Annotated in this window: 49 protein-coding genes (2 of these 49 cut by a window edge); 22 read left to right on the top strand and 27 right to left on the bottom strand. The window is 69.4% G+C overall.

The features are described 5' to 3' along the window. Positions 1–1,278, bottom strand: partial view of a UvrD-helicase domain-containing protein gene (locus KEG38_RS18335; RefSeq protein ID WP_272420994.1) — the 5' end (the start) only. It extends 2,532 nt beyond the left edge of the window; only the first 1,278 of its 3,810 coding nucleotides appear in the window; its start codon is at positions 1,276–1,278; its stop codon lies beyond the left edge, outside the window. After that, the gene (locus KEG38_RS18330) at positions 1,275–4,205 is read right to left on the bottom strand and encodes a PD-(D/E)XK nuclease family protein (protein WP_272420993.1); all 2,931 of its coding nucleotides are present in this window, start codon (positions 4,203–4,205) and stop codon (positions 1,275–1,277) included. Before KEG38_RS18330 ends, KEG38_RS18335 begins: the two co-directional genes overlap by 4 nt. A gap of 423 nt (positions 4,206–4,628) precedes the next feature. Between KEG38_RS18330 and KEG38_RS18325 the strand changes: the two genes are divergently transcribed. Next, the gene (locus KEG38_RS18325; RefSeq protein ID WP_272420992.1) at positions 4,629–5,591 is read left to right on the top strand and encodes a discoidin domain-containing protein; all 963 of its coding nucleotides are present in this window, start codon (positions 4,629–4,631) and stop codon (positions 5,589–5,591) included. A gap of 75 nt (positions 5,592–5,666) precedes the next feature. Further along, entirely contained in the window at positions 5,667–7,070 is a 1,404-nt protein-coding gene (locus tag KEG38_RS18320; protein WP_272420991.1) for a tetratricopeptide repeat protein, read from the top strand. A gap of 277 nt (positions 7,071–7,347) precedes the next feature. Here the strand turns inward: KEG38_RS18320 and KEG38_RS18315 are convergent, their stop codons facing one another. Together KEG38_RS18315 and KEG38_RS18310 are read right to left on the bottom strand one after the other, a co-directional pair. Next, the gene (locus KEG38_RS18315) at positions 7,348–8,415 is read right to left on the bottom strand and encodes a DUF5694 domain-containing protein (RefSeq protein ID WP_272420990.1); all 1,068 of its coding nucleotides are present in this window, start codon (positions 8,413–8,415) and stop codon (positions 7,348–7,350) included. A 109-nt stretch (positions 8,416–8,524) separates the two neighbouring features. Next, a complete protein-coding gene (locus KEG38_RS18310) occupies positions 8,525–9,316 on the bottom strand; it encodes a transposase (protein ID WP_272420989.1) in 792 nt (263 codons plus the stop codon). Positions 9,317–9,475: 159 nt separating this feature from the next. Here KEG38_RS18310 and KEG38_RS18305 point away from each other — a divergent pair, with 159 nt between their 5' ends. Together KEG38_RS18305 and KEG38_RS18300 are read left to right on the top strand one after the other, a co-directional pair. After that, positions 9,476–10,057, top strand: coding sequence for an alpha/beta hydrolase (locus tag KEG38_RS18305; protein ID WP_272420988.1), 582 nt, complete (start codon positions 9,476–9,478; stop codon positions 10,055–10,057). Between the two features lie 86 nt (positions 10,058–10,143). Next, positions 10,144–11,076 (top strand): alpha/beta hydrolase, encoded by a 933-nt coding sequence (locus KEG38_RS18300; RefSeq protein WP_272420987.1) that lies wholly within the window; start codon positions 10,144–10,146, stop codon positions 11,074–11,076. A 589-nt stretch (positions 11,077–11,665) separates the two neighbouring features. Here KEG38_RS18300 and KEG38_RS18295 read toward each other — a convergent pair. Next, positions 11,666–12,658 carry a LysR family transcriptional regulator gene (locus tag KEG38_RS18295; protein ID WP_272420986.1) on the bottom strand — a complete coding sequence of 331 codons (993 nt, stop codon included), beginning with the start codon at positions 12,656–12,658 and terminating at the stop codon, positions 11,666–11,668. On the opposite strand from KEG38_RS18295, the gene KEG38_RS18290 reads away from it, so the two are divergent. From KEG38_RS18290 to KEG38_RS18280, 3 genes are all read left to right on the top strand, one after another. Continuing rightward, positions 12,657–13,385, top strand: coding sequence for a DUF4386 domain-containing protein (locus KEG38_RS18290; RefSeq protein WP_272420985.1), 729 nt, complete (start codon positions 12,657–12,659; stop codon positions 13,383–13,385). The genes KEG38_RS18295 and KEG38_RS18290 overlap by 2 nt on opposite strands. Positions 13,386–13,511: 126 nt before the next feature. Then, entirely contained in the window at positions 13,512–14,426 is a 915-nt protein-coding gene (locus tag KEG38_RS18285; RefSeq protein ID WP_272420984.1) for a hypothetical protein, read from the top strand. A gap of 691 nt (positions 14,427–15,117) precedes the next feature. Then, positions 15,118–15,510: a hypothetical protein gene (locus KEG38_RS18280; RefSeq protein WP_272420983.1), complete on the top strand. Its 393-nt coding sequence runs from the start codon at positions 15,118–15,120 to the stop codon at positions 15,508–15,510. A gap of 105 nt (positions 15,511–15,615) precedes the next feature. Here KEG38_RS18280 and KEG38_RS18275 read toward each other — a convergent pair whose 3' ends face one another. Next, the gene (locus tag KEG38_RS18275; RefSeq protein ID WP_272420982.1) at positions 15,616–16,158 is read right to left on the bottom strand and encodes a transposase; all 543 of its coding nucleotides are present in this window, start codon (positions 16,156–16,158) and stop codon (positions 15,616–15,618) included. A 43-nt stretch (positions 16,159–16,201) separates the two neighbouring features. Here KEG38_RS18275 and KEG38_RS18270 point away from each other — a divergent pair, with 43 nt between their 5' ends. Continuing rightward, complete coding sequence (locus KEG38_RS18270) at positions 16,202–16,618, top strand: VOC family protein (RefSeq protein WP_272420981.1); 417 nt, start codon at positions 16,202–16,204, stop codon at positions 16,616–16,618. On the opposite strand, the gene KEG38_RS18265 is transcribed toward KEG38_RS18270, so the two are convergent. From KEG38_RS18265 to KEG38_RS18255, 3 genes are all read right to left on the bottom strand, one after another. Next, positions 16,615–16,890, bottom strand: a complete 276-nt coding sequence (locus tag KEG38_RS18265; RefSeq protein ID WP_272420980.1) for a hypothetical protein — start codon at positions 16,888–16,890, stop codon at positions 16,615–16,617. The two genes, KEG38_RS18270 and KEG38_RS18265, sit on opposite strands and share 4 nt — an antisense overlap. A gap of 316 nt (positions 16,891–17,206) precedes the next feature. Next, complete coding sequence (locus KEG38_RS18260) at positions 17,207–17,644, bottom strand: transposase (protein ID WP_276073218.1); 438 nt, start codon at positions 17,642–17,644, stop codon at positions 17,207–17,209. 26 nt (positions 17,645–17,670) lie between these two features. Next, positions 17,671–18,456 carry an SDR family NAD(P)-dependent oxidoreductase gene (locus KEG38_RS18255; RefSeq protein WP_272420979.1) on the bottom strand — a complete coding sequence of 262 codons (786 nt, stop codon included), beginning with the start codon at positions 18,454–18,456 and terminating at the stop codon, positions 17,671–17,673. Between the two features lie 326 nt (positions 18,457–18,782). Between KEG38_RS18255 and KEG38_RS18250 the strand changes: the two genes are divergently transcribed. Further along, positions 18,783–18,959, top strand: coding sequence for a hypothetical protein (locus tag KEG38_RS18250; protein ID WP_272420978.1), 177 nt, complete (start codon positions 18,783–18,785; stop codon positions 18,957–18,959). Between the two features lie 38 nt (positions 18,960–18,997). Here the strand turns inward: KEG38_RS18250 and KEG38_RS18245 are convergent, their stop codons facing one another. The 8 genes from KEG38_RS18245 to KEG38_RS18210 form a co-directional block, all read right to left on the bottom strand. Then, a complete protein-coding gene (locus tag KEG38_RS18245) occupies positions 18,998–19,621 on the bottom strand; it encodes a hypothetical protein (RefSeq protein WP_272420977.1) in 624 nt (207 codons plus the stop codon). A gap of 883 nt (positions 19,622–20,504) precedes the next feature. Further along, positions 20,505–20,858 (bottom strand): hypothetical protein, encoded by a 354-nt coding sequence (locus KEG38_RS18240; protein ID WP_272420976.1) that lies wholly within the window; start codon positions 20,856–20,858, stop codon positions 20,505–20,507. 1,080 nt (positions 20,859–21,938) lie between these two features. Then, complete coding sequence (locus KEG38_RS18235) at positions 21,939–22,391, bottom strand: hypothetical protein (RefSeq protein ID WP_272420975.1); 453 nt, start codon at positions 22,389–22,391, stop codon at positions 21,939–21,941. Further along, complete coding sequence (locus KEG38_RS18230) at positions 22,388–23,872, bottom strand: cyclic nucleotide-binding domain-containing protein (protein WP_272420974.1); 1,485 nt, start codon at positions 23,870–23,872, stop codon at positions 22,388–22,390. The genes KEG38_RS18235 and KEG38_RS18230 overlap by 4 nt, the downstream gene beginning before the upstream one ends. Further along, positions 23,862–25,103, bottom strand: coding sequence for an oxygenase MpaB family protein (locus KEG38_RS18225; protein WP_272420973.1), 1,242 nt, complete (start codon positions 25,101–25,103; stop codon positions 23,862–23,864). The genes KEG38_RS18230 and KEG38_RS18225 overlap by 11 nt, the downstream gene beginning before the upstream one ends. Before the next feature lie 98 nt (positions 25,104–25,201). After that, a complete protein-coding gene (locus KEG38_RS18220) occupies positions 25,202–25,789 on the bottom strand; it encodes a hypothetical protein (protein ID WP_272420972.1) in 588 nt (195 codons plus the stop codon). Positions 25,790–26,216: 427 nt separating this feature from the next. Continuing rightward, a complete protein-coding gene (locus KEG38_RS18215) occupies positions 26,217–27,164 on the bottom strand; it encodes a response regulator (protein ID WP_272420971.1) in 948 nt (315 codons plus the stop codon). Positions 27,165–27,386: 222 nt separating this feature from the next. After that, on the bottom strand, positions 27,387–28,079 hold the full coding sequence (locus KEG38_RS18210) for an SOS response-associated peptidase (protein WP_272420970.1): 693 nt from the start codon (positions 28,077–28,079) through the stop codon (positions 27,387–27,389). Positions 28,080–28,223: 144 nt separating this feature from the next. Here KEG38_RS18210 and KEG38_RS18205 point away from each other — a divergent pair, with 144 nt between their 5' ends. The 4 genes from KEG38_RS18205 to KEG38_RS18190 are packed head-to-tail and all read left to right on the top strand — an operon-like array spanning position 28,224 to position 37,971. After that, positions 28,224–28,727, top strand: coding sequence for a YybH family protein (locus KEG38_RS18205; protein ID WP_272420969.1), 504 nt, complete (start codon positions 28,224–28,226; stop codon positions 28,725–28,727). Between the two features lie 54 nt (positions 28,728–28,781). Further along, positions 28,782–31,964, top strand: coding sequence for a hypothetical protein (locus tag KEG38_RS18200; protein ID WP_272420968.1), 3,183 nt, complete (start codon positions 28,782–28,784; stop codon positions 31,962–31,964). Then, positions 31,961–34,915, top strand: a complete 2,955-nt coding sequence (locus tag KEG38_RS18195; RefSeq protein WP_272420967.1) for a hypothetical protein — start codon at positions 31,961–31,963, stop codon at positions 34,913–34,915. Before KEG38_RS18200 ends, KEG38_RS18195 begins: the two co-directional genes overlap by 4 nt. Further along, entirely contained in the window at positions 34,912–37,971 is a 3,060-nt protein-coding gene (locus KEG38_RS18190) for a hypothetical protein (RefSeq protein ID WP_272420966.1), read from the top strand. The genes KEG38_RS18195 and KEG38_RS18190 overlap by 4 nt, the downstream gene beginning before the upstream one ends. A gap of 18 nt (positions 37,972–37,989) precedes the next feature. On the opposite strand, the gene KEG38_RS18185 is transcribed toward KEG38_RS18190, so the two are convergent. From KEG38_RS18185 to KEG38_RS18170, 4 genes are all read right to left on the bottom strand, one after another. Next, complete coding sequence (locus KEG38_RS18185) at positions 37,990–38,553, bottom strand: type 1 glutamine amidotransferase domain-containing protein (RefSeq protein WP_272420965.1); 564 nt, start codon at positions 38,551–38,553, stop codon at positions 37,990–37,992. 77 nt (positions 38,554–38,630) lie between these two features. Then, a complete protein-coding gene (gene rnk / locus KEG38_RS18180) occupies positions 38,631–39,050 on the bottom strand; it encodes a nucleoside diphosphate kinase regulator (protein WP_272420964.1) in 420 nt (139 codons plus the stop codon). Positions 39,051–39,092: 42 nt separating this feature from the next. Then, entirely contained in the window at positions 39,093–39,233 is a 141-nt protein-coding gene (locus KEG38_RS18175) for a hypothetical protein (protein WP_272420963.1), read from the bottom strand. Positions 39,234–39,376: 143 nt separating this feature from the next. Beyond that, entirely contained in the window at positions 39,377–39,592 is a 216-nt protein-coding gene (locus KEG38_RS18170) for a hypothetical protein (protein ID WP_272420962.1), read from the bottom strand. A 230-nt stretch (positions 39,593–39,822) separates the two neighbouring features. On the opposite strand from KEG38_RS18170, the gene KEG38_RS18165 reads away from it, so the two are divergent. The 9 genes from KEG38_RS18165 (at position 39,823) to KEG38_RS18125 (ending at position 50,643) form a co-directional block, all read left to right on the top strand. After that, positions 39,823–42,105: a VIT domain-containing protein gene (locus KEG38_RS18165; RefSeq protein WP_272420961.1), complete on the top strand. Its 2,283-nt coding sequence runs from the start codon at positions 39,823–39,825 to the stop codon at positions 42,103–42,105. Further along, positions 42,102–42,671: an RNA polymerase sigma factor gene (locus KEG38_RS18160; protein WP_272420960.1), complete on the top strand. Its 570-nt coding sequence runs from the start codon at positions 42,102–42,104 to the stop codon at positions 42,669–42,671. Before KEG38_RS18165 ends, KEG38_RS18160 begins: the two co-directional genes overlap by 4 nt. After that, positions 42,668–42,907: a hypothetical protein gene (locus tag KEG38_RS18155; RefSeq protein ID WP_272420959.1), complete on the top strand. Its 240-nt coding sequence runs from the start codon at positions 42,668–42,670 to the stop codon at positions 42,905–42,907. Before KEG38_RS18160 ends, KEG38_RS18155 begins: the two co-directional genes overlap by 4 nt. A 59-nt stretch (positions 42,908–42,966) precedes the next feature. After that, entirely contained in the window at positions 42,967–43,596 is a 630-nt protein-coding gene (locus KEG38_RS18150) for a hypothetical protein (protein WP_272420958.1), read from the top strand. Positions 43,597–43,625: 29 nt separating this feature from the next. Next, positions 43,626–44,441, top strand: a complete 816-nt coding sequence (locus KEG38_RS18145; RefSeq protein ID WP_272420957.1) for an MYXO-CTERM sorting domain-containing protein — start codon at positions 43,626–43,628, stop codon at positions 44,439–44,441. A 449-nt stretch (positions 44,442–44,890) separates the two neighbouring features. Beyond that, on the top strand, positions 44,891–46,924 hold the full coding sequence (locus KEG38_RS18140) for a TolB family protein (protein ID WP_272420956.1): 2,034 nt from the start codon (positions 44,891–44,893) through the stop codon (positions 46,922–46,924). 514 nt (positions 46,925–47,438) lie between these two features. Further along, a complete protein-coding gene (locus KEG38_RS18135; RefSeq protein ID WP_272420955.1) occupies positions 47,439–47,945 on the top strand; it encodes a VOC family protein in 507 nt (168 codons plus the stop codon). Positions 47,946–48,021: 76 nt separating this feature from the next. Then, on the top strand, positions 48,022–48,711 hold the full coding sequence (locus tag KEG38_RS18130; RefSeq protein ID WP_272420954.1) for an HAD family hydrolase: 690 nt from the start codon (positions 48,022–48,024) through the stop codon (positions 48,709–48,711). Between the two features lie 39 nt (positions 48,712–48,750). After that, the gene (locus KEG38_RS18125) at positions 48,751–50,643 is read left to right on the top strand and encodes a M2 family metallopeptidase (RefSeq protein WP_272420953.1); all 1,893 of its coding nucleotides are present in this window, start codon (positions 48,751–48,753) and stop codon (positions 50,641–50,643) included. A 332-nt stretch (positions 50,644–50,975) separates the two neighbouring features. Here the strand turns inward: KEG38_RS18125 and KEG38_RS18120 are convergent, their stop codons facing one another. From KEG38_RS18120 to KEG38_RS18095, 6 genes are all read right to left on the bottom strand, one after another. Next, positions 50,976–52,049, bottom strand: coding sequence for a monooxygenase (locus KEG38_RS18120; RefSeq protein WP_272420952.1), 1,074 nt, complete (start codon positions 52,047–52,049; stop codon positions 50,976–50,978). A gap of 180 nt (positions 52,050–52,229) precedes the next feature. After that, positions 52,230–54,161: a DUF4215 domain-containing protein gene (locus KEG38_RS18115; RefSeq protein ID WP_272420951.1), complete on the bottom strand. Its 1,932-nt coding sequence runs from the start codon at positions 54,159–54,161 to the stop codon at positions 52,230–52,232. A gap of 199 nt (positions 54,162–54,360) precedes the next feature. After that, a complete protein-coding gene (locus KEG38_RS18110) occupies positions 54,361–55,398 on the bottom strand; it encodes a phosphotransferase enzyme family protein (protein ID WP_272420950.1) in 1,038 nt (345 codons plus the stop codon). A gap of 44 nt (positions 55,399–55,442) precedes the next feature. After that, positions 55,443–56,597: a trans-sulfuration enzyme family protein gene (locus KEG38_RS18105; RefSeq protein WP_272420949.1), complete on the bottom strand. Its 1,155-nt coding sequence runs from the start codon at positions 56,595–56,597 to the stop codon at positions 55,443–55,445. 145 nt (positions 56,598–56,742) lie between these two features. Continuing rightward, complete coding sequence (locus KEG38_RS18100) at positions 56,743–57,360, bottom strand: hypothetical protein (RefSeq protein WP_272420948.1); 618 nt, start codon at positions 57,358–57,360, stop codon at positions 56,743–56,745. 142 nt (positions 57,361–57,502) lie between these two features. After that, positions 57,503–57,671, bottom strand: the 3' end of a protein-coding gene (locus KEG38_RS18095) for an STAS domain-containing protein (RefSeq protein ID WP_272420947.1). The gene runs 629 nt beyond the window's last position; 169 of the gene's 798 nt are visible here — the last part of the coding sequence; the start codon falls outside the window, past its right edge — the gene reads right to left on this strand; its stop codon occupies positions 57,503–57,505.

Genomic DNA, 57,671 nt, shown 5'->3' with positions numbered 1-57,671 from the left:
TTCCGCGATGGGCGCGCGGCCGGGTGGGCGAGCGCTGTCCTCGCGCTCGCGGAGGAGATAAACGATGTCGCGTTGCGCGCGGCTCGTGTCCTGGAACTCGTCGACGAGGAGCGCGTCGATGGAAGCGCGGACCTGCGCGGCGATCTCGGGGCGATCACGGAGGCCGTCGCGAGCCATGCGGAGCATGTCGCCGAAGCTCAGGAGGCCTTCCTGCCGGCGGAGGGCGCCGAGGCGGGTGCGCGCGTCTTCGAGGAGGGCGACGATGCCACGCTCGCGAACCGAGAGATGCGGCGCTTCGCGGAGGATGGCGATGAGGCCCGCGGCGCGCTCGGCGTTGCTGTCGCCGGGGAGCTCTTCGCGGAAGGCGGCGAACTCCTTGTCGGCGTCGCTCGTCTTGCCGCGCATGGCGATGGTGAAGAGCTCGCGGAGCGGCTCTTCGGCCACGGCCGGGAAGAGCTCGCCGGGGCCGCCCTGCGCGAGGGCACGCGCGAGGACGGCGGCCGCGTCTTTGGTGCGTTGTCCGCCCGCGACGCAGGTGGCGACGATGGAGTCGAGCGAGGCGCGGAGGGAGCGCGCGCCGCCTTCGTGTTCGGCGAGCAGGAGCTCCGAGGGCAAGAGGCCCTCTTCGTCGAGGCGGTCGCAGAGGCTCGCGACCTGCTTGCGCGCGCCCCACACGCCGTTCGCGGCGGCGACGAGCGCGCGCGCCGCTTCGGCTCGATCGCCGCCCGCCGAGAGTGCGGCCGAGAGCGCTTCATCCACCGCGAGATCCGCGAGCGCCTGCGCCTCGTCTTCCTCGACCACGCGCGCCTGCGGATCGACGCCGAGCGCGAGCGCATGCGTGCGGACGATCTGCTGCGCGAGGCCGTGCAGCGTGTCGATGCGCGCGCCCGCGGAACGGCCGAGCGCGTCGGCCGCGCGGCGCTTGAGCTCGTGGATCGACGGCGGATCCGCGATGGCTGCGCGTCGCGCCTCGATGATCGCCGCGAGCTTCGGCTGCGCTCCTTCCTCGTCCCACGCCGCGATCTCGGACAACGCCGCCTGCACGCGGGCTGCGATTTCTTGCGCCGCGGCGCGCGAAAAGGTCGTCGCGACGATCCGCTCGGGCGGGATCGGCTCGGCGGGTTCGTCACCGTCGGCCTTCCCCATCGAGGTGAGCCCGAGCGTGAGCAGGACGTAAAGGGCCGTGAGCCGGTACGTCTTGCCGGTGCCCGCGCTCGCGGCGACGACGATGTTGCGCCGGAAGGCGTAGAGGAGCGCGTCTTCGGGGGGCAACGTCATCCGCCGCCCTCCTCGTCCGCCTCGCCCGGCACCACGGCCGGCCTGCGGCAGACGTCCCGCGCGTCACACCGATCGCAGAGGTCCCCCTTCACGGGACGCGGCTCGATGTGTCCGTCCCAGAGCGAGAGCACCACCTTGCGGGCCGTGCGCTCCGCGTCGATCCGTTTGTCCGCGATCGCGCGCCGGTCCATGTCCTTCGCCGGTGAGGCCTTGATCTCGCCACGCTTGTCCGCGCCGAGGTAGAGCGCCTGCACCTCCTCGGCGCCCGTCGCCCGCGCCACGGCGGCTGCGTAGAGCGGCAGTTGGAGGTGCAAGGTTCCCTGCTCGCTCTTGCTCGGGATCTGCCCCGTCTTGTAGTCGACGACGCGCGCCGCGCTCTTGCCGCCGTCGCCTCGATCGACGCGGTCGATCTTGCCCTCGACGAAGACCGAGGGCCCCGGCGCTCGGTCCCCCTCCCCTTCCCCCTGCATCGGCGCGATCGGGAGCGCGTCCCACGGTGCCTCGACCGACGGGCCGAACGGTTGTTCCGCGAGCGCGAACGAAAAACCCTGCTCCTCGAGCCCGTGCGCGACGAAGCCAAGCGCGACGTCGACGGCCGCGATCAGAAGTTCCCGCCGGAGCGGCGCCGCCTCCTTGTCCGCGCCGACCGCGCGCATCGCCGCCTCGCGCGCCGCTTCGAGCGCCTTGCGCCGGTTCGCCCGCCCGCCCGCCTCCCACGCCGCCTGGAACGCCGCCGCCGTGGCCGCGTGCACCTGCGTGCCTCGCTCGCGTGGATCCGCCGCTTCGAGCGCGTCCTCCTGGCGACGCGTCTTCCACACGCGCCGCGCGAACCCCGCGAACGCGCAGCCCGCGGCCTTCTCGATATGCGTGACCGCGATCGGCCGCGAGGGCATGTCGCCGCCCACGCACGCGCGGAGGTGCGCGGCGAGCTCGGGATCGGCCGGGTCGATCCGGCCCGTGAAGGGCCCCGCGTCCGCGCGTGGATCGAGGAAAAACGCAAGGCGCGCGCGCTCGATGGAGACACGATCCGCGATGAGCGGCGCCGGGAGCGAGCCCGCCGAGAGCGCGACGAGCTCAGCCCCGCGTGGATCGATCCGCGAGGCCGCCCGCGACACACGCGAGGAGGGCTCGACACGCTCGGTGATCTGCGATTTGAGCGCGCGCGTGACGGTCGGGTGCGGGGCCGCCTCGTCGTCGGTGGTGCTGTACGCGAGCACGACACGACGCGCTCCGCCCATGGCCCACGCGAGCTCGGCGCGGCGGATGCGGTCCCGCTCGCGTGACGTCGGCGGACGCGCCGAGGCCGGCAGCGTGGACCAGAGCCGTTCGTCGATGAGCCCACCGTCCGCCTCCGGCCCGTACCCACCCGGGCCGAGGCCCGTGACGATCAGTACCTCGTACCGGATCCCACAAAGCTCGGAAGGTCGGGCGATCCGGACGGCGCTGGCCCGGCTGCCGCCGCCGTCGGACCGGCCCTGCGTCGCGCCCGCACGACGCACCTCGGCATAAAGCTCCTCGACGCGGGACGGCGCAGCCTCGAGGCCGAGCATGGCGGCCGCTTCGACGACGGCGCGCGTGGCGTCGCGAATGGCCCGCACTGCCGCTTGTCCTTCGCCAATGGCCTTGAGCGCGAGGGATCGACCCCGGAGCGCCTCGACGCGGAGCGCCGCGCCAAGCTCGCCCATCGAAGGCCTTCCGAGATCGAGTTTGTCGCAAAGGGCGCCAAACCTCGCGGCAATCTCGGCCCGGGTGGTTCCCCCGGCGAGGAGCGCGATGCTTTCCAGCATTCGCGTGAGCGCATCCGGCATCCAGGCCTCGTCCCCATCGCCCGCGGCTTTGATGACGGCGCGGAGATTCTCGACGAGCAATGTGCCAGTGCGATCGACCTCGACGGGGACGTCGCGCAGCCTGTGCGCGAGCAATGCGGCCTTCGCCTCGGCGTCGCGCTCGGCGCGCTCGGAGACCCAGATACCGGAATGAAGGCCGGGGGCACGGAGGATATCGATCACGCGTTCGCGGGTGACGGGCCCGGACGCGAGCGCAAAAAGGCCGAGCGCGGCGCGGCCTTCGGGCGAGGCGTCGGGCGAGGGGCCACGCGGCTCGTGAAAAGGAATGCGGGCGTCGGAGAGGGCGGCGCGGAGCGGATCGAGGGTGCCGTCGTCGAGAGCGGGGACGAGGATCGCAATGGATTCGGGCGGGACGCCACTGCCGAGCGCGCTCAAAACCTCGGCGGCGACGGCGCGGGCTTCGCCTTCGGGGCCGGCGGCGCGCAATACGAGGGAGGCGGCGCCGTCGTTGAGGGGGCTCCAATCGATCGAGGGCCCGAACGTGAGCTCGGCCCAGCGTTTTTCGAGGACGGTGGCGACACCCCCGACGGCCTCCTCGTCGAGGTCGGTCGGGTCGAACAGGGATTCCCCCGAGAAGAGCGGCATCTCGACGACGAGCCCACGGCCGCCGGCCTCGCGTGCGCGGGCATGCAAGGCCTCCAGCCAGGAGAGGTCGTCGGCCTCGAAGGCGAGGAGGCCGGAGAGGGTGACGTCGTACGCCGACATTTCCTGGAGGAGGGCGTCACAAGGGCCGCGGCGGAGGGCACGAGACAGGACGAACCCGGCGCTGCGCGGGTCGACGAGGCTCTTTTGCGCGAGGATTTCATCGGCGCGGCGCATGACCTCGGCGAGGAGCGCGGCCTGGGGGCCTTCGGCCTGGAAAAGGTGGTCCGGCCGAACGCCGGCGCGGCGAAGGCGGCCAAGGGCGGAGTCGATGACGTCGGCAAACGCGACCCGCTCGGCCGGTGCGTCGGGAAGATCGAGGCCGGCGACGGGGCCCGCTTCGAGGGCGACGCGGGAGACGAGGCGGGTGACGGCACTCGAAGCGAGGCCACAATCCGGCTCGACCATGGCAAGGGCGCCCTGCACGAAGGTGCGCAAGGTCCTGGCGCCACGAGCAGCTTGGCCCGGCGCAGCAAGAGCGAGCTCGACGTGGCGATCGGTCGGCGCGAGAAACAGGGGCGCCTTTTTGGCAGGGGGGGGATCCCGCGGCAAGAGGTTTCCCGGGGGGACGGCCGGTGAAACCGAGGACGGGGGTGGGGGGTTTGCCAGGGTTGGGGGAGCAGGGGCCGATGGGTGTTGCTCCGCACACCAGCGGGTGCCGGGACCCACGGCCCTCCATTGGAGGCTCAAGCCTCCACATGGAGGCCCCGCCCTCCAGCGCGGGCCTCCACCCAGGTGTTCCCACAATAAAAAGAGGCCTTTTTCAGCGCATCAGGGAGCTGGCATCACCCGTGCAAAGCCATGGGGACGCTGGCGCTTCGCCGCGAGATGAGCCGTCAATCGATTCCTTCGAGGTCCGTCATGAAGAACAATACCCGCACGTCGCTCCCCGTCATCGCCGCTCTGTTCTTCTTCGCCGCGAGCTTGGCTCCGAGCGCCGCCAGCGCCCAGACGCTCTGTGGTCCGCCGCCGCCTCCTCCCGCGGCGACCAAATGGCGCATCCGCAACGCCAGCGTCCAGGAAGACAGCGGTCAATGGGTGCTGCGCGAGATGGCTTTCTGCGCGGACGCCGACTGCAATCAGCGCTTGACGGGCGGCACCGCCATCGACAGCGGAGACTCGGAGTCGTGGTCCCTCCCGAGCTACGCATTCGATGGGAATACCTCGACGTTCTGGAAGACGTTCGATACCAACGTTGCCGGCCAGTCGTGGATCGGCATCGACTTCGGCGCGCCCAGGGGCGTGCATGGCATCTACCTCAAGACCGACAACGTCGTCTACTCGGTGGACTCGATCTACGTGGACTACTACGACGCCAATCGCGGCCACTGGGTCACGGCAGACATCCTGTACAACGTCCCCTCGGGCTCCGAGCTGATCTATGACGTCAAGATTCGCCGCGCGTTCCCCGTGAGCTGGCGCATCCGCAACGCCAGCGTCCAGGAAGACAGCGGTCAATGGGTGCTGCGCGAGATGGCCTTCTGCGCCGACGCGGACTGCAACCAGCCGTTGACGGGCGGCACCGCCATCGATAGCGGAGCCTCGCAGTCGTGGTCCCTCCCGGAGTATGCGTTCGATGGGAATACCTCGACGTTCTGGAAGACGTTCGATACCGGCGTCGCCGGCCAGTCGTGGCTCGGTATGAGCTTCGACGCGATCACCAGGGCCAATGGCCTCTACCTCAAGACCGACAACGTCGTCTACTCGGTGGACTCGATCTTCGTGGAGTACTACGACGCGCTCGCTCAAGCGTGGGTCACCGCGGACACCATCGACTCCATCCCCTCAGGCTCGGAGCTCACCTACAGCCTCGCCTGCCAATGAGCACCATGCTTCGAGGGTGCACGGCCGAAGCTTTTCCCTTCTTCCCCGGCCGCCCGACCGCTATCCTCCCTCGCCATGTCCGACCGCGACACACCCCACGACGAGGCGACCGAGCTCGAGGCCTGGCAGCTCGACATGCAGCTCCGCGCTGCCGAGGGCGAAGGTCGGCTCGAGCTCGCCGCTCCGCTCGCCGAACGACTCTTCGAGATTCGCGACCAAAAGCTCGGCGCGTTTCACCCCGACACCCTCGCCGCCGCCACCACGGCGCTCACGCATTATACCAAGCTCACACAATGGGCCGCCGCCCTGGGCCTCCTCGAACGCCTCATCGACGCCCGCATGCTTCACGGCGCCGAGGAGCCTGCCGCGCTCGAAAAGCACCTCCAGGGGCTATCCGACCTCGCCCGCCTGCTCGTTGATGCCGGCGAGCTCGACAAGGCCCGCCGCGCCGCGACGAAGGCCCTCGAGATCAAGCGCAAGACCTTCGGAGAGGGCCACCTCGAGCTGGCCTCGTCCTTCGCGCTCCTCGCCGACATCGAGCTCGAGCGCGGCGAGCTCGACAGCGCCGCGGACGCCGCGCTCGCCGTGTTCGAGATCCGAAGCAAGCACCTCGCCACGCATGCCGCGGACCTCTATGCGGACGCCGTCCGGATAGGCGACATCTTCGCCGCAATGAAGGACTACGAGGAGGCGCGCAAGAGCTATCGGCTCGCCGTCGACATCACGGCCAGGGCGCTCGACAGTGACCCACGGAAGATGGGGGAGGCGCTCCTGCGTTACGGGCGCGCCGCGCTCGCCGAAGAGAAGCCGGAGTTCGCCGAAAGGCCGCTCGAGAGTGCGCTCGAGATGCTCGAAAAAGCGTCCGGGCCGAAGGACCTGTCCCTCATCGTCGTGCTGGACGAGCTCGGCAAGGCGTACCTCGCGCTGGACGATTACGACGCCGCCGAAGAGACGTTCGAGCGCATGCGTGACGTCTATGCGGCGCACTACCCCCCCGAGAGCACCCATTGCGTGGTGCCCAGGGTCCATCTCGCGGAGGTCGCGACGAAACGCGGAGAGCACGCGCGCGCGGCGGCGCTCTACGAAGAGGCGCTTTCCATCGCGGAGAAGGAGTTCGGCAAAGAGAGCCTGCGCCTCCGGGTGGTGCTCGACCGCGCGGCGGAGGCCCGGCTCGAGGAGGGGAACCTCCCGCGCGCGAAGGAGCTTTCGACGTGGCTCTTGCGGCTGTTCGAGCCTCACGTCGCCGGCCCCGACGATCCGGCGCTCTTGCCAGCGGTGCGCAAGCTGGCCGATATCGCGCTTCGCGAGAAGCTGGCCGGCGCAGACGACGTCCACGTCGAGGAGGTCGCGCGGCTGCTCGATTGGGCCACGCGGCTGATGCACGCAGCGGCGGCCCAGATCACCGCGGAGACGGAGGCGCTCAAGGCGAAGCGCGCGCAGGCACAGGAGGAGGAGTCGGGGGAGCGGTCCGGCGAGTGAGGAGCGCGGGGGGCGTCGGGCGTGGCTCGTATCGGCCGCGCTCGCTTCCCCAGGGGCAAAGGCAGCCGCCGCGAAGGCCCCGTCAAAACCGAGCAGGAAGGTCGGGCTGTATTACGGCGGAAATTTCGAGGCGCCGCCGTATCAGCCCTGAGCCGGTGGCCCGCTTGCCGCTTCCGCTCCTGACCGGGGCCGCTCTCCGGGGCCCGGGGGCCGACGCATGGCACTTGTGGCGCGTGCCAGCAACGAAGCATGGTCAAGCTGGCAAGCTTGTGCGGAATCAGCGCAGCAGCGGACCCGTGTCGACGATCCGCACGTCGTGCATCTGGTGCAGGTAGGCCTCGAGGTAGCCCTTGTGCGAGGCGCCGACGATGACCAGCATGCGCATGCCGGGACGATCGCCCAGCACCTCGCGGATGTTGGCGGCCATGCGCAGGTTGCGCGTTTCCCAATAGCCGAGGTAGTTGCGGCCGAAGCGTTGCGGCGACGGCTCTTCGAGCGCGGCGCCGAAGTCGCTGTCGAAGGCGAGTTTCGTTTCACCTGGCGCGTTGGCGGCGCGGTACATCGCCAGCACACCCTCCGCGGTGTCGAGATGTTGTTCCAGGGCCGCGCTCGCCGCGAGCCGTTTCTTCGTCGCCGGGTTGTCCCAGGCTTTCGAGATTGCCGCGCCGGCCGCCTTCTCGTCCGCGCTCGGGCCGTCGGCCGTATGGTCGTCCATCGGGTACACGCGTTCGTGTCCGAGGCGCGCCGCCAGCTGCGCGCCGACGAGGATGCTTTCGTCGCGCTGTCCCTGCAGGCGGTTCAGCTGCTCGACCAGCGCCCCGTCCAGCCCGTCGCCGGCGCGGCGCTCGGCCTCGGGCAGGCGCAGCCACTGCACCACGGCCGACGCCTGTTCGCCGCCCGCCAGGAACACCGCCGCCAGCCTGCGCCGCTGCGCGGCCGTGGGGGCGGCAGGCCAGGCGGCCAGCAGCCTGTGCGCCTCGGCGGTGGCGGCCGGCACGTCGAGGCCGGTCGTGGCCCTGGCCGGGTCCGGGTCCGGGCAATACGTGGTGATCGTGTCCTGGTAGCGCAGCGGGTAGCGGCGCAGGACGTCGCACTGCGGCCCCGACAGGGCCTCGATCGCAATCGCCTGCGGCCGCCATGCGGCCAGCCGGTCGAGCAGGGGGCGCAGGCCGGCCGGGTCGAAGCGCTTGGGCAGCTGCGACAGGTGCGAGGATCCCAGCACCAGTACCTCGTTCGCCGGGCCGCCGGCAGGACCTTTCAGTTTGCTCGGGTCGAAATCGGGCTGCTGCGCGCAGGCGCCGGCGGACAACAGGAATGCAAGAAGCAGGGTGCTGGGGCGGGCCATGATCAGATGTCCATGTGTTCTGGATGTCCGATCCTAGAGGGGCGAAAAACCTCCGGTCCAGCAAAAACGGATACAGACGTCAAAGCTATGCGGGACGGCTGGGCGGGCGCTAGGCAGCCACCGCCACCGCCTGTGGCGCGCGGCGCTTCAGCCAGCGGCGTGCGGCGCGCAGCGACGGCGCCTCGACCAGGTGCCAGCTGAGCATGGCCAGCGGCAGCACCACGGCCAGCGTCACCAGCGTCAGCCCCACCGGTCCGCTCGGGGGCAGCAGCTCGCGCAGCATGATAATGACCGGCCAGTGCCAGATATAGATGCCGTAGAAGTAGTCGTGGCGCTGCACGTGCGCCGCCCAGGGCAGACGCCCCTCTGCGATCGTCTCCGGCGTGAGCGCCACCGCCCGCCAGCGCCTCTTGCCCGAGCATTCAGGACACACCGTCACGTCAATCGCAAACACATGCCGCAAAAACCACGCCCACGGCTTGCGGCGCATCTTGCCCGCGTCGAATCCCGATGGAGCCTCCATCTGCCCGAACAGCGATAGCTGCTCAATGCCTGATGTCGTAAACGTCGCAGGGGCTGGCTCCATCGCCAGGGCCGAGGGGCGCAGAGAGCCCACGACGTGCCTGCGCAGCGCCGCATTCGGGGCGAGCACTCCATGAAATCGGATCATGTGAAATCGTGGCGGCGGTATCACCGCGCATACTCTCGCCAGAAGCTCGTGCGGTTCGAAAACGACGAATCGTGTCCCATCGCGCCACGCCTTCTTCAACTCATAGCGCAGCTTCCCGCCGGCGATCTCGACGAGCCGTTCCTGTGCAATCGGCGGCCGGGCCAGATACCGGCACAGCCTCTCCCTTCGACATTTGGGGCTCCGGATCGCCTTCGGCGTCCTTCGCCCCAAGCCCCGCGGTGGCAATCGCGGCCATCGATCACCGCGCCCGCGTGAATGTCGAAGCCCATCACCACGGAAGCACGCTCACCGTCGCGCGCTCGATCGCCCTCCACCATCCGAAGCGCGGACGCACGAGCTGCCACACCATAACAAGCGACGAGCGGCCTGGTGCAGGTGCTGACCGGCAACGGCAGCATGCGCCCGTTCCTGCTGGTCGGTATCGAGAATACCGAGCGCCGCCGCGACATGACCGGCCCGAGCAGCGATCCGCAGGAGCAGAAGATCGCGCCGCGCATCGGTGGCTCGGCGGCGTATCGCACCTTCCTGCGCGATGAGCTGATGCCGCAGGTGCGCCAGCGCTTCGCCACCACCGACGAGCGCGCCCTGATCGGCGAGTCGCTGGCCGGTCTGTTCATGGTCGGGACGTTGCTGCAGGAGCCGACGCTGTTCAACAGCTACATCGCGCTCGACCCGAGCCTGTGGTGGAACCGCGGCGCACCGCTGGTTACGGCGCCGACGCTGCTGCCGGCGGTGGCGCGTGCGCGGTCGCGGGTGTTCCTGGCCAGCAGTGGCCAGCCCGAACTGGCCGAGTCCACCGTGCGTTTTGCGGCGCTGCTGCAGCAGGCTTCGCCGTCGCCGCTGGTGAAGTACCAGCCGCTGCCGGAAGAGACGCATGCCACGATCTACCACCCGGCGGCGCTGCAGGCATTGCGCACGCTGTTCCCGGCGCCGCCGCCGGCCACGCCCTGAGCGCGGTTGGCGAACAGCAGCGAGCCATGTGAGGATGCGGCAGAGGCGCCATCAGCGTGCGCCGCCCGCAACGGGAGAGAGAACGGATGCAGCGTGTGCGTGGATGGAGTGTGCTGGCCTGCCTGGCCTTGAGCGGGTGTGCGATGTCGATGGCACCACCGGTCCGGCACAGCGATGCGAAGGGCAATACGACCACGCCGGGCGTGGTGCTGCCGGATACCGAGGCACTGCGCGTGCATGACCCGATCGGTCGTGACTACCCGGTCTGGGTGGCGCTGCCGGGAAGCTACGCGGCTCACCCCGAAAAGCGATATCCGGCGCTGTATGTGACTGACGCGCTGTACAGCTTCCCGCTGGTGCGCAGCCTGCGCAACCTGGTGGGCCAGCAGGGCGTCAACATCGAGGATTTCATTCTGGTCGGGTTGCCGCCGCAGGAAGGGCTGAGCTCCAAGGCCAGTCGTTCGCGCGACTACACGCCCAGCGAGCCGGTGCGTACCGACCCGCGCGACTACAGCGACGACGTCACCTACGGCGGCGCCGCGCACTACCGCGATTTCCTCGCCGACCACGTGCTGCCGATGATCGATGCGCGCTACCGCACCGATCCGGCGCGGCGGGCCTTCGCCGGCCATTCCTATGGTGGCCTGTTCGGTGCCTACGTGCTGACCACGCGGCCGGCCATGTTCCAGACCTACATCCTGTCCAGCCCGTCGCTGTGGTTCGACAACCATCTGGTCCCGCGCATGCAGGCCGATGCGCAGGTGCCGACGCAGCCGACGACGGTGCTGCTGTCGATCGGCAGCTACGAAACGGTCAAGCCGGAACCACGATACTACACCCGTAACGACATGCTGCGCCACAACGCCGAGTTCGCAGAACAGCTGCGCCGCAGCGGTCGGCCAATGAAAGTGGAGAACACGGTGATCGACGGCGAAGATCACTTCACGGTATATCCCACTGTGATGACCCGCGCGCTGCTGCAGGTGTTCCCGGGCAAGGGGCCGTACAGCAGTGGTTGAGGGCGTCCGCGCTGTCACGTTGACCATGCCAGAACGACCATCCTTCGTGCTGGCATGATCAACCGCCGTTCTACTGGATGACGGTTATTGGTCCGATGTCGACTCGGCCACCGCCACCGCCACCACCGCCAGGGCCCCAGCCGCCACCTCCCCAGCTTCCGCCGCCGAAGTCCCCGCCGCCGCCGCCCCCACCACCACTGGTGGTGGGATACTGCACCTAGGACAAATAAACCAGGATTTCCGCCTTCTCGGGGGCGTAGCACGCACGGCCCGCTCCACGACGTGGAGCCGCCCTCCTCGGTCCCCGTGGGCGATGATCCATCGGTTCATGAGAGGTCTATACGTCCGCCGCCGCCGTCATCTCCCCGCGGTGGCGCGATGTACCTGCGGGTCAGCAAGGGCGAGCCTCGCTCACCAGCGGCGCACCTCCGCGCCGAGGCCACGCACCTCGCCCGAGGCCGAGCACCTCGACGCCGGGGATCGGGGTGGGTGGGGAGGCGCGGCGGGGGGGTTCGACCCTGGGGGGGCTGGTCAGGGCGGGTTGCCGTCGGCGTCGCTCACGCAGAGCGGATACGGACGCCCGCGGGCGCTACTCGGCCGTTGCCGCGCCGGTGCGGCTCGCGCGCGTGGATTCGTCCATGTGGTCCATGAAGGCGCGGACGCGGCTCGTGCTGCGAAGGTCGGGCATGGTGAGCAGCCATACGTCCCGGCTGAAGCGCGGATCGACGGGCCCCACGCGCGTCAGCGCGGGATCCGCGTCGCCCTCGAAGCAGGCGAGGAAGTGCAGGCCGATGCCCGTGGCGACGGCCTCGCGCAGCACCATCGAGCTGACGTCCATGCGCATCGCGATCCGCGCGCCGGGGGCGTTGCGGGCCAGCCACTCGTCGAGCCAGCGCAGGTTCAGGCGCTCGTCCCAGTGGATCCAGGGGTAGTCGCCGTAGCCGGCGTCCGGGCCAAGCCGCTCGACCAGCGCGCGGCTGCCGTAGACCGCGAAGTCCACGCGCCCCACCTTGCGGCCCACGAGGTACTCCGGCGGCGAGCTCGTCATCCGGAGGGCGACGTCGGCCTCGCGCCGCGTGAGCGACACCTCGTCGTTGCTGGACGTGACGGTCAGCTCGACGCTCGGATAGCGGGCCAGGAACGACGCGAACGCGTCGCGGTACCTGCGAAACAGGATGTCCATGGTCGCCACGCGGAGGCTGCCCTGGAGCCGCACGTCTCGCCCGAGGACCCGTCCCTCGAGCGCGAGCACCTCGGCCTCCATCCGCTCGGCGACCTCGGCGATGTCCTGCCCCGCGCTCGTGGGCACGAACCCGTCCGGGGTCTGATCGAAGAGGCGCGCGCCCAGCGCCTGCTCGATCGCGCGTACCCGGCGTCCGACGGTCGTATGACTCGCGCCCAGGCTCTCGGCGGCGCGGCTCAGGGTTCGGTCGCGCGCGATCGCGAGCACATATCGAAGGTCGTCCCAGTCCACCTCTGCATTTTCGCACAGCGCGTGAACGGAATCGACGCTGGCCCGCGCGGCCCCGCACGCCCACCCTGGCTCCGCCGGCGCTCGCGCGCCGAGCCCACGGAGCACCATGGACACCGCCCTCCAGATCACCGACCACGCGTCCCGCATCCACACACCGGCGCCCTCGACCTACGCCAGGATCACGGGCCTGGCCTATCTGCTCGCGATCGTGCCCCCGGTCCTCAACCTCGTCTTGATCCAGCCTCACCTCGTCCAGGCGGGGGACGTCGCCGGGACGGCCGCCAGGATCGCGAGCCACCCGACGCTCTTCCGCCTCGGCCTCGCGCTGGACCTCGTGATGTTCGCGGCCGTCCTGCTCTTGTCGGCCGCGCACTACGCGGTCCTCGCGCCGGTCGACAGGAACCTCTCGCTCGTCGCGCTCGTGTTCCGCGCCTCGGAGGGCGTCCTGGGGTGCGTCACGGTGCTCGCCGGGGCCTTCGTCGCCGTGCTGGCGGAAGGCCGCACCGCGCTCGACGCCACGCAGGCCGCCGCGCAGATCGACCTGCTCCTGAGAGTCCGCGCGGTCGGCATGGACTACCTGCTGGTCCTGATGTGCCTGGGCGCGATCCCCTTCTGCTGGCTCTTCTACACGTCGCGCTACGTCCCGCAGCGCCTGTCCGGCTTCGGGATCGTGTGTTACACGCTGATCCTCCTGGGGTCGCTCACGAACATCCTCATGCCGCAGTACGCCAGCTACACGGTGCTGGCCTTCGCGCCAGGGACGCTCTTCGAGCTCACGATCGGCGTCTGGCTCCTGCTCCGGGGCGTGAGCGTCCCCTCCAGAGCTAGCTCGTGAGCCGATCCGACATGATGGTGCGTTTCGACGAGCTCGAGCGCGCGCGCTCTCGCCTAACGAGGTGCGCTCGTGACCGACGAGTCGCCCGACCGAAAGCCCGAGGGGTAGCGCCGCCCGCTCCTGTGGGTGCCCGGCCTCCTGTTCGTCGAGGTCGACGCGTACTCCGACCCGCCATGGCAGGGCCCCCTGCGCCTCGACCCGCGCGCCGGGCCAGTTGTCGAGGACGTTGAAATGACCTTTGTAGCATTGCCAAAGCTTTCGGTGCCGCTGCTGGATTTTCATCTTGGCGGTGGACGACTCATTTCACTGGTGAAGGTGAACGACATGGGATTCGCTTACAGCGCACCCAAGTTGGCAAACCTATGCTTGAGTGAATGTTTTGATGCACCCGAAAATCGACTCGGCGGCGCGGTTTCCTTTCCGAAAGATTTCTCCCCTGCCAACCAGGCGGGAATCATGAGCCATCCCTTTAGGCTATTGAATTGCGTCGCAGTAGAGGCAGGCGATGACTTGACGCCAATCAGCCCAGTCGAGTTACAAGGATTGACGCGTGTGTGTGTCGAGCGAAAGCTCAAGACCAAGAAGGGAAGGCCTGTCGATCCACGAGACTTGGATGCGACTCCAGGCGTTTTCATGATTGATAGTAGTTCGCCGACGATTCACTCCGCCGCAGAAGTACACGCGGAAGGAATGATGCGGATCGGGCTTGTTCGGTTTAGCGGGACATATCGACAAGGGTCAGAAGGTCTCGATGATGCGGTCCTCATCGGACGCGTCCTGAACATGTTCTGCGCCATGATCGATCCAGACGGCATGATCGTTGATATGTCTGATCTCGACTATCGATACGGCAATGACTTGCACGTAGCGACCTACAAGTTCCATGGCGCACGATCGCCGATCGTCGTTGTTGTCAAACCGCACCAGTTGGATGCTTACCGAGACGCCGGCATCAATTGCATCGGATCTGATGGGTCCGCGGCAATGGGGTTGGCCGTAGAACGAGCCACGGAATGGGCTCGTGGTCGCGTAGCGCCATGACCCGGGTCTGGCAATCAATGCACCGAACTCGAGCCGCTCACCCCTTGTACGCGGGATGCGGATGAGGTTTGACATCGTGGGCAGGTCGTGGCGAGGATCGGCCGTAGAAATGGCGGCAGTGGTTGCGAGCCAGATGGCCGATGGCGCCGCCGATCATCATGAAGTCGCCCGGCAGTACGTGCGAGAGGAAACGGGAGGCGTAGCGCGGCGGTTGCAATAGCGGGATCTATTCGGGGTGAGGCCTTGCCTTTTGTCTCTGGAATGGTCAGAGTTTCTGCGCGTTGATTCCCCGGCGCGATCGGCAAGCCCTCAGCACTGCCCGGAACCGCCGGCTGCTTGAAGCTCACGGCCAAGCACGGCGACCCGCAACTCGGCATCGACGTCCTGGGCGGCACGTTATGAGACCTGGGGGCAGGCGAGGATTCTGCTCAACGAGATCGACAGTCCAATTCGGCTGCAGGGGCACCTAGGACAAATAAACCAGGATTTCCGCCTCCTCGGGGGCGTAGCACGCATCTCGCGCGGCGCTCAACCGTGTCCTTCCACACCGGCGGCCCGCTGACCAGCCCGAGCAGAAGCCGGTCACCCCATCAACTTGCCCCGCAGCCCCGCCTCATGCAGCCCCCACAACCCGCGATGTTCAGGGTGAAAACCGCTCCGTGGTGTCCATCCAACCTTTATGATCTCAACGGTGGAGACCTGGACGGAGCGCCCCGCCAACACCGACGTCGAAGCGGTCGTTTGCCGCTACTTCAGTCTGCTCCGAGCTGGGAAGATCCCTGAAGCCGAACAGCTCGTCGATCACCCACCGGTCGGGCACGTGCTCAAGTCCCTATGGCTCGGCTCGGTCGGAGCGAGCGCCGATGCGGACGAGGCGAATTGCAGTCCTGCTGCCGACGACTGGGAGCAGGACCTGTCCTGGCTCCGCGAACTCGATCTCGGGGACTTCAGCTGGGGCCACACCGGCAGCCATCTCTACGTCGAGGTCACCTACCGCGCACAGACGATCGAGGTGGCATTGGGCTTCTGGGTCAAGCCTACCGATGCCGGCTGGGTCCTCGCAGGACCCTCCACCCTCTGGTAGAACACACGAAACCGCCGCGGCACCAGGCGACCTCTTTCCTGACGCCCACGACCGATGCTCATCGGACGCATGATGGGCGCAGAACAGCTGCACAGAGGCTGTGCCTCAGCGCGGAAACGGCAGCGAGAGCTGGCCCCTCGGCGCTCTCGGCCTCCTCGGCGGCCCGCGTGCGGAGAGCCCAGCTCGAGCCAGTCCCTCTGCGATCGTCTCCGGCGTGAGCGCCACCGCCCGCCAGCGCATCTTGCCCGAGCATTCAGGACACACCGTCACGTCAATCGCAAACACATGCCGCAAAAGCCACGCCCACGGCTTGCGGCGCATCTCGCCCGCGTCGAAACCCGATGGAGCCTCCATCTGCCCGAACAGCGATGGCTGCTCAATACCTGGTGTCTTCAACGTCGCAGGGGCTGGCTCCATCGCCAGGGCCGAGGGGCGCAGAGAGCCCACGACGTGCCTGCGCAGCGCCGCATTCGGGGCGAGCACTCCATGAAATCGGATCATGTGAAATCGTGGCGGCGGTATCATCGCGCATACTCTCGCTAGAAGCTCGTGCGGTTCGAAAACGACGAATCGTGTCCCATCGCGCCACGCCTTCTTCAACTCATAGCGCAGCTTCCCGGTCGTCGGCCACGCCGCGTCGAGCGGCATCTTCGGCCTGCTGCTCTGAGCCCGCAGCGGCTAGGATGGGGCCATGACCCATCCCATCGCGCTCCAGGGCTTTGACCACATCGTGCTGCGCATCCGCGACAAGGCGCGGATGGTCGGCTTCTACACCGAGGTGCTCGGCTGCTCCGTCGACTGGGACCGGCCTGAGCTCGGCCTCACCCACCTGCGCGCCGGCCGCGAGATGATCGACCTCGTCACCCTCGACGGTCCGCTGGGCCGAATGGGTGGCGCGGGCCCGCAGCTGGAGGGCCGCAACCTCGACCATTTCTGCCTGCAGGTCGCGCCGTTCGACGAGGCGGCGATCCGCGCCCACCTGGCCCGTCACGGCGTCGAGGTCACCGAGTCCGGCCAGCGCTACGGCGCGCTCGGCGAAGGCCTCTCGATCTATCTGCGGGACCCCGAGGGCAACACGGTCGAACTGAAGGGCCCGCCCGCTAGCTAGTGCCCCCCGCCTGGAGGCGGGGCGGCGCGCGGCCGGGGCGAGATCCAGACGATCGACGCGGCGAAGATGAACAACAGCATGGAGACCAGGAACAGGTGATTGGTCGCCAGCATGACCGCCTGCACCTGCACCATGCGCTCGATCTGACCCACCGCCTGATCCGGCGTCAGCCCCTTCGCGCTCATGGCATCGATGGTCGCAGGGACATCGTTGAGGTGTCCGACCAACTGGGCCCGCTTCTCGTTCGCGGTGTTGTCCCACAGGGTGGTCATCAGCGAGGTCGCGAACGCGCCCGCGCAGGTGCGCAGGAAATTCGAGAGCCCAGCCGCCGAGGCGGTCTCCTCAGGCTTGACGGCGGCACCTAGGACAACGCCTTCTTCAACTCATAGGCAGCTTCCCGCCGGCGATCTCGACGAGCCGTTCCTGTGCAATCGGCGGCCGGGCCAGATACCGGCACAGCCTCTCCCTTCGACATTTGGGGCTCCGGATCGCCTTCGGCGTCCTTCGCCCCAAGCCCCGCGGTGGCAATCGCGGCCATCGATCACCGCGCCCGCGTGAATGTCGAAGCCCATCACCACGGAAACACGCTCACCGTCGCGCGGTCGATCGCCCTCCACCATCCGAAGCGCGGGACGCACGAGCTGCCACACCATAACAAGCGACGAGCGCTGGATCGAAATCGTCCACCGTACTCCCCTCGTCCCAGAGCCCATCCACAGCTCGGCCGCGCTTCTTCAGCGCGGCGACGACTCGCTTGGCCGTGCGCTCGGCAATGTCGAACACTTCGTCTGCCGTGGGCGCCGGGAGCGCGCGGAAGACAGGCTCTCCCATCGAATCATCCTCCCGCACATAGACCCCGTCCAGCGCGAGCGTGTGTACATGCACGTTGAGACGGAGCGCCGAGTCGAAGCGCTGGATGAACGTCACCGCCCCGGGAAACGCACGATCGACGCTTGCAAGCCCGAAGAGGCGCTTCGCTCGCCTTCGCAGCGAACGCAAGAGCTCCTCCACACATGCATTCACCAAGACGCACCGGTTGCCAAGGCGGGCGACTAGAAGTGCGTGCCGCCGTCGATGCGCACCTCGGTGCCCGTGATGAACCGGCCGTCGTCGCTCGCGAGCATCGCGACGACGCCCGCCACGGTCTCGGGGCCCGCGAAGCCCTGACCGAGCGCGGGCCGGAGCTTCATGAAGAGGCTCATGTCGGCATCCTCGGGGAGACCCGGGCCACGGCTCTGACCGCTCTGACCGGAGCCGTCGGTCATGCCCGACGAGATCGATCCCGGCTGCACGGCGGTGAAGCGGATGCCCTGCTTCGCGTACTCGGCCGCGAGCGCGTGGGTCATCGACTGCACGCCGCCCTTGCTCGCGGCGTAGGCGGCCATGTACGGGTGCGCGAACATCGCCGACGTCGAGCTGAAGTTGACAACGGCGGAGCCGTTGCCCTCGAGGAGGGCGGGGATCGCCTCGCGGATGACGAGGAACGTGCCGACGAGGTTCACGCGGACGATCTGCTCGAAGGCGTCGAGCGTGGTCTCGTGGGTGTGCGAGGAGCGCAGGATGCCGGCGGCGTTGACGAGCGCGTCGAGTCCGCCGAGCCAGGCGACGGCGTCGGCGACGCCCTCGCGGACGGACGACTCGTCGGCGATGTTCACGACGACCGTGTGCAGGCGCTCGGCCGCGTCGCCGGCCTTCGCGACCGTGTCGGCGAGGCCGGCTTCGCTCACGTCGGCGGCGACGACGCGGCCGCCCTCGGCGAGCATCCGCAGCACGGTGGCCTGCCCGATGCCCGATCCCCCACCCGTGACGAGTGCCCGGCGACCCTCATAGCGATTCATGTTGCTCCTTCGCTCGCTGTTGACGATACGATACGTCTGTGTGGCACGTTGTGCCAGAGTGTCCTCTCTGTGCATTTCCTGGGCGGGCCTCGTACGCTTCCAGAGTTGGAACGCCAGGCACCTAGGACAAATAAACCAGGATTTCCGCCTCCTCGGGGGGGCGTGAGCGCCACCGGCTCCAGCGCATCTTGCCCGAGCATTCAGGACACACCGTCACGTCAATCGCAAACACATGCCGCAAAAGCCACGCCCACGGCTTGCGGCGCATCTCGCCCGCGTCGAAACCCGATGGAGCCTCCATCTGCCCGAACAGCGATGGCTGCTCAATGCCTGGTGTCGTAAACGTCGCAGGGGCTGGTTCCATCGCCAGGGCCGAGGGGCGCAGAGAGCCCACGATATGCCTGCGGGCGGCGACGGCCAAGCTCGACGCGGAGACGGAGGCGCTCAAGGCGAAGCGCGCGCGGGCACAGGAGGAGAAGTCGGGGGAGCGGTCCGGCGAGTGAGGAGCGCGGGGGGCGTCGGAGGTCGACAAAGGCGCTCGTCATTCAAGGAAGATCTCGTGATCGCGCTGCACGCTGACGCGAACCTCCGCGAAGAACGCGTCGGGGAGCATGACCGAGCTCAGAATGCGGTAGCGGTTCGTTCCAGCCAATGGAGGCTCGAAGTGGTTGCCGAACTCGGTATATGCGCCCGGCTTCGGGAAAAACCTGCATTCTGGGCTCGTGAGGGGACCGCCGGGAATCCACTTGCCTTCCTTGACTCCGCCGCCGACGAACGCCCAATCCCCGACGACGATGTTCCACGCGTACACGCGGAATTGCATCTCCGCCACATTGCACAGATCTTCACGAATCGGCGTCGATTTCTCGGCATGAAATTGAAAGGACGACTCATAATCGAGCGGCGGCGTGCTGGTCGAGGGCACGGAGACCTCGACGACGTAGCTGTTGCAGCCATGGAGGGTGCCCGCCACGCCGGTGTTGTACGACGGGCCCCTGCTCGTCGAGGACTTCTCCGTTTCACCGGCAAGGAGGCTCAACGTCGCGTCCGGCGCGCCGGACAAGCATCTCCTCGTCTGCGCGTCGGACTGGGCCGTCCCCCCCTCGCTCGTATCCCCATCCTCGGCCTCGGATACGCCGCCGTCCCCTGCACAAGCGCCGAGCATGATTACGAGGGACGCGATAGCGACAGACGCGGCGTACCCGACCGGTGCATGCATCGGAGCCCTGGGGAATGCCCTTCGAGAGGTCGGCCCATCCTGCATGTTCGTGGTCCCTTTCTCGGCGCGTCCTCGCGTATGCATCGCAATGGGCGTACCAGCTCCCACGTGCCCTCCCCGGCTCACGATGGGCGGAATGTGCACCTGGCCGCACACCCGACGCCCGCCATCCCGTAGCACCTCGACCCTGCGCCACGAGCCACCCCCCGGGACCGACGGGCTTCTCCGACATGCCCGCCGCGCCACCCGTCGCCACCAGCGACCACATCCGACCAGCGCCGCGCCCCGCGTCGAGCCACGAGCCAGATCATCGGATCAACGTGCATGGGAAGGAACGTGCCTGCGCGAGCTTCTCGGACCTGCTCGAACAGCCGCGGCCACCCTACGCCGAGCAGGTCCGATCTACCCGAACCACCCGAGCCCACCCCCTCCGAGCAGGTCCGAGAAGCTCGGCACAGGCGGACATCGGCGCGGGCGAGGTTCTCGGATCTCGTCGTACGGGGCGGCGAGCGTGTGTTCGAGCAGGTCGGAGAAGCTCGCCGGGCAAAGCAGCGGCGGCGGGGAGCAGGTCCGATCTACCCGAACCACCCGAGCTCACCCCCTTCGAGCAGGTCAGAGAAGCTCGGCACAGGCGGACATCGGCGCGGGCGAGGTTCTCGGATCTCGTCGTACGGGGCGGCCGGCATGTGTTCGAGCAGGTCGGAGAAGCTCGCCGGGCGGAGCGGCGGCGGCGGGGAGCAGGTCCGAGGAGGTGCGGGGTGGCGGACGTCGCCTGTCCGGCGAGGGCAAGGTTCTCGAACGCGGCGTGGATCTTCCGGGGGGAGGTCCGTCACTCTTCCTGACCGAGAGGGAAGACATCCTTTCCGGTCAGTCCCTTCCAGCATCGCTCGGCCAATGCGAGTATCTCCGGGGCCGCCTGCATCGCCTCGCGACTGTCCAAGCCCGGTTGAAGGAGAAGGCGGATGCGCTTGACGCGGTCGAGGTTCTCCGCAGTGAACTCCGCGTCTCCGGCGTAGATCTTGCCAGCCGCGTGAAGGGGGATCATCTGCTCGTATGCCTTCTCGAAGGCGTCGAGCAGTTCGAGGACCCTTTCACGATTCGCGACGACGTACGCCCATGCGGCGACGAACTGAAGCATTTGTGCGCCGCTGTAGAAATCGGCAACTTTATCTGCGTCAGTCATTCGATCCCCCTAGTGGCTTCCCGAGTATGAACAAAACTTCGGCAACGGAGTACCGAACGGCCAATAACAGTCGTCTCCGTTGGGGTAATGATATCCACACATGAACCCTATGGGTAAAGTGTTGCACGAAAACAGCTCGCCATACCCGGGGTCGGATTTGTACGGATGCACAGCGAGTGGCACGCACCCGATCCCTTTCGCAATGCACCTCTCCGAGCACGTACCTCCCCAGTCCGGCTTCAAGCAAAAGACCTTCAGACCGGCTTCGTACGCGTCCTCCTCGACCGGGCGGCTCTCCCCCTCGTCAGTTGCGTTGCATTCGAGTTGCTTGCTGGAGCCCTCCGGCTCCGGCGGCGTCTCCCCGTAGCCCCCAACCCCGCTCGGAAGAATCACACCACCGCCTACGCCGGCCCCTTCCCCGAGCTGATCGCGCGTATAACACTCTCCAACGGTATAGTTACACGCAGCAAAACCCCAGATACCAAGGATCGCGACACAACCAAGACTTCTCACCGAGCTCATTTCGCCCCCCATCGAAGCACGGGACCTGCGACCACCATTGCTGCCATGCCGCCAGGGAGCACGAGGCTCCTTCCACCCACCCAGTCAACCGCGGCACTCACGGACACGCCCAGCGGGCCGACGAAGTAAACGTCCGCCTGCGCGCGGGCGCCTGGCGCTACACCCGCCACGCGGCCACACAACGTGACACCACACGCCGGCATGGAGTAAACCGAAAGAGAGGGGCCAAGGCTGAAGTCGCCTAGCTTCGAGCTGTAGCCAATGGCGGCAGATATGTGATTGTAGACGCCAACGCCGAGTCTGTTGCTCGCAGGCAAGATACTGCACACCTCGTCCGTCGCGAGCATGAGGCCGCTCGTCGTTCGCCACGACATGCGCGCGTGGGGACTGACCGCGAGCCGCGGGTCTGCGCCCACCAGGATCCCTCCCAAGCTCACGCCGCCGCTGAGCTCGAATGCGTGTGCCCGTCCCGGTGCTGCAAGGAGCACGGAGGCGTACAGAAGAGCGGAGCAGAACAGCCCGAGCGACCGCACTCCCCCCCACCCGCCCCCCTTCGCCCTACCCCCGCACCTCGACCCGCTCCGGCTCCAGCGTCACCCCCAGGTACGCGAGCGCCTCACCGGGATCCGTGAACACCCCCGTCGGCCGCTCGTCCGCGCGCACTTGCCGCGTCACCTGCAGGATCCCCACCGCCGTCTGCACCAGCGTCGCGATCTTCTGGAACTCTCGCAGAAAGTGCTTCCGCAATCGCCCGAACTCCGCCTCGAAGTCGGGGTCGTTCCGCGGCAGCGCCGGGCGCGCGTCGATGAGCAACATCGTCCGCGGTCGCGAGACGTAGCCGATCGCCATCTCCATTTCGAGGAACGTCTCCCGCATCGTCTCGATGCTGGGATAAGGCGCGCTCGTTCGCGTCACGATCAGGAGCTTTCGAGTCACGTCGTGCCGCACGATCATGTACGGATTGCGGTAGACCTCCTTGGGCCCGACGCGACTCGAAGGGACGATCGTCACGGCTCCGCCTCTCGCGTGCACGTGACCATGTGCAGCGAGGTGCCTTCGAGGAGCTGCACCTCGACCGAGCGGCCGAAGCGCGTCCGGGCGACGAGCGCGCGGATCGCCGGCGCATCACGCGGGATGACGCTCCACTCGAGCAGGTGCTCCATCATCGGTAGATCCGTGAGGTCCGGGCCGAGCGCCGTCCACACCGCCGTCCCCGAAGGCGCAAGGCGGCCCCACATCCAGTCGAGTAGCGCCACCGCGTCGTCGTCCGAGAGGTAGTCGAAGAAGCAGAGCGCGTAGACCATGTGCTGCGGTCCGAGGAAGATCTCCGAGCCCGAGCCCGAGAGGCTCAAAGGCTCCGCGCAAAGGAACGTCATCGACGAGGCGTGGCCCGCCTCCGATGCCTGGTGGTTGCCACGGCGAAGCGCGTCCGGATCCGGGTCGATGCACGTCGCCGCGAGGGCGCCCTCGTCCGCCTCGTCCATCGCGTCGAGCAGCTCGTCGCCGCCGCCGCTGCCGATGCTCGTCACCTGGAAGGGGCCCGCGCCCGTGTGCTCCGCAGCGCGACGGACGATCTCGGCGACCATGGCCTTGCGGCTCTCGCGGCGCGCACGGCAGACGGCGCGGTCGAGGAACCAGCGGTCGACGAGCGGACCGATGAGGCCGTCGCCCTCGGCGTCCGCGTCGGCGATCGCGCGGCGCGTCCCGTCGTCCTCGGCGACGCCGCCGGGTTTGTCGTAGACGCGCGCGATCGTCGCGCTCGACATGAGCAGCGCGAAGCAGATGCGGAAGACGAAGCTGCCGACGCCCTCGCGCAGGCGGCTGATGTCCCGGAACGTGAGAAGGTCGTCGACGCTGATCGCGAGCAGCGCCTTCTCCGTGGTGTGCTGTTCGAGCAGGGCGACCACACGATCGCACGCAGACGCGACCACGCGCGCCGCCGCGTCCACCGTGGTCCTGCGTGCCGCGAGCGACTCTTCGACGCGCTGGACTTCCTTCAAGACGGTCGTGAGGCCGTCGATCAGGCTCGAAGGGACGTGCCGCGCCGAGAGCTGGCCGTAACGCGCCTTGTGCGAGCGCTGGCCGCGGAGCTTCGTGAGGCTGCCGCTGAGCGCGCGCACGCGACGGGACAAACTCACCGCGAGCGAGCGGTAGAAGCGCGCCGCGAGGTCGGGGTGCGCGGAGAGAAGCGCCTCGAGGTCGGCGTTGTCGATGCGGTTGAGAACAGCGTCGCCCTCGGCGACGACGGTGGCGCTCGCGCTGCGTCGTTCGAGGAAGGAGATCTCGCCGAGGATCTGACCCGGGCCGAAGTAGCCGACGGTGACACCGCCCGCGCGGACCGAGATGAAGCCTTCTTGCACGAGGAAGATCGCCTCGGGGCTCTGGCCCTCTCGGACGATGGTCTCACCCCGCACGACGTGCCGCCTCTGGCTCGATCGGAGCAGGAGCTCGATGTCCTGATCCCCCAGGAAACTCAGCTTGTCACGGAGCATGCGTCGGACCTCCATCCCCCACGGTCGCCTTGCGGAAATCGAACGCCGCCGGGATGCCGGCAAGGCCGTTCTCGATGACTCTCTCCCATGCTTCGAGCCCAAACCGATAGAGCGCGTCGCGGCTCTCCGGCACACGGCGCTCGACGGAGTTCATCATCATGTTCATCCCTCGGAGCAGCGGCGTGACATGGCGCCACGACGTGCGCGGATACGCGAGCGCGTTCGCCAGGTCCTCGCCGACGAGGTGCCGCGACAGACCGTAGAGCAGATCCACGAGCCGCTGCGCCACCGCCTTCTGCGCCGGGTTCTTCGCGAGCTCGAGCGGCGCCTCCATGAGCGCCTTGACGAGCGCGCGCGAGTCGTCGTCCGGCGGATCCATCACCGCGTGGATGAGCCGGATGAGGCGCAAGCCCTCGGCCTCGGTGGCCGCGCAGATCTTCGAGTCGACACCGCTGAGCAAGCCGCCGTAACGCCAGAGCTGCACGATGTCGTCACGCTCGGCCTGCGGGACCTCGTAGCCGAGCTTCGAGAGTCCCTCGATGAGGACCGACGAGAAGAGCACGTTCGTCCCGGCCATGTACGCCTGGTTCACGGGCAAACCCCAGCGCTCGTAGGGCCAGGACTTGCGCTGCAGGAGGAGCCTGCGCACCTGCGCGTGCATGAGCCGGACGCGGATCGTGATCTTGAAGCCCGCGGCGCCACGACGAAGGCCGCCGGGGCGGCACGTCTCGACGAGGAAGCGCGCCGTCTCGGTGAGCCTGCGCGAGGCACGCTGGACGAGGCGACCCGAGGCCGTGAGGGGCTTGCTGCCATCCGGCGAGGCATAGGAGAGCGGGAGCGAGTAACAGGCGAGGACGACCGCGCCGAGAGGGCCGGTGCGTAAGATGGCGCGGCCGCCACGGTCGAGTTTGTCCCAGTCGAGCCAGAGCGGGATCTCGTCGACCTGCCGGAAGAACTGCACGAACGCGCGCGGCGGGCGGCGGACGCTCGCGATGCCCTCGTCGAGCGCCTGCTGCAGCATGCGGTTCGCCTGCGCGGGGCGGAGCTCGTTCAGCACGGCGACGAGTTCGTCCGCGGGCGGGTCGCCACGCATGAGGAACGGGCCGAACGAGTCGACGGCCTCGCCAAAGCGCTCGCGCGCCGCCGTTCGATCGACGTACCAGGTAGGCACGCGCGGCACGGCCGCGTCTTCAGGGATATCGGGGTGCAGCCTGGGGCTGTCGGTGCTCATGGCCGCCTCTCCTCCCCGACTCCTACCACGCCGGGCGGACGCCACGAAATGCCCAAAGACACGTCATTGCCTCTTGACACGAGGCCGCTCGCCCGCGGTCAACGGATCGAGCGCGGAGGCCGCACCGGCTCGTCGTGCGAGGAGCCCGGGGAGGAGCCGGTGGCCGAGGACGAGGCGCCGGAAGAGGTCTGCGAGACCGGCGGGGTCGCGGTGGACACGGGCGCAGCCATCGTGGACGAGCTGGAGGTCGACGACGGCTTCATGCCCTGCCGCAAGGCGCGGTGGTAGGCGAGCGTGAATTCCTGTCGATCGGTATAGACCGTGAGCATCCCCCCGAGCGCAAGGTTCGCGATCGAGACGCCCATGCTGACGATCTTCGAGCGGACGAGGATGTGGCTGCCCACGATCTTGCCGCGAATCCAGAAGATCCAATCCGTCAGCTTGAGGCGGGCGTCGGAGTCGTACCCGGAGAGGTCCCACCAGTCGTTGAAGATGATGGGTTTCACGCCTTGCCCGATCAGCTTGTCGATGGGCTGCGTGATTTTACTGACGATCTCTTTCTCGAGGTAGCCGCTGACCTGCTCGTAGACGACGTCGTCGACAGCCTTGATGCGTAGCTCCCCCCGGCTCCAGCGGATGTGCTCTTCCGCACTGGAGTGGGCTCTCGGAGGAACTGCCGGGGGCATGCGCCACTGATACCGGAATCCAAGATGAAAGGCCAGCGCCGGCCAGCGTGCCAGGTAGAACCCTCGGTGTTTCAGCACGGACCCGATGCGGCCCGGGCACGAACCCGACGCGGGAGGAGATCAACGACAGAGCATTGGTCTCATCGCGAGGCGTCGCGCCGGGGCGCTGCCCCGGGCCCCGCGGGGGCTGTTCGCCCCTCGACCCGAACCAGGGCAAGCCCTGGACCAGTTGGGGAAGAACTGCGCGATGCGCAGTTCTTCCCACAGGCCGGTGGTTGGCAGGATCGTCGTCGGTCTTGACCTGGCCTGTTCGATGAACTGCGCATCGCGCAGTTCATCGACCCCGAGTCCAGCGCTTGCGCTGGTCCGGGTGCAGGGGCGGACAGCCCCTGCTGGGGTCTGGGGCAAAGCCCCAGCGCAGCGCCTACTAGCGAGGGCTGGAGATGGGCGAACTGTCCGGCATGGCCTCGATGATCCGGCGGCGGCTGGCGCGGAGGAGGCGGCCCATGCCGGGCTCGATGTTGGGGATCGCCGTGCCGATGAGCCGCGCCCGCTCGGCGAGACGCACGAGGCCCTCCGGTCCGATGCGCAGGCGCGCCTTCGGCTCGATCACGCAGAGCATGCCCCGCGTGCGTCCCGCCGCGTCGAGCACCGGCGCTGCCGCGAAGCCCCGCACGAGCCCCTCCGTCACCGAGACGTCGCCCTGGAAAAACGGGTGCGCGAACGCGTCCGCCACGACGAGCGTCTCCCCCGACCCGAGCACGTGCCGGCCAATCCCCCCGAGTACCGGCCACCTGCGCGGATCCATCCCCACCGCCGAGACGAGGACGCGGCCCTCCCCCTGGGCCACGATCGCAAGCGCCACCGACGCGTGCAGCTCCTCCGCCGCCGACCGGACGAACCAGTCGAGGCGCGGATCCTTCGGGCCCTCCTGCATCGAGCGGACGGAGTTCACCTGCGTCGAGAGCGCCGCCTCCGAGAGCGGCGCCGGCAGCTCCGCGCCCTTCAGCAGGGCCTCGGCGACGACGCGCAGCGTGTCCGCCGAGGCGTTCCGCGGCAGGATCGCGTGGATGCCGAGGTGCTCGCGCAGCGCGCCGGCGAAGGCGCGGAGCTCGGGGAACGGCGAGGTGACGATGACCTTCGCGCCACGACCGCTGATGCGCGCGCGCAGCCAGTCGAGGACCTCGAATCCGTCGACGACGGGGAGCGACAAGGAGGTGACGAGCAGCGCCGGGGTCCCGAAGCGGCGGAGGAGCCAGATGGCGCGCTCTCCGTCCTGCGCGACGAGGGGGACGAGGCCGAGGGCGTCGACGACGGCGACCTGGGCGGCAGAGAGGGCTGGATCGGGTTCGGCGACGAGGGCGAATGCGGACATGACGTACCTCCTCCGGGGGGCGGGGGGTTCAGGGGATTCGCCACCAAGGTAAACAATTGTCGTGCCACCGCATAGGTGCAGTCGGGAGGCGCCCGATTGAGCAGAGGGCGCGCGAAGCTGGCGCGTGTCGCGCAAAGATCGCGCGCCGAACGTCCGTCCCGCGCGCGTTGCGCTGATGCCTGGACGCTGCACTGATGTCCGCGGACCTCGCGCGTCTTGCGTTCACGAAAGGTCCTGCGCGAAAAGGGGACGCACGTTCTCGGGTCCCTCGTTGCGGGGGTTGTTGACGCGGGTGGAGACGGGCGTGACCACAAGGTCGTCCCCGATGCGCGCCTGTACCATCGCCTGCAGGACATCCGCTCGTTGCTCGTCAGGATCGAGCCAGGAGCCGTAGGCGTCCGGGGCGAGGATGACGGGCATGCGATCGTGAACGTCCGCCACGGCCGCGCGGGCCTCGGCCGTGAGGACGGTGAAGGTATCGAGCGTGCTGCCCTCGGCGTTCTTCCAGCGCGCCCAGAGGCCGGCGAAGGCGAACGGCTTCTCGTCGGGCATGTGGATGCGGCAGGGCTGCTTCTTGCCGGTGCCGAGTTTTTTCCACTCGTAGAAGCCGTCCGTGACGACGAGGCAACGCTTCGACTTGAAGCTCGACCGGTACGCGGGCTTCTCGGCGGCGGTCTCGACCCGGGCGTTGATCATGCGATCGCCGATCGAGAGATCCTTGGCCCACGAAGGAACGAGCCCCCAGCGCGCGAGCTCGAGCGTGCGCGGCGCGCCGGGCGAGAGGACACGCACGATGGGCACGTCCTGCGTGGGCGACACATTGAAGCGCGGCGAGAGGAGCGGGATGTCGAGGACCCCGAAAAGGGGCCCGAGCAAGTTCGGCGCGACGTTCGTCAGGGTGTATCGACCACACATGGGAACATCCGAAACTTCGGGAAGCAGCGGAGCCTGCGTACGCGGCGAACGGGTCTCGCGAGACGCACGCGCCTCGGGCCGTTCGTACCACATCGAGGGGCGCCCGTGGGGAGGAGGATGCAAGCGTCCGCGGGGGGAGGCGTGTTGACAAGGAGGCGAGCGGCGGCGACGATGCCGCGGCCGATGGCGATCCACGCGCTCTCCCGTGACGATTTGCTGGTCCTCGTCGACGGTTTCCTCGATGCGTTCAACCGGGGAGACCTCGACGCCGTGATGCAGCATTTCACGGAAGATGCGCTCTACGTGACGTACGACGGTAAGGAGCACCGGGGCAAGGGGCGGATCCGCGCCGCATTCGAGCCGCAATTCCGGGGGGAGTTCGGCCGGATTTCATTCATCACGGAGGACCGGCTGCTCGACGAGGAGGCCGGGAAGGCAATGGTGCGCTGGACCTGTCGGCACGAGCTCGAAGGAGGCCAGACAGCGCTGCCCGGGCTCGCCGAGGTGCGCAACCTCCTGTTCCGCGGGGTGTATGGGCGCGTGTTCGCGTGGCAGGGGCTCGACGTGCTGCATTTCGAGGGGGGCAAGGTGCGGGAGAAGCGAACGTTTTCGCACGCGCACGTGCCGCTCGGGCACGGGGCGAGGTAGCAAAAACCCCTAGGACCCGGGCGCCGCTTTCGCTACCGTCGGCGCGCTTCCCTGATGCTGGGACGACTCGACCGACCGTCTCTCCTCGCCGCGGCCCTCGCGCTCGGGGCCTGTACACGCCCGGCGCCCACGCCCGCCCACGCGAAGGCCGGTCCAAAGGAAGCGCCGTCCCTCGGGCTCGACGCGCCGCTCGTGGGCGGGGCGCGGCTGTTTCATACGGCGGTCGACGAGTCGTTCTGGGTGTCGCACGAGGCGGACCGGGACCGGCTGGTGTCGGCGGGCGTGCGGTTCGAGCTCGCGCCCGACAGCGGCGAGGTGCTTTCGGCGGCGTGGGACGTGGATCTGTCGCTGAAGAGTGATCCGCTCGTCGGGTCGCTCGCCGTGGCGCCGCACCTCGGCGGCGGGTTCGTCCACTGGAGCCGCGCGCGGGTGTTTCGGTCGGACACGTTCACAGGGCCACTCCGGCCGGTCGCGCTCGGCGGCGCGCTCGGGGTCGGGGCCGTGCGCGGGGCGAGGAGCGGGCTCGACGCGGTGCTCGTGTTCGGCGAGGCGGGGACGGCAGCGCTGCGGAAAGGGAGTGACGCGCTGGAAGCGGCGAGCGAGGCAGGGCTCGCGGACTTCGCGGCGCTCGATGGGAAACGCGCGGTGCGCGTGGACTACCTCGGCCGGCTCGCCTCGACGGGGGACGGGGGAGCGACGTGGAATGATGCGGCGGGCGTCGCGGGCCTCGGGAGCAAGACGTTCCTGGTGCAGCCGGGCGCGCTCGCGGTGGAGACGTGGCAAGGGCGGCTGCCGCTCGGCGCGGACGGGCGGTTCGGGCCGATGGATGGGGCGCAGCACGGATCGTCGCACGGGCGCGGGTTCGAGCCGATCTTGCCAGGATCTCGGGCGGACGATCGGAACGCGTGGTGGATCTGGCGGGATACGCCGCCGATCCAGGCCGCGGTGCTCGGCGGGGCGAGGGTCGCGGCGGGGCGCGCGCTGGCGGTGAACCCGTCGGCCGTGGGCGAGGTGGATCTCGCGCGGGGCACGCTCCTCCGCACGGTGACGGATTTTCCGCAGCCGGGGCTCATGTGCTCGGCGGTGGCGGGGCCCGAGGCGCCGCTCGTCGTGTGCGGCTGGGAGATGTACCAGGACACGAGCTCGTACGTGATGAGCCTGCGGGACGGGGCATTTCCGCCGGTCCTGGAGCGGGCCTTCAGCGACGACGGGTATTTCGTGGCCGACGACGCGGGCGCGCTCGCGTTCGTGGGGTCGTGCAAGTTCACGCCGCGGATGCTCGATATGAACGATCCGTCGCGCATGGATCTCGGCAGCGAGATCCGGCCGGCGACGCGGATCTGCGTGCGGCGAGGGGCGGACGAATGGGTCGAGCACACGATCGAGCTGCCGCCCGGGCAGGAGGTGTACGGCTGGGCGCCGCGGCGGGACGGGACGGCGGTGGCGCTGGTCATCGATCCACGCTTGGAGGGTTTGCCCGAGCCGAAGGTCGACGAGCCACGCGTGGTCGCGCAGGGCGGCGTGCGGATCGTGCGGGTGCCGGCCGAGGTCTCCGGCATGGTGTTCTCGCGGCCCTCGTTCAATCCGTACGGCATGTATTCGGGCGGCATGCGTGGGCCGCTCGGGCCGCTCGTCGAGCGGCGGTTCCAGGTGCGCGAGGACGGCTCGGTCGAGGGCTGGCTGGTGTCGCCGAACGGGGGCGAGGTGGGCGGGGTGTTCACCGGCGTCGTCGTGGATCCACGCGGGCGGGTGACGGCGTTCGCCCCGCCGCCGCGGGTCCTCGGCATGATCACGACCGGCGACTTCGGCGTGGCGCTCACGCGGGACGGCGATCTGTACGAGACGCTCGATCACGGCCGGAGCTATCGAGCGGCGGGGCGGTCGCCGCTGCCGCCCGCGGCGTTCGGCGGCTTCTGCTCGCCACTCGGGTGCGCGATCGGGCCGGTGACGCGCCTCGGCTGGGGATCGACCGGCGCGGCGCCGGTGGTGTACCCGGCCAAACCCTACGAGGAGCCGGAGGTGAAGGCGCCGGTGCGGCTCGCCTGCACGCCGGCCGGCACGCCGGAGGTCGTCCCGGAGGCCGCGCTCGTGCCGGACAAGGGCAAGTTGTCGTGGCAAACGGGGCTCGGCGACCTGGTGACGCTCGTGCGCGAGGTGGAGAATACGCCCGAGGAGGCCGTTCCGGCGGGGCCGTCGGCCGATCTCTTGCAAGCGCTGCCGCCGGAGGTCCTCGCGCAGCTCCCGAAGGACGCGCTGCAGGCCTTGATGAAAGGCGCGCAGCAGGCCGGACAGGCTCCGCCGGCGTCCCCCGGAAAAACGCCGGGGAAAACGCCGCCTCGAAAGGCCAGCGCGGCGCCACTCCGCACGCATTCGCTCATGATGCGGATGCCGTTCGAGCCGGGCGCGCCGCCGCTCAGGATCGACGCGACGGGCGCGGAGCTCGAGGAAGCGCGGCGCGTGGTGGTGACGCCGCTGCTCGCGCCGAGAGGGGACGTCGCGCTGCTGTTCGTGACCGACAGGAACGAGGTCGTGGTAACGAACGAGCGCACGACGACGCTGCCACTCTTCGAGCCACGGCGCTACGCGATGAGCGAGAACTCCGTCGGCGCCGGGCTTCTGCTCGGGCCGGAGCGCGTGCTCGTGCTGGGCGAGACCCGCCGGCGCATGACGTTCGAGGAGCACGGGCAGGCGCCGACGAGGCCGCCGGTCTTCATGGGCCAGGAGCGCGACAGCGGCGGGCGAAGGCCGGTGACGCTGGCGCGGCGGGACGATGGGGCGATCGGGATCTTGCTCTGGGACGGGAGCCCGCCGCACGTGATCGCAGTCGCGGAGCTCGATCCGGCCACGCAGAGCCCACGGCCGCGCACGGCGCTCGCGCCATGGTCGACCGCGACGCCGGCCGACGATCCACGCTGCAAGAAGGCCAAGGGCTGGCGCGCGCTCGTGCCGATGGAGCCCTCGTGGTGGCTCGGGATGGATACACGCGCGCTGCCGGGCATCTCCCTGCGCGCGGCAGGCGCGGCGCTCCTGCGCTGGACGGAGGAGCGGGTGTGCGTGGAGGCGCTCGACCTCGGAGCCGAGCGGCGGCCCGACGACATCACGCGCAGCGAGGGAAGCCTGGTCGTGCGGTGGGAGGCTTCGGGCTCGAAACGCCGCGGCGCCGTGCTCCAGGCAGGCGGGCTTCGGCAAGCGCTCGACTGCAAGCTCGAGCCGGCGCCGGAGGAGCGAGCCCGATGAAGCGCGCCGCCCTCACGTCGGCCTGCGCGCTCGTCGTGGCCGCGGCGAGCTGCACGCAGGCGCGGCCCGAACCGATCACGCCGCCGTCCAGGGAGAAGGCGCGTGCGGCGGAGAAGGCGTCGCCATCGGCTTCGACGCTGGGTCCGCCGCGCTGGGTCGTGCCGATGGCGACAGATTGGATCGAGCGGACCGAGGCCGGCGTCGATCGGTCGCTCGCGAGCGGTCGCCGGGTCGAGTCGCGCGGCGCCGACGTGATCGCGACGGCCAAGGACACGGCGGAGTTCGACGGAGCGACCGCGGCCCCTTCGTGGACCGTCGCGCCGGCGGCGCCCGCGCGGTACGTGCTCTTTCGGGAGCGCGAGGTGTTCGGCGCGGCCGAATGGCTCGGCGAGGCGCGTTCGCTCGGGAAGCTGCCTGCGGCCGTGCAACGCACGTTCGACTGGGTCGACGGCACGGGGCTCGTCACGGCAGCCGGCGTGTTCGTGGTGTCGCCCGCAGGCGGGCCGCCCCGGAAGCTCGACCTGCCCGGGTTTGCCATCGGGCTCGCGGCAGACGCGCGCCGCGCGCTCGTGCTCACGGTGTTCGGGCATGCGCGCCTCACGATGGACGGCGGCGCGACGTTCCGCGACGTGTCGGCCGAGCTTCCGGACGCGACGGAGATCGAGGTCCGGGGCGAGGATCTGCACGTGCTGCTCCGGGGCGAGGAGAGCCGTCTCGTCGACGCGCGCGGGAGCATCGTGTCGGATCGTGCTCCGCAGGGCCCGACGCGCCACGCGCCGCCGCCCGACCTCGACGATCGCTGGCCCGAGGAATCCGCCGTGTCGGCCCTCGACGCGGCGGCCGCGTACGGGCTGCGCTGGCTCGAAGGGGACGCCCTCACGGTCACGGAGGGCGCCGTCGCGCGCGTCGACCTGCGCACGGGCCGGGCAACCGCGCTGCTCTCGATCGAAACGGGCGACGACACGTGCATGCCGCTCCGCGTGAAGGACGGCGCGCTGCTCGTCTGCGAGTCGCCGAGCCGCGCCACCGTGCTCGATCTGGCGAGCGGCGGGCGCATCGAGCGCACGTTCGATCTGCCGGACGCGCCGAGCTGGGATCGGTTCGTGGTCGCGGACGGCGAGGCGCTCGGCTTCGTCGGCCCGTGCGAGGGCCCCGCGCCGGGCTCGCCTGCCGACGTCGTCGCCTCGGCCTCGCCGACGAACGCCTCGAACCAGCGCAGCCCGGTTTTCTGCGTGCGGAAAAGCCCGGGCGTGTGGGTCGAGCACACGCTCGCGCCGGCCGACGCGAGCGACGTCGTCGCCTGGATTCCCCGGGCCGAGGGCGCCGCCGTGGCCCTCGTGGCCATCCCCGGCACGTTCCTCCACGGCGCGCCCCGCGTCACCGTGCGCGGCTCACTCCGCGTCGTGCGCGTGGCCCGCAACGAGCCGCCGCTCGACATCACCACGTATTCCTCCTCGACGACCGCGCTGCTCACCCGCGCGCTCCACGTCACGCCCGACGGCACGATCGAAGGCTGGCTCCCCTCGGGGCACGGCCCTTCGAGCCTCGCGGCCGTCACCATCGACCCCGAGGGCCGCCCGCGGCAGCACCCCCTTCCGGCGCAGACCGTCAGCATCGCGACCTCGGGCCGCTTCGGCCTCGCTCGCACCGAGACCGAGCGCCTGTTCGAGACCACCGACCATGGCCGCACCTTCCGCCCCATCGCGCCCCCGCCGAGCGGTGGATCGTCCGAGCCCATGTCGTGCAGCGAGATCGGCTGCCAGGTCGGCACGTTCGTGCGGATCGGCTGGAACGACGGGTCCGAGCCGGCGCTCGAGGACACGACCCCGCCAAAGCCGAACCCCGACTACCAGCGCCCGATCCCCGAGCCCCCGCTCGTGCGCCTCGCCTGCCGGTACGCCGGCCCGAGTGAGGGCAAACGGATCCCCGATTCGTTTGGTCTCGGCTACACGAAAACGCCGATCGCTCGCGCGGCGCCCGGCCGGATCGGCTTCACGGGCGGGATGCTCATCCCCCTGAACGGCCCGCAGCCCGCGGGCATGACGGGCGACGCCGAGATCGCGTACGTGCCCCTGCTCGACCTCGCGGCGCCGATCACCCGCGCCACGATCCCGCTCTCGCACCTCGGCCCGACGCCGTTCCACCCGTACGAGATCCGGCTCGGCTACGTGCTCGACGGCGCGAAGGTGCGCGCCGTGGCCACCTCGGGCCTCGGCCGTTGCGCCGCCCCGCTCGTCGACGACGCCGGCCTGACCATCCCCATCGGCGGGTGCGTCGATGATCCCACGGTGGGCGTCGTGCACGGGAGCCGCGTCCTGCTCGTGACGGGGAGCGGCGGCGATCAGGCCGTCTCCGCCGTGGAGCTCCCGAAAACGACGCGCACGCCCGGCCGCGCCGTTCTCTCCGGCGCGCGACGCGAGCTCGGTTTGCTTTATCCGCCCGAAGGCGCGGGCCGCTTCGACCTCGCCGCCGGCCTGCGCGGGCAGGACCCGGTCGTCATCGCCGTCGACGCGGGCGGCGAGGCCGTGCTCGCGCCGCTCGACCCGGATCGAGGCACGCTCGGCCCCGAGAAGCGCCTCGCGTCTCTCGCGGACCTCGCCGCCGCCTCGGATCCTCGCTGCGCGCCCGAGCCCGACGACGCCCGCGTGGTCCTGCCCTTCGACACGAAGATCGGCCTCGCCCAGGGCTCGCTCCTCGGCGTCACGGCGAGCGGCACGGCGGGGTTCGCCGTCCTGCGCTGGTCGCCTTCGCGCGTGTGCCTCGAAGCCGTGGAGCTCGCGGTCCGCGACGATCGCCACGAGCCCGAGCTCGGCTACTACGACCCGCCGGGCACGGTCCGCAAGGTCGTCGCTCGCTTCGAGGGCAAGGGGCCCGGCAAGGGCACGCTCGTGGTCCTCGGCTTCGGCGCCGAGGTCCGCCAGCCGCTCACCTGCGAAGGCATCGTCCGATGAAGAAACGCGCCTTCCCCCGGGCCGCGTCCGTCGCCCTCGTCGCCCTCGTCGCCCTCGCCGCCTGTTCCGCGAAGCCCGAGCGCCCAGGCGCCTCCGCCCCGCCGCCCTCGCCGCTGCGCCCGAAGCCCACCGCCGCGCCCGAGCCCCTCCTCGGCCCGGCCCGGTACGTCCTCGCCGAGGGCGTCGGCGTCTCCTTCGACGAGGCCGGCCGCGACTCCGCCTTGCCGCGCCGCGAGCCCGCCCTCGCGTCCGGCCATCGCTTCCTGCTCGACGGGGGCCTGGTCCTCGCCGAGGCGCCTGGCCCCGAGGCTTTGTACGGCTTCCGCTCCCTGCCGGCGCGCCTCGGCGGCGGATACGTCTTCTGGTCCGACGCGCGCACCTACCGCGCCGACACCTTCCTCGGCGAGCTCCGCCCCATCGCCCAGATCGCGGCCGAGGGCGGCGCGCGCCCCTGGCTCGACACCCTCGTCCTGCGCACCGACCTCGGCCTGCTCGAGCTCGACCCCCGCGCCGCCACCCCCGACCTCCGCCGCACCGACCTCGCCCGCTTCGCCGAGGCCTTCTCCCTCGACGGCAAGCACGGCGTCCGCCTCGACGCCTTCGGCCGCGCCGAGATCACCACCGACGGCGGCAAGACCTTCCGTGACCTCACCGCCGAGCGCAGCGTCCGCATCTTCGCCCTCGAGGAAGGCGAATCCGGAAAGCTCCTCCTGCTCACGGGCGCCGGCCGCCAGCCCACGCTCGCCCTCGACCCCGCCAAAGGCCTCGTCCCCGTCGCCGCCGACCCGCCGAACGACCTCGGCTGGGGCATGATGACGAGCCTCGCGGAGGATACGCTCCCCTCGAGCCGCCGCCTCGCCCCTCCCGAGCTCGCGACCGCCGTCTTCGCCGGGGCCCGCCTCCCGGGCGGCCGCGTCCTCGTCACCCGCGAGCAATCCGTTCGTGTCCTCGCCCTCGCCACGGGCCAGGTCCTCGACGACGCCCCCCTCACCAACGTCGCCGAACCCTACGCACATTGCCAGCCCATCCCCCGCGGCGCGGACGTCCTGCTCGCGTGCACCCATTCCCACGGCGCCCACGTCCTCGCCCTCCAGGACGACCCCTCCGCGCCGCGCCTCGAAGCCACCTTCCCCGAGCCGTCCACGTTCATCGCGGGCCAAGGCCCGCGTTTCGCCTTCACGGGCCGATGTGGCGCGCTCGTCCCCACGGCCGCCGATTTCCGGGGCGCCCCACCCGTGAACGACGCGCAACCGAAGCTTTTCGGGCCCAGCGAGTTCGAGCGCGAATTCACGACGCCCCCGGCAGACCCGCCCGAGCCGCTCGACCCGACCCCCGCCGACGAGGCCTACGTCTGCGTCCGCAGCGCCGACGGCGCCTGGACCGAGCGACGCCTCACCGGCGAAGACGCGACCCATCTGTACCGGTTCCTCCCCGGGGACGGCGGCACAGCCACCGCCCTGGTCTTCCGCAGCAAAGACACGAAAACAGCCTCCAAACCCGCGCCCGAAGGCATCCGCATCCTCCACGTCGACCCTGAGGATCCCGCCCTCGGCGGCGCCGCCTTCCCCGCCGCCCCGACGCCCATGGAGGAGCCGCCCTATCGCTCGATCGACCGCGATTTCTGGCTCGACGACAAAGACGGCTCCATCCACGGCTGGATCGTCCTCCCGCCCGAAGGCGAGTCCGCCGAGGATGCCGAACGCCCCGACCCCATCCCCCAGGGCCGCTCCGAGCGCATGCTCCCCGTCTCCACGCGCCTCGGCGGCCGCTTCGCCGGCGTCCACATCCATCCTGACGGCCGCGTCGAGGTCCATCCCCTCCCGCCCGGCGTCGTCGAAGTCATCCGCGGCGGCCCCTTCGCCCTCGCCCGCGCCGACAACGACGGCGCCGCCACCTACCACGAGAGCACCGACGGCGGCCGCACCTTCCGCCCCGTCGTCGCGCCCCCCGTCGGCGAGCTCAACGCCCCCTACGACGCGAACATGGTCCAGGGCTGCTCCGAGCTCGGCTGCGCCCTCGGCGACGGCGTCGTCCGCCTCGGCTGGGGAAGCCCCGCCCCCGCCGCCCCGCTGGACACACCTCCCGACATCGCCTCCGCCCCCGAGCCGCCCGTCAAGCGCCTCGGCTCGCTCCCCCTCCGCTGCCGCCTCGAACGACCCGGCGCCCCCGCGCCCCGCGGCGACAGCAAGGCCGACGCCGCCCCCCTCCCCGCCTCGCTCCGCACCCCGCCTGGTGTCGCCGTCGGCCTCGTCCGCGCAGGCAGCTTCACCGTCGACGTCGGCCTCCCTTTCGACCCGCGCCCTCCGCGCCGCGCCACCTTCAAGGCCCCGTCCCTCACCCGCGTCGAGGGCGCCATCGTCCCCGTCCTCCTCGCGACCGACGCCTCGCCCGTCGGCCTCTTCCTCCGGACCCCCGAGCTCCGCTTCGACCTCGGCCTCCCGGGCAGCCCGAGCCGCGACCCCGTTCCCCTCCAGCACAACGGCGTCTTCACCGCCGCCGCCGACCTCGGCCGCGGCGACCTCCTCACGCTCCAGGCCGGAGACGGCGAGCTCTTCCTCCTCCGCGGCGGCCTCCTCCGCCGCTTCACCCAGATGGCCCGCGTCCCCGACGTCACCCGCCATCGCCTCGGCCTCGCGCGCCGCCGCGGCGATGCCGCTTCCCCTCGGCTCGCTGTGAGCGCCGTCTCCGGCACTTCCGGCGACATCCTCCTCGCCGACCTCGACCTCGCCCGCGCGACCCTCGGCCCCGTACGCGCCGCCGGAAGCCTCACGAACCTCGACGCTTCCCCGGCTTGCCGTCCCGACCCCGACGCCTATCGCCTCCTCGCCGAGGTCCTCGTCGACGTGCAATTCGATCCGCCCGACCCCGACCACGACGCCCCGAGCCTCGGCGCCACGGCCCTCGTCGCCGTCTCGACCGGCCGCACCTGCCTGGAGGGCCTCGAAGTCCGTTTCCCCCGGAACAACACGACCCTCGTCGTCCGGTTCCCCTCGCCCGGCGCATCCCTCATCCGTGGGGCGGGACGCAGCGACGCGGCCGTTTGTTCGAGCCCGTGACCGGGGTTCCGCTCGCGCCTACGCCGCCTTCGCCACGGGCCGGGCCTTCGCGAAGAGCTCGATCATCACCCGATTGAAGGCGGGGATATCGTCCGGCTTGCGACTCGTCACGAGCTGGCTGTCGTTCACCACCTCCCGATCGACCCACGTCGCGCCTGCATTCACGAGGTCCGTCCGGATGGACGGCCACGATGTCACCTGCCGGCCGCGCACCACGTTCGCCTCCACCAGCATCCATGGCCCGTGGCAAATGGCCGCGACGGGCTTTCCGGTATCGAAGAACGTGCGCACGAACTGAACGGCCTCAAAGTTCATCCGCAGCTTGTCCGGGTTCATCACCCCGCCGGGCAGGAGCAATGCATCGAAGTTCTCCGGCCCGGCATTCGCGAGCTCCACGTCCACGCCGAACGAATCGCCCCATTGCGTGAAGTTCCAGCCACGCACCTGCCCGCTCACCGGCGACACGATCGCCGTCTGCGCGCCTGCCCTGTCGAGCGCTTGCCGCGGCTCGGTCAGCTCGACCTGCTCGAAGCCGTTTTCCACCAGAATGGCCACCCGCCTGCCCGTCAGCTCGTTTGCCATGACACCCTCCGTTCCACGGCCCCGCGCAAGCAAGGCATCTGCCATGGACGGCGCGGGACGAGCCCACGGGCCCGTCGTCAGAGCTGGAAATTCCCTGCGGCCTCGGGCTGGTAGGGCACGGCGAGCACGCGCAGCCGCTTGGGGCCGGCAGAGGGCATCGGCCACGTGATGCCCTGGCCCACGGAGAGACCGAGCAGCGCCGTTCCAATGGGCGAAAGGATGGACACGCGCCCATCCTCGACACGCGCGTCCCGCGGATACGTGATCACCACCTCGCGACGCTTTTGCGTCACCTCGTCCAGGTACAACACCAGGCTGTTCATCGTCACCACGTCGGGCGGCACGTTCGGCGGCGCGACGAGCCTGGCGCGCGCGAGCTCCCGGTCGAGCGCCTCCGCGGCCGCGCGCCTTTGGCCTTCGAGGTGGAGCTCGACGACCCGGTGAAGGCGCTCTGCATCCTGGGTCGTGATCACGAGGCTCGGAGCGATGGGGAACATGGGCGTGGACCTCTCGGGGCATGAATAAGGAATGCGGACCGGTCATTCGTCCGACTCGTCGTCCTCGCCCTCCTCGACGAGGACCCCGGCGAGCGACCGCAATCCGACGACGCAAGACACGAGGAGCCCGAGCTTCACGAAAAGCACGAGCTCGGGGCGCGTGAGAAAATACGAAAACCTCATCGTCCCCTCCTGATTGAATCGTGGACGAGTGGCATCGCGAGCACGCACGAATGCACCGGGCTCCCGGCGCTCACCGGCGCGCGCGAAACGAGGGCAGGCGATCCGTGACGGCCGAAATCCCGGCCTTCGTGACGCTGCCCCGACTAGGGTTCGGCGCGCTCGGGCGGAGGGCCCCTCGCCAGATCAGGCGCGCGCCGCTCGGTCGCCGAGCGCCTCGGATCGAGCCGATCGGCGGCCTTCACGTGCTTCGCGCGGCTCATGCCACGCCCGAACATCAGGAGGCCTGGATCTGGAGGCTCGTTCACGTCGCAGCCGCTCACGATTCGCGCTGCGGAACTTTTCCCCGGGGTCCTCTTCATGGCGGCCGACGCTCGTTCCTCACCTTCGGAGACGAGGGCGAGAAAGGCAAGCGTAAAGATTTCGCCGCCCGTTATGGAGCGCGCTCTTCATTCGCCCCGCCATTGCGTCGACGGTCGCGTCATTCCGTCCGGGCGACCCGGTCCATCCCATCTGGTCACCCGGCTCCGAAGCCCGTACGATTTTTTGTCATCAGCCTGCGGCCCCTCTCGTTGGTCGGGCGGAGGCACCGATGACCCTGTCACTCTTCTCCCGCAACGCCCCCTCGTCCCCGAACCTCGCCCCGGCCGCGCCCTCGAACGGCGCGCGCCTCGTCACGACCGACGGCCGCGTCCTCCCTCTCCGCGGCACCACCCTCCAGGCCGACGCCCAAGGCGGCATCGCGCGTGTCATCCTCGAGCAGCGCTTCGCCAACCCGTACGAAGAACCCCTCGCGGTCACCTACAGCCTCCCGCTCCCGGAAGGCGGCGCCGTCAGCGCCTTCTCCTTCCGCATCGGCGATCAGCGCATCGTCGGCGACGTCCGCGGCCGCGCCGAAGCACGCGAGCGGTACGAGCGCGCCCTCGTCGAGGGCAAGAGCGCCGCGCTGCTCGAACAGGACCGGTCGAGCCTCTTCACCCAGGAGATCGGCAACATCCCGCCCGGCGCCGAGCTCGTCGCCGAGATCGTCATCGACCAACGCCTCGCCTGGCTCGACGAGGGCGCCTGGGAGTGGCGCTTCCCCACCGTCGTCGCGCCCCGTTACCTCGGCGAAGAGGGCCGCGTCCCCGACGCCGCGCGCATCACGCAGGACGTCGCCGACGGCCCCCTGCCCGCGCGCCTCGGCCTCACGTGCCTCATCCACGACACGCTCGCCGCGGGCAAGCGGCCCGAGTCCCCCTCGCACGCCCTCGAAATCAGCGGCGACCCGAAGCAGGGCATCGTCGTGAACCTCGGCGCCCGCGCCGGCGCGCGCCTCGATCGTGACCTCGTCGTCCGCTGGAGCATCGCCACGCCCAAGGTCGGCCTCTCGCTCGACACCTCGCGCCGCGCAGGCGACGCCGCGCAAATGGCCCACGGCCTGCTCACCATCGTCCCGCCCGTGGCCTCGCCCTCGCTCCGTCCCGTCACGCGGGATCTCGTGGTCCTGCTCGACACGAGCGGCTCCATGCATGGCGAGCCGCTCGATCAGGCCCGCCGCGTCGTCGCGGCCCTCATCGACACGCTCCACGACGACGACCAGCTCGAGCTCATCGAATTCTCGAGCGCGCCGCGGCGCTGGAACGACGCGCCCGTCCGCGCGACCGACCTTGCCAAGCGCGAGGCCCTCGCCTGGCTCCGGGCGCTCCGCGCGTCCGGCGGCACCGAGATGCGCGCCGGCATCCTCGAAGCGCTGCGCACGCTCCGGCCCGACGCGCAGCGGCAGGTCGTCCTCGTGACCGACGGCCACATCGGCTTCGAGACCGAGGTGCTCCGGGCGATTTTCGACCGCCTGCCGGCCTCGTCGCGCCTGCACACGGTGGGCGTGGGCTCGGCTGTGAACCGCTCGCTCACCGCGCCGGCCGCGCGCGCGGGACGCGGGATCGAGGTCGTGATCGGCCTCGGCGAGGACCCGGAGCGGGCCGCCGCGCGCCTCGTCGCGCGCACCGCGGCGCCGGTGCTCGTGAACCTCGACATCTCGGGCTCGGCGCTCGTCGAGCACGCGCCTCTGCGCCTGCCGGATCTCTTCGCGGGCGCGCCGGTCCTCGTCGCGCTCGCGCTCCGCCCCGAGGGAGGCAGCCTCCTCGTCCGCGGACAGACCCGCGAAGGAACCTGGGAAAAGCGCCTCGACGTCCCCGCCATCGAAGCCGGCGACGACAGCCCGGCAGCGGCGCTTTTCGGCCGCGAGAAGGTCGAGGACCTCGAGCTCGCCCTGGCCCGCGGCGGCGATCGGCGCACCCTCGACGACGCCATCGAGCGCATCGGACTCGATTTCAAGATCGCCACGCGCCTGACCTCGTGGATCGCGGTCACCGAGCAGGTGACGGTGGATCCCGACGACGCGCTCCGGCGCGAGCGCATGCCCCACGAATTGCCGCACGGCATGTCGGCGGAGGGCCTCGGGCTGCGGCCAGCGCGCGCGGCCGCGGGCGGAAAGACGAAAGGGAAGATCGACCTCAAAGCGCGGCTCGGCAAGACAGCGCCCGAGGCGAAGCTCGACCCGACGGATGATCTGATCGCGGGCCCGGCCCCCTCGCTCCCGCTGCCGGCCATGGCCGCGCCTCGCAATCTTCCTGCGTCGGCCCCGCGTCCGGCGACCCCGGTGATCCCGCAGAACAACATGCCGGAGCCGTCCCCCCTCGTGGATACGCAGCTCGCGCTAGCGACCGCGCCCAAGAAACACGCCTCACGCCTTCCCGTCGTCCTCCTCGTGCTCCTTTTGCTCGCGCTCCTCGCCGGCTTGCTTTACGCCTTCCGCAAGCCCGCGGCGCCGCCCGACTCGCCGGGCAAGCACGGCCTCTTGCCTGCGCCCGTCACCTCCATCGCCCCCGCGTGATGCTCGATCTCGACGTCCACCTCCCCGCCATCGCCGCCGGCGACGCCGACGCCTTCGGGCGCTGGATCGCCGGCGCCGAGGGCCGCGTGCGTGACAGCCTCCGGCCCTACGCGACCCGCGTCGACACCGAGGCCGTCCTCCAGGAAACCCTCCTCCGCGTCTGGCAAGTCGCGCCGCGCCACGCAGCGGACGGCCGCCCCAACAGCCTCGTCCGCCTCGCCATCCGCATCGGCCGAAACCTCTGCATCGACGACCTCCGCCGCGCCCGCCTCGCGCCGGTCGAAGACGACGACCTCGACGAAACCCGCCTCGAGACCTTCGAGCCCCGCGCCCCCGACCCGCTCCTGCGCAAGCTCATCGCGCATTGCCACGAAAAACTCCCCGACAAGCCCGCCGAGGTCCTCGGGGCCCGCCTCGCGAGCGGAGGCGCCGAGCCTGACGAGACACTCGCCGAGCGGCTCGGGATGCGCATCAACACGTTCCTCCAGAACTTCACCCGCGCGCGCAAATTGCTCGCCGAGTGCCTGGAGAAGCACCACGTCAACCTGGAGGCAGAGCTCCGATGAGCGGCAACCCGGGCGACGACCGAGACGCGCTGATCGAGGCCCTCGCCGGCGCCTACCGGGCCCGCGGCCCACTCGGCGAGGTGCGAACCCACCCGGCCTTTCACGACCTCGACGAGGCGGGCCGGGCCGAAGCATTCGAGCTCGCGCGCAGGCAACGTGTCGTGGAGGCGGCGCTCGATCCGGACGGCCTCTCGACCACGGCGCGGGCCGTGCTCGCGCGGATCCGCGGCGGCTAGGACATCGATCCAAGCAGACGAACTCGTCCCGCCCGGCGCGTGCATGATACCGTCGCGCCATGCACGACGTCCGTTCCACCCCGAAGGATCGCCGGAGCACGGCCCGCCGCGCCGTGGCCCTCCTCGTCACCGGCTTTGCCATCGTCGCTTGCGGCGGCAACGCGAACTACCCCGACCGGCCCGACGTCACCACCGCGCAGGCCGCGTGGTGCGACGCCCTCGCCAAGTCCGAGGGCCCGGGCGGCGCCTGGGATCGCATGACCGAGTGCCGCACGGCCTCCCCCACCGCCTCAGCAGCCTACATCCGCGTCATGACGAAGTGCTACTTCGAGCGCGTCGAGGAGGCCAAGGCGTCCGGCGATCCCGCCGCCGCCGATCGCGCCCTCCTCCTCTCCGAGTGCAACGACAAGGCCCTCGTCGATCTCCCGATGAGCGGCCCCGGCGTCGACGAGGTCATCGACGCTCGCTGCAACCGCGCCACGCGCTGCGAGAAGGTCGAGTTCGCCGAGTGCAAGGCCGCCATGAAGCGCCTCGAGCCCGCGCAGCAGGCCATGTTCACCACGCGGTACAACGCCTCCGCGCTCCACGACATCGCGAGTTGCCTAGGCGGCGGCTGCGGCGACAACGAGGAGCAAGCCCAGGCCGATTGTTACAAGGGCGCCGAGGACAAGCTCCTCTGGTTCCCGTGATCCCTCGAACCTGATAGGTTGGTCCCACCATGAAATCAGCGCTCGCATTGCAGCCACAGCCTCGTCGTGCGGCGATCCTCCGCGCGCTCTTCGCCGCCCTCGCGCTCGCATTCGTGCTCTTCGCGCCGACCGACGCGCGCGCCGCAGGCACCGTCGCCCTCGCCACGCGCGAGCCCGAGGAGGTCAACGGCAAGTGGAAGCTGAACTTCACCATCAACTACGGGGCAAAGCCGGACATCGCGTACATCCCGATGATCTTCAGCTTCACGCCCACCGTGCTCTACGAGCGCTCGCTCACGGACCAGTCCCCCGAGCGCCCGCTGCTCACAAAGCTCCCGCTGAAGAACCAGCCGAGCATCAACGAGAGCATGGACGTCGGTTTCTCCGACGCGAGCGGCAAGGTCTTCAACATCACGAAGTTCGACTTCGTGATCCGTCGTGACAAGGGCTTCGAGGCCGGCGAATACGACCTCAAGATCACCCGCCAGACCGACGGCGCCCAGATGGGCCAGACCATCAAGCTCATCCTGAAGGGCGACAACCCCGTCGTCGATCGTCGCGCCATCGTCTTCGCAGGCGAAAAGAAGAAGAAGCCCACCGAGGAGAAGAAGGACGACGCCTCGGCCGAAAAGAAGGAAGGCGAGCCCGCCGCCGCCGCCGCCGAGGCGCCCACGGAGCCCGCAGCCACGGGCGAGACGCCCACCGAGGCGCCCCCCGCCGAAGCCCCCAAGCAAGGTGGCTGCGGCTGCCGCGTCGCCGGCCTCCCCGCCCCCTCCTCCGGCGCGCCCCTCGCAGCCCTGCTCCTCGGCGCCGCCTTCGCGCTTCGCCGCCGCACCTCCCGCTGACGGGGGCCGTTGCGCTGGGGCGTTGCCCCAGGCCCCACCAGGGGCTCTCCGCCCCTGGACCTGGACCAGCGCAAGCGCTGGACCCGGGGTCGATGAACTGCGCGATGCGCAGTTCATCGAACAGGCCGAGTCAAGACCACCCACCACCCTGCCAAGCAAGACAGCCGCGCTGCCCTGTCGATGGGCGACGCGGTCCAACGGGCCCGTTGGAAGAACTGCGCGAAGCGCAGTTCTTCCACCACGAGTCCAGCGCTTGCGCTGGTTCGGGTCGAGGGGCGAACAGCCCCCGCGGGGTCCGGGGCAGCGCCCCGGCGCGACGGCTCTGCTCGGCGTACTGGCCCTCTCCGCCGGAAAATTGCCACTTCGCCCTGCAGAGCTCCTCCGCTCAGTGGTATCTTGCGGCTTCTCGCCCGCCAGGCACGGCCGGCGACCCACACCGGGAGATGGGCATGCGCGGACGCTTTGCATTCCTTGGTATCGTGAGCTCGCTCGGCGCGGCGATGTTCGCTTATGGCTGCGGCGCCACCAGCTCGAACAATGGAGGCGACGGCGGCGACGCCGGCGACTGGGGCAGCACCAGCACCAGTCAGGGGGGAGGGGGCGGCGAAGGCGGCTGTCTCTTCAACTGCGGCTCGGGCGGCAATGGGGGCGACCCGAACGTCCAGGCGCTCATCATCACGCCCCTCAACCCCACGCTGAACGTCATCGACCTCAACAAGCCGACCCAGATCTTCACCGTGAAGACCCAGGCTGGCCAGGACGTGACGAACCTCGTCTCGTGGGTCTACGAGCGGCCGGACATCGGCGACATGACCGGCGCGACCTTCATGCCGACCGGCAATGTTGGCGGCACCGGCGTCCTCACGGCGAAGCTCAGCAACGCCGTGGCGAACACCAACGTCACGGTCAACGTCAAGAAGACCGTCAACGGGGCGGGCCTCGATCCTGCGCAGCAGGCGGCCTTCGACAACCCCATCGGCCCTGACCCGGGCATGTCGATCGTCTACCCGTACCACGACACCGTCTTCCCGCTCGGCGTCCTCGCGCCCGAGATGCAGTGGAACGGCGCCTCCGGCACCGAGATCTACCGCCTCAAGATCACCGAGAAGCACATGGAGTACGTCTCGTACTTCCAGACCGGCGCGCCGGCTCGGTATCTGATGGACCAGAAAGACTGGGAGTACATCGGCTCCTCCGGCACGGGCGCGCAGAGCGACCCGATCATGGTGCAGCTCTCGCGCCTCGCGCCCGGCGGCGGCGCGTATGCGCCCACGAGCCAGGTCTGGCACGTCGCGCAGGGCCGCGTCCGCGGCGCCGTGTATTACTGGGAGCTGCCCGGCGCCTGCGGCGGCAATTCGAACGGCCGCATCCTCAAGATCAAGCCCGACTCCGCCACGCCCGAGGAGTTCTTCAACCCCGGCGGCTGCTGGGGCTGCCACAGCGTCAGCCGTGACGGCAAGACGATGATGGCCACGCTCGACACGGGCTCGCCCTTCCCGCAGATCACGGTCGACCTCACGCAGGTCCCGGCGCAATACGGCGCGATCCCGCCCGGCTCTGGCCTCGGCGGCACGTTCAGCGCCTTCAACCACACGAGTGACAAGATCCTCGTCAGCAACGACGCGGCCTTGAACCCGAGCAACGCCATCCTGCGCATCGTCAACGCGGCCGGCGGCGCCGTGCTCAACAGCAACGCCATGGGCACCGGCTGCGGCGAGCCGGCGTGGTCGCCGGACGGGAACAAGGTCGCGGCCATCTGTGGCCTCGGCGGCGGCGGCTGGGTCTTCGACGCGTCGAGCGGCTACCTCGCCGCGGGCGACGTCGCGGCCGACGGCGTCACGGTCAGCAACGTCCAGCCCATCGTCTCGCAGGCCGCGGGCAGCGGACGCCCGGCGTACCCGAGCTTCACGTCCGACAGCCAGTATATCGCGTTCGGCCGCCCCACGTCCGGCTCGCGCTCGACGGGCAACGGCGACCTCTGGCTCGTCAAGCCCGACGGCACGGAGCTGAAGAAGCTCGCCATCGCCTCCAGCGACAACAAGAGCTTCAACCCGGTCTTCGCGCCGCAGCGCGCGGGCGGGTATTACTGGCTCGTCTTCATCTCGCGCCGCGACTACGGCAACACGCTGGTCAACACGAACCGCCAGCAGCTCTGGATGACGGCGATCGACGACCCGCCGACGGCGGGTGATCCCTCGCATCCGCCCTTCTACATGCGCGGGCAGGAGGGCTGCGGCCTCTCCGAGAACGCGTACATGGCGCCGGAGCCTTGCAAGGAGCAGGGCGAGACCTGCGTCACGGGCGCCGACTGCTGCCTCGGCCAGTGCGTCAAGGACCCGGCGAGCGGCGCGTACGTCTGCGGCGAGCCCCCGCCGCCAGGCTCCTGCTCCGAGACCGGCAACGCCTGCACCACGAAGGCCGACTGCTGCAACCCGGCCGACGAGTGCATCGACGGGTTCTGCGCGCAGAAGCCCCCGAAGTGACCTCCCCCTCCCCCTCCCTCCCTCTCCGCGCGGCGGAGTAGGGAGGGGGCTCCCGCTTGTCATCCCTGTGCCCGATCGATCGGGCGTCGACGTTCTCACGATCACCCCCGCGTGCGATCGATCGGGCGTCGGGGTAGTCGCCTTCATCCCCACGCCCTGTCGACAGCGCGTCGGGGTAGTCGCCTTCATCCCCCTGCCCTGTCGACAGCGCGTCGACGTAGTCCCCTTCATCCCCCCTGCCCTGTCGACAGCGCGTCGGGGTAGTCGCCTTCATCCCCCCTGCCCGATCGACAGCGCGTCGACGTAGTCCCCTTCATCCCCGCGCCCGATCGACAGCGCGTCGGCATGGTCGCCTTCATCTCTGCGCCCTGTCGACCGGACTTCGGGGTGATGCCCTTGCCTCGCCGGAGGTATGTCCATAACGACCGACAATCCACGCTCATCCTCGTTCGCACGAAACGATTGGACGTCGCCCTCCCCTGGCTTCACGAATCCCCTTCGGGGAGGTCACATCATGAGCGATATCCAAGAAAGCCCCTTCGCGGGCCGCATCCACGGAATCGATCACCTCACGTTGCCCGTCGGCGATCTCGCGGTCGCCGAACGTTTCTACGTCGGCCTCCTCGGCGCGAAGGTCCTCATGCGCGTCACCCCCGAGCTCCTCGCCTCGCTCGGCCGCACAGGTGACGCCGCGCGCAGCACCCACATCACGATCCAGCTCGGCACGGCTCGGATCGACCTCTTCCCGCAGGGCCACGGCTGGCCGGCGGCCACGCAGGACCACCCGCACATCGCCTTCGCCGTCGCGGCCGAGGACATGGTCCCGATGAAAAACGCCCTCGAAGCGAACGGCGTCGCCACCGAAGGGCCGCGCCGGCTCGGCTCACCCGGACAGGCGTCCCTCTATTTCTACGATCCCTTTGGCAATCACCTCGAGCTCACCTGCATGGGCTTCCCCGGCGACCTCCCCACCGGGGCCCCCGACCTGCACGAGCTCGCGCGGCGCGCCGGCCGCGCCTGAGCGGCGCCCTCGTTTCCCGAGCAGCCGGTCGCACGCCGCGGGGAGCACGATCCTTCGTCTCTGGCATACTCCGCCCGTGCAACCCACCATCCTCCTCTTCGACATCGACGGCACCCTCATCGACACGGGCGGGGCAGGCCGTCGCTCCATGGAGCGCGCCTTCGAGTGCGTCACCGGCCGGGCCGATGCGTGCGCGCACTTCTCCTTCGACGGCATGACCGATCGCGCCATCGTCCGCCGTGGTCTCGACGCCGTCGGGGCGAGCGCCGACGAACCCTCGATCGACCGCGTCCTCGAAGCCTACCTCGAAGCCCTCGTCGCCGAGGTCGCCGCCTCCACCGGCTACGTCACCCACCCCGGCATCGACCACGTCCTCGATCGAGCCGCTCGTGTTCCTCACATCGCGCTCGGCCTCGGCACGGGCAATGTTCGGGACGGCGCCCGTATCAAGCTCGACCGCGCGAGCCTCTTCGATCGTTTCTCCTTCGGCGGATTCGGCTGCGACGCCGAGGAACGCGCCCGGATCCTCGATGCCGGCGCCCGGCGCGGCGCCGAGCAGCTCGGCAGGGACCGGGGCGATTGCCGCGTCGTCGTCATCGGCGACACGCCCAAGGACATCGCGGCGGCGCATGCCATCGGCGCCGAGTCGCTCGCCGTCGGCACGGGCAGGTTCGTCCCGGGAGAACTCGCGAAGGCCGGCGCCACGTTCGTCTGCGACAATCTTCTTTCGCCGGGCGCCTTCGCAATGCTCTTCCCCGACGCCTAGTTTCCGGATTATACCGGGCAAAACCTCGGAGCCCGGTCCATGAAACTACGCCCCTACGCCTCCCTCGCCCTCACCTTCCCGCTCGCGTTCGCCGCCGCCGCCGTCGTCGCGTGTAATTCCGAGCCACCCCCGCCCACGTCGACCCAGGCCCCGACGGCCAAGCCGGGGCAAACCCAGGCGCCCGCGGCCGAGAAGCCGCCCACGGCCGAGGAGGCGCACGGGTTCACCCTCCGTGTCAACGACGACCTGAAGAAACTCTGGACCGCCTCGGCACGCGCGGCCTGGGTGAACAAGACGTACATCACGGACGATACGACGGCGCTCTCGGCGGCAGCCGAGGAAGCGAACATGGAATACCTCGGCACGGCGATCACGGGCGCGACCCGGTTCGACGGCCTGAAGCTCGACGAGCCCGTCGCGCGGCAGCTCAAGCTCATCAAGCTGTCGAGCACGCTGCCCGCGCCGCCGGACCCGAAGAAGCGCGCCGAGCTCGCGCAGATCGCCGTCTCGATGGAGGCCGATTACGGCAAGGGCAAATACTGCCCGCCGCGGCTCGAGGGCAAATGCCTGAACCTCGACGAGCTGTCGAACATCATGGGGAAGAGCCGCAAGTACGACGAGCTGCTCGACGCCTGGACGGGCTGGCATTCGATCGCGCCGCCGATCAAGGAGCGGTACACGCGTTACGCCGAGCTCGGCAACGAGGGCGCGCGCTCGATTGGCTTCAAGGACATGGGCGCGCTCTGGCGGGCCGGCTACGACATGACGCCCGAGGCCTTCGAGGCCGACACCGAGCGCCTGTGGACCCAGGTCAAACCGCTCTACGACGAGCTGCATTGCCTCGTCCGCGGGAAGCTCCGCAAGCTCTACGGCGAGGACAAGATCGGCGCAAAGGCCCCGATCCCGGCGCACCTGCTCGGCAACATGTGGGCGCAGGACTGGTCGAACCTCTACGACCTGGTCACGCCGTACCCGAAGGAAGCGTCGATCGACGTGACGAAGGCGCTCGTCGACAAGAAGGTGGACGCGATTGAAATGGTGAAGATGGGCGAGCGATTCTTCACGTCGCTCGGCCTCGAATCCTTGCCGAAGACGTTCTGGGAGCGCTCCATGTTCGTGCGCCCGCGCGACCGGGAGGTCGTCTGCCACGCGAGCGCCTGGGACGTCACGTACGCCGGCGACATTCGCATCAAGATGTGCATCGAGCCGAAGGAGGAGGATTTCATCACCATCCACCACGAGCTCGGCCACAACTATTACTACGTCTACTACCACACGCTGCCGGTCCTCTTCCAATCGGGCGCGAACGACGGCTTCCACGAGGGCATCGGCGATACGATCGCGCTCAGCGTGACGCCTGGGTATCTGAAGACGATCGGTCTGCTCAAGGACGCCCCGGAGAACCCGAAAGCGGAGACGAACTTCCTGATGAAGCAGGCGCTCGCGAAGATCGCCTTCCTGCCGTTCGGGAAGCTCATCGATCAATGGCGCTGGGACGTCTTCGCGGGCAAGACGCCGCCGGACAAGTACAACGAGGCGTGGTGGAATCTGCGCCAGAAATACCAAGGCGTCGCGGCGCCGGTGCCGCGGAGCGAAAAGGATTTCGACCCCGGCGCGAAGTTCCACGTCCCCGGCGGGACGCCCTACACGCGATATTTCCTGGCGCACATCTACCAGTTCCAGTTCCACCGCGCGCTCTGCAAGGCGGCCGGTCACACGGGCCCGCTGCACACGTGCTCGATTTACGGCAACAAGGCAGCCGGCGACAAGCTCAAGGCCATGCTGGCGATGGGCGCGAGCAAGCCCTGGCCAGAGGCAATGAAGGCAATCTCCGGCGAGACCCAGGGCGACGCAAGCGCGATCCTCGAATACTTCGAGCCGCTGCGGAAGTGGATCCGCGAGGAGAGCAAGGGCGAGACCTGCGGCTGGTGAGGGGGCGGAGCGGGGCTTTGCCCCGCACCCCAGCAGGGGGCTGTCCGCCCCCTGCACCCCGGACCAGGCACGGCCTGGACCGAGGGCCGAGAAACCGCGCGATGCGCGGTTTCTCGGACGGGACTGTGGCAAGACCATGAGCGGTGTTGCCAGCCGAGGCGGCGGCGCTGCGGTCTTGACTGGCAAGGTCGCTCGCCGGTCTTGCCTCGGCCTGTTCGATGAACTGCGCATCGCGCAGTTCATCGACCCCGGGTCCAGCGCTTGCGCTGGTCCGGGTCCAGGGGTGGACAACCCCTGGTCGGGGCCCGGGGTGAAACCCCGGCGCTACGCCCTCAGAACAGCAGCCCGCACAGCTGATCGCCTGGGCAGCACACGTCGAGCCCGCCGCCGATCTGGTCCGTGTGTGCGCAGACGCGCGACCCCTTGCTCGGGTAGTAGTAGGCCCAGAAGAAGCACATCTCGTCGTTTGCCGACTCTCCGAAGCCGACCTGCTCGTTGCTCTGGTTGTCCCAGGAGCACGTGAATCGGAAGCCACCGCCCTCGGGAATCTGGAACGGCGGGTCGTGAACCACTGTCGGCGGCTCGCTCCAGATCCAGCCATCCACCTCGTAGACCTTCGTATCTGGCCCGTTTGCTGACGGCGCCGACGCCACGGTCACGTTCTTGCCCCATTGATGCGTGTGCCCCGTGATCCCGAAGAACTTCGAGCCGACGAGGTCCGAGGGCAGCTTCATGAACGTCGGCCCGAGTGTTGCTGTCGAATGCGGCGCGATGTTGATGTCGGGGTTTCCGATGAAGAGGAAATCGGCCTCGTCCTTGAAGTCTGCTTCCTTCATCGTGTAGAACGTCGACGTCGCCCCCACCTCGATCTCCGCCAGCGATGCGTTGAGGTAATGCATCTCGAGCCGCACCATCTGGTTCGGCTGCATCGTGAAGGCCACGCCGTCCGGCAGCGTCAGCGTATCCTCGTGCTTCTGCGTGATCATCACCGGCGCGCCCTTCGACGGGTCGAGCGTGTCGGCGAAGGGCTGGCAATCGAACGGCTCGAGCTGCTCCACCGTGTCGTTCGTCCGGTACACGATGAGGTGGTGCGAGCCTGTGGGCAGGACGTTTTGGATCCGGTGAACCCGCACGAGCTCGTCGTTCCCGAGCCGCTTCACCACGCATTGCGTCCGCTCCGTCCCGGCGGGCACCTTCACGGGGTCGAACGTCACGGTATAGGACTTCTCGCTCACGCTGCCGCCGCCGCTCCCGCCGCTGCCTCCGCTCCCACCGCTGCCCCCGCTCCCACCGCTTCCGCCCGATCCACCGGGCCCAGCGGGCCCTGCCCCCAGGTCGACGTTCCCGGAGCTCGAGCAACCGACCATTGCCAAAGAAATGGCGACCACGGGAAGAAGCATTCTCATGGGAATCTCGCTTTCATCACGGCAAGAAGCGCGCGTGAAGGCGAACATAGCCCGCCACCGATGGCGGCGTCCATGCTTTTCGCGGGGACGCACCGACTTCCGCAATGGTCACAATTTTAGAAAAAAAGCCCCTCTCCCGCGAGGGAGAGGGGTTGGGGTGAGGGAGTCTCTCCGTGAGGATCAGGCTCGCGCCGCCCGGCGACGACGCCGGAAGGGCACGAGCAGGGCCGCGAAGAGCGCGCCGAAGAGGCCGAGCGACGTCTTCGTGTCGCTCTCGCCCGCCACGCTGCAGTCGCAGCCGCCCTCGACGTTCTCGCCGCCGCTGGCCGCGCCGCCCGCGCCGCCCGCGCCGCCCGCGCCGCCTTCGCCGTTCGACTCCACCCTGCAGTTTGCGTCGCAGCCGTCGCCGTCCGTCGTGTTGCCGTCGTCGCACTGCTCGCCGTCGGTCTCGACGCCATTGCCGCAGCCTGTCGCCGTGCAGTTTGCGTCGCAGCCGTCGCCGTCGACCTCGTTGCCGTCGTCGCAGTCCTCGCCGTCGGTCACGATGCCGTTGCCGCACGCCGTCGACTTGCACGTCGTGTCGCAGCCGTCGCCGTCGACCTCGTTGCCGTCGTCGCACTCCTCGCCGAGCGTCTGGATGCCGTTGCCGCACGCCGTGACCGAGCAGTCCGAATCGCAGCCGTCGCCGTCGCTCTTGTTGCCGTCGTCGCAGGCCTCACCCTCGTTGACGATCGCATTGCCGCAGTCGGGCAGCTTGCAGTTCGAATCGCAGCCATCGCCATCGATCGTGTTGCCGTCGTCGCACTCCTCCGGCGCCGTCTCGATGCCGTTGCCGCAGACGCTCGGCGTGCAGTTCGAATCGCAGCCGTCGCCATCTGCCGTATTGCCGTCCTCGCAGACCTCGCCGTCCGTGAGCACGCCGTTGCCGCAGGCCGTCGCCGTGCAGTTCACGTCGCAGCCGTCGCCGTTCGTGTCGTTGCCGTCGTCGCACGTCTCGCCGACGCCGACGAACCCATTGCCGCAGCTCGGGTTGAGGCAGTTGCCGTCGCAGCCGTCGCCGCCCACGGTGTTGCCGTCGTCGCAGAGCTCGCCGCCCGTCACGATGCCATTGCCGCAGCTCGTCGGCGTGCAGTTCGCGTCGCAGCCGTCACCGTTTGCCGTGTTGCCGTCGTCGCACGTCTCGCCGCCGGCGACCACGTCGTTGCCGCAGGCGGTCGGGGTACAGTTCACGTCACACCCGTCGCCGCTGTCCGCGTTGCCGTCGTCGCACGTCTCGCCGTCCGTCACCACGCCGTTGCCGCAGGCGGTCGGGGTACAGTTCAGGTCACACCCGTCGCCGCTGTCCGTGTTGCCGTCGTCGCACGCCTCGCCGTCCGTCACGACGCCGTTGCCGCAGGCTGTGATCGTGCAGTTCGAATCGCAGCCGTCGCCGCTGTCCGTGTTGCCGTCGTCGCACGTCTCGCCGGCGTGGGCCTCGGCCAGGCCGTCGCCGCAGAAGCCGACGTCGAGCGTCATGAGGATGTGCATGTCCCCAAAGCCGGCCACCGCGAGATCCGTGATCTCGTCGAGGCCGTACATGGCGCAGGCCTCCGCGCGGATGTAGCTCGGCGCCGACTGCCCGGCGGCATTCGAGCCGATGTAGAAGGAGGTGCCGGTCGGCTGGCCATCCAGCGCGTTGATCTCGACGACGATCTGGTCCTGCGTATCGAAGGAGAGGTTCGGATTCAGGGGGACGGTGATCAGCGACGTCTGCTGATTCGGGACCGTCACGGGGACGGCCGAGCCGAACGGGACGAGGTTCGCCAGCAGCATCGTCGAGCTGAGCGTGTAGAACTTGACCAAGATCTCCTGCTTCGGGCCGCCGGTCACACCTTGGACACCGAACTGCACGCTGCGAATCGCACTCGCTGGAATGCCGAGGCCATACAGATCGAACGCTCGATAAAAGGAGTTTTCGGTCGTGCCGGTGGGGTCACCGCAGGCCACCGAGTTATTCGGAGCGACCGTGTTGGGATCGGTGTTTTGCGTGATGGGCTCGGCGCCGGCGACACTCGAGAGGCCGAGCAGCGCGCCGACACACATCACCCCGAAGAAACCTCGCTTGATCATCATACCCTCCACGCCTCCTCGACGGCCGACGTCGCAAGCGTCCCCCGCACCCGCCGCTCATGCGGCGAGAGACGAGACTTCCGGGACTCGGGCCAGAGGATGGTCAAATATTGCCGGGCAAACGATCATGGATCCGATCCCGCGGCAAGACCCGAGTGCGTGCAGGGCAAACTTTTCCCGCAGGACGAACCGCGCCGGTGACTCAGCCCAGCGCGATCTGCGCCGCGTGCTCGAGCCCCGTGCGCTGTGCCTGTACGCTGTCGAAGAGCGCCAATTGCCCTTTGCCACGCACCAGGTTGTGCTCGCCCCGGGCCGGGAATCGCCGCGCGTCGAAGCCGAAGTACACCTCGCGCAGCGCGTCCGCGAGAAACCGCGCCGAGAGCTCCAGGCATATCGTCGCGAGCCCGGAAACGATCGCCCCCGCCTCCTCGGCCGACACGAGCCCCGAGCCACGCGCGATCTCGCCGTACCCCGCGAGCGCCGCGCCGAACGTATCCGCGTCGATCGCCACGTGATCCACGTTCTCGCCCGCCGGGTTACACCAGGACCGGAGCGCATCGCCCATCTCGAAAGGCCAGATCATCTGGCCGAGCGTGTCCAGATCCACGAGACACACGGCCTGTTCGCCCTGGAACATGAGATTCGATATTTTGAGATCTCCATGCACGTGCCGAAGCGGGAGCTTCGAGAGATCCGGAAGCCGGGCGGCCTCGGCGAGCAGGCGCCGCGCGAGCGGCTCGACCTCGCCGAACAGCCGATGCCCTGCGTGCGCGTCGAGCGCGGCTTCCAGCGTGGCGAGGTGCTTCTTCGTATCGTGCACCCCCGCCCGCACGTGCCGGTAGTCGTGCACGAGATCCGCGACGGCCGCGTGAAACCGCGCCACCATGCGGCCCGCCTCGTGCGCGAAGCTCGGGCCCGACACGCGGTCGTGGCTCTGCCCTTCCACGAACGAAAGGGCCCGCCACGGCCGCCCTTCCTCGTCATCGACCCAGAGCGCGCCGTCGTCCGTGCGCAGAGGCCGCGGCGTCACCAGGCCTTTTCGCGCGAGGTGCGCGGTCACGGCGTCGATGTCCTCGTTCACCACCCCCGCGAACACCGGGTGCAGCCGCTGCACGATCACCTTCCCCGCGCGCCCCTCAACGAGGAACGTGCGGTTGATGAGGCCCCCGCCATGGGGCGCGTGGGGCCGCCCCTCGAGGTCACGATAACGGGCGAGAATCCAGGGCGGAATCGACTCCATCGGCGCGAGGATGCACCGACGGGCGCGTTTTCACAAGAACCGCGCTAGCCCCCGAGCGCCAGGTCGAGATCCTCGATCAGATCCGCGGCCGCCTCGATCCCGACCGAGAGCCGGAGCAGATCCTTCGGCACCGGCGAGCCTTCCCCTTCCACGCTCGCGCGATGCTCGATGAGGCTCTCCACCCCGCCGAGCGACGTCGCGCGTTTCCAGAGCGACACGCGCGACGCGACCCGCACCGCCGCCTCCTCGCCGCCGCGGATCCGCACCGACAGCATCCCGCCGAACCCCCCGTCCATCTGCCGCGCCGCCACCGCGTGCGCCGGGAACGACGACAACCCCGGGTACAACACGGAGAGCACCCGCGGATGTCGCTCGAGGTGCTCGGCAACCGCGAGCGCACTCTTCGACGCCGCCCGCACCCGCAGGAACAACGTCCGCATTCCACGCACGAGTAGCCAGGCCTCGAACGGCCCCGCGATGCTGCCGACTTGCGACCGCGTGACCCGCACGCGCTCCCAGAAATCGCTCGGATGCGCCGCCGTCAAGGTCCCGGCGAGCACGTCGGAGTGACCATTCAGATATTTCGTCGCCGAATGCATCACGAAATCCGCCCCCCATTCGAGCGGCCTCGTCAGCACCGGCGTCGCCGACGTCGAGTCCACGCAGACGAGCGCCCCCGCCGCGTGCGCGAGCCGCGACACCTCGGCGATGTCCGTCACGCCCCAGAGCGGATTTGCGGGCGTCTCCACCCACACGAGCTTCGTCTTGCCCGGCTCGATCGCGGCCGCGACCTTCTCCGGGTTCGACATGTCCACGACCGACACCCGGAGGCCGAACCGCTCCCCCGGGCCACAAATCCAGCTTCGGAGCGACCAGTACATCACCTCCGGCACGACGACGTGATCGCCGGACGAAAGGCTCAGGAACACGGCCGTCGCCGCGGCCATTCCCGAGGCGAACAGCATGCTCTGCGCCCCGCCTTCGAGCGACGTCACCAGCGCCTCGGCCTGATCGAACGTGGGATTGTCGGACCGACCGTAGACTCTGCCCGACCGGTATTGATTGTCCGGGTCTCGCAGGAAGGTCGTCGACGGGTGAATGGGCGCGACGATCGCGCGCGTCTCCGCGTCCACCCAGCCGAGCGCCTGCGCCGCAATGCTCTCCCGGGCGAACGTTCGTCCTGTGGAATCGTGCCGCATGGGCCTCCTCGACGCCCCACTCTACCCTGAATCTCCGAGGACGCCCGGCCTCTTTTTCATTTGCCAGCGGGAAAACTCTGCGTCTCTTCGCGCAAATGGCTGCGAACGGGCATTCCTGGAAACCCGCGTCGAACGGGCGAGTCGCTCAGCTCCAGGCGAGCTCGATTCGCAACGACACCGTCTCGAGCCCCTCGCGCTCCCCGTCCCGCCGCGGCGGCTCCACGCGCGTCGTCGGGTTTCGTGCGCCGGCGATCGAAAGGACGACGGCCGTGTATCCCTCGATCATGGGCAGGTACCAGGGCAAAAGAAAGCGCGGCATGCCTTTCTGGACGAGCAGGGTCCGCTTCGCGCCCTTCTCCAGGATCTCGAGCTCCCCGAAATCGAAATACCGAAGCGACGCGCGCTGCAATCGCTCCGCGGCCGTCGCCGGCGACACGGCCTTGAAGAACAGCTTGTAGAGCCCGCGGATGTCGCGCTGGGCGACGATCCGAGCCCGCCCGCGCACCGACTCCTCGTACGACATCCCCTCCGCGAGCGCCGTCGCCTCCGTGATGGACCGGAGCGGGAGCACGTCGTACATGGCCACGGGCAAAAATACCTGCGAGGCGAATGCGCGGACGGCCTCGTCCGGCACGTGCGCGAGCACGGCCGGGAGCCCGCCCGGGATCTGTTCGTCGATGTACGAGCGAACCCCGAGATACGTCGAGCCGCGGACATGAAAGGGGCTCTTGCCGGGCGGCACGGGCGGAGGCGACACGGTCATGCGCGCAAGCGTATCGTGCGCCCGACGAAACACCAGCGGCCTCGCGCGGGCCGCTCCTTCGGAGAGCCTTTCGACGCCTGCATCCCCTCCCCTTCGACGACACGGCGGACATCGAGGCGGCGTGGAAGGGCGAGGACGTCGACTAAAACGCCGGCTCCTTCTTCTGCGCGGCCATTTGCCGAATGCAATACGCCAGCCCTTGCCGCAGGGTCCCGAGCGTCTTCAACGACGAGAGATCCATTCCGATCGACACGATCGTCTGCGCCACGTTTGGCCGGATGCCCGTGACGACGCCGCACGCGCCGAGGAGC

Source organism: Polyangium jinanense, assembly GCF_028435265.1.
In the GTDB taxonomy this organism is placed as follows: domain Bacteria; phylum Myxococcota_A; class Polyangia; order Polyangiales; family Polyangiaceae; genus Polyangium; species Polyangium jinanense.
This window is presented reverse-complemented; position numbering and strand designations above follow the sequence as displayed.

Coding starts and splice junctions, on each gene's coding strand:
- KEG38_RS18325 (WP_272420992.1), top strand. CDS start 4,629: ATGAAGAACAATACCCGCACGTCGCTCCCCGTCATCGCCGCTCTGTTC.
- KEG38_RS18320 (WP_272420991.1), top strand. CDS start 5,667: ATGTCCGACCGCGACACACCCCACGACGAGGCGACCGAGCTCGAGGCC.
- KEG38_RS18315 (WP_272420990.1), bottom strand. CDS start 8,415: ATGGCCCGCCCCAGCACCCTGCTTCTTGCATTCCTGTTGTCCGCCGGC.
- KEG38_RS18300 (WP_272420987.1), top strand. CDS start 10,144: ATGCAGCGTGTGCGTGGATGGAGTGTGCTGGCCTGCCTGGCCTTGAGC.
- KEG38_RS18290 (WP_272420985.1), top strand. CDS start 12,657: ATGGACACCGCCCTCCAGATCACCGACCACGCGTCCCGCATCCACACA.
- KEG38_RS18295 (WP_272420986.1), bottom strand. CDS start 12,658: ATGGTGCTCCGTGGGCTCGGCGCGCGAGCGCCGGCGGAGCCAGGGTGG.
- KEG38_RS18275 (WP_272420982.1), bottom strand. CDS start 16,158: ATGCCGCTCGACGCGGCGTGGCCGACGACCGGGAAGCTGCGCTATGAG.
- KEG38_RS18270 (WP_272420981.1), top strand. CDS start 16,202: ATGACCCATCCCATCGCGCTCCAGGGCTTTGACCACATCGTGCTGCGC.
- KEG38_RS18265 (WP_272420980.1), bottom strand. CDS start 16,890: ATGACCACCCTGTGGGACAACACCGCGAACGAGAAGCGGGCCCAGTTG.
- KEG38_RS18255 (WP_272420979.1), bottom strand. CDS start 18,456: ATGAATCGCTATGAGGGTCGCCGGGCACTCGTCACGGGTGGGGGATCG.
- KEG38_RS18250 (WP_272420978.1), top strand. CDS start 18,783: ATGCCTGGTGTCGTAAACGTCGCAGGGGCTGGTTCCATCGCCAGGGCC.
- KEG38_RS18245 (WP_272420977.1), bottom strand. CDS start 19,621: ATGCTCGGCGCTTGTGCAGGGGACGGCGGCGTATCCGAGGCCGAGGAT.
- KEG38_RS18240 (WP_272420976.1), bottom strand. CDS start 20,858: ATGACTGACGCAGATAAAGTTGCCGATTTCTACAGCGGCGCACAAATG.
- KEG38_RS18230 (WP_272420974.1), bottom strand. CDS start 23,872: ATGCTCCGTGACAAGCTGAGTTTCCTGGGGGATCAGGACATCGAGCTC.
- KEG38_RS18225 (WP_272420973.1), bottom strand. CDS start 25,103: ATGAGCACCGACAGCCCCAGGCTGCACCCCGATATCCCTGAAGACGCG.
- KEG38_RS18220 (WP_272420972.1), bottom strand. CDS start 25,789: ATGCCCCCGGCAGTTCCTCCGAGAGCCCACTCCAGTGCGGAAGAGCAC.
- KEG38_RS18215 (WP_272420971.1), bottom strand. CDS start 27,164: ATGTCCGCATTCGCCCTCGTCGCCGAACCCGATCCAGCCCTCTCTGCC.
- KEG38_RS18210 (WP_272420970.1), bottom strand. CDS start 28,079: ATGTGTGGTCGATACACCCTGACGAACGTCGCGCCGAACTTGCTCGGG.
- KEG38_RS18200 (WP_272420968.1), top strand. CDS start 28,782: ATGCTGGGACGACTCGACCGACCGTCTCTCCTCGCCGCGGCCCTCGCG.
- KEG38_RS18195 (WP_272420967.1), top strand. CDS start 31,961: ATGAAGCGCGCCGCCCTCACGTCGGCCTGCGCGCTCGTCGTGGCCGCG.
- KEG38_RS18190 (WP_272420966.1), top strand. CDS start 34,912: ATGAAGAAACGCGCCTTCCCCCGGGCCGCGTCCGTCGCCCTCGTCGCC.
- KEG38_RS18185 (WP_272420965.1), bottom strand. CDS start 38,553: ATGGCAAACGAGCTGACGGGCAGGCGGGTGGCCATTCTGGTGGAAAAC.
- rnk (WP_272420964.1), bottom strand. CDS start 39,050: ATGTTCCCCATCGCTCCGAGCCTCGTGATCACGACCCAGGATGCAGAG.
- KEG38_RS18175 (WP_272420963.1), bottom strand. CDS start 39,233: ATGAGGTTTTCGTATTTTCTCACGCGCCCCGAGCTCGTGCTTTTCGTG.
- KEG38_RS18170 (WP_272420962.1), bottom strand. CDS start 39,592: ATGAAGAGGACCCCGGGGAAAAGTTCCGCAGCGCGAATCGTGAGCGGC.
- KEG38_RS18165 (WP_272420961.1), top strand. CDS start 39,823: ATGACCCTGTCACTCTTCTCCCGCAACGCCCCCTCGTCCCCGAACCTC.
- KEG38_RS18155 (WP_272420959.1), top strand. CDS start 42,668: ATGAGCGGCAACCCGGGCGACGACCGAGACGCGCTGATCGAGGCCCTC.
- KEG38_RS18150 (WP_272420958.1), top strand. CDS start 42,967: ATGCACGACGTCCGTTCCACCCCGAAGGATCGCCGGAGCACGGCCCGC.
- KEG38_RS18145 (WP_272420957.1), top strand. CDS start 43,626: ATGAAATCAGCGCTCGCATTGCAGCCACAGCCTCGTCGTGCGGCGATC.
- KEG38_RS18140 (WP_272420956.1), top strand. CDS start 44,891: ATGCGCGGACGCTTTGCATTCCTTGGTATCGTGAGCTCGCTCGGCGCG.
- KEG38_RS18135 (WP_272420955.1), top strand. CDS start 47,439: ATGAGCGATATCCAAGAAAGCCCCTTCGCGGGCCGCATCCACGGAATC.
- KEG38_RS18125 (WP_272420953.1), top strand. CDS start 48,751: ATGAAACTACGCCCCTACGCCTCCCTCGCCCTCACCTTCCCGCTCGCG.
- KEG38_RS18120 (WP_272420952.1), bottom strand. CDS start 52,049: ATGAGAATGCTTCTTCCCGTGGTCGCCATTTCTTTGGCAATGGTCGGT.
- KEG38_RS18115 (WP_272420951.1), bottom strand. CDS start 54,161: ATGATGATCAAGCGAGGTTTCTTCGGGGTGATGTGTGTCGGCGCGCTG.
- KEG38_RS18110 (WP_272420950.1), bottom strand. CDS start 55,398: ATGGAGTCGATTCCGCCCTGGATTCTCGCCCGTTATCGTGACCTCGAG.
- KEG38_RS18105 (WP_272420949.1), bottom strand. CDS start 56,597: ATGCGGCACGATTCCACAGGACGAACGTTCGCCCGGGAGAGCATTGCG.
- KEG38_RS18100 (WP_272420948.1), bottom strand. CDS start 57,360: ATGACCGTGTCGCCTCCGCCCGTGCCGCCCGGCAAGAGCCCCTTTCAT.